At 70.2% G+C, this 56,258-nt stretch carries 54 protein-coding genes, 2 rRNA genes and 1 riboswitch (2 of these 57 only partly in view); of the genes, 22 read left to right on the top strand and 34 right to left on the bottom strand.

The genetic code is table 11. The features are described 5' to 3' along the window. From OG349_RS30655 to OG349_RS30640, 4 genes are all read right to left on the bottom strand, one after another. Positions 1 to 470: the 5' portion of an enoyl-CoA hydratase/isomerase family protein gene (locus OG349_RS30655; protein ID WP_327237663.1), read on the bottom strand. The gene continues 598 nt to the left of window position 1, outside the view; the window shows 470 of its 1,068 coding nt (coding positions 1-470); its start codon is at positions 468 to 470; its stop codon lies off the left edge, out of view. Between the two features lie 82 nt (positions 471 to 552). Then, positions 553 to 1,551 carry a methylmalonyl Co-A mutase-associated GTPase MeaB gene (gene meaB / locus OG349_RS30650; protein ID WP_327237662.1) on the bottom strand — a complete coding sequence of 333 codons (999 nt, stop codon included), beginning with the start codon at positions 1,549 to 1,551 and terminating at the stop codon, positions 553 to 555. Positions 1,552 to 1,555: 4 nt separating this feature from the next. Then, positions 1,556 to 3,754: a methylmalonyl-CoA mutase gene (gene scpA, locus OG349_RS30645; protein ID WP_327237661.1), complete on the bottom strand. Its 2,199-nt coding sequence runs from the start codon at positions 3,752 to 3,754 to the stop codon at positions 1,556 to 1,558. Then, complete coding sequence (locus OG349_RS30640; protein ID WP_327237660.1) at positions 3,754 to 5,652, bottom strand: methylmalonyl-CoA mutase family protein; 1,899 nt, start codon at positions 5,650 to 5,652, stop codon at positions 3,754 to 3,756. The genes scpA and OG349_RS30640 overlap by 1 nt, the downstream gene beginning before the upstream one ends. A 445-nt stretch (positions 5,653 to 6,097) precedes the next feature. Here OG349_RS30640 and OG349_RS30635 point away from each other — a divergent pair, with 445 nt between their 5' ends. The 10 genes from OG349_RS30635 (at position 6,098) to lnt (ending at position 14,660) form a co-directional block, all read left to right on the top strand. Further along, a complete protein-coding gene (locus tag OG349_RS30635) occupies positions 6,098 to 6,970 on the top strand; it encodes an undecaprenyl-diphosphate phosphatase (protein WP_327237659.1) in 873 nt (290 codons plus the stop codon). A 168-nt stretch (positions 6,971 to 7,138) separates the two neighbouring features. After that, on the top strand, positions 7,139 to 7,309 hold the full coding sequence (locus tag OG349_RS30630; RefSeq protein ID WP_327237658.1) for a hypothetical protein: 171 nt from the start codon (positions 7,139 to 7,141) through the stop codon (positions 7,307 to 7,309). Between the two features lie 76 nt (positions 7,310 to 7,385). Then, positions 7,386 to 7,934 carry a hypothetical protein gene (locus tag OG349_RS30625; protein ID WP_327237657.1) on the top strand — a complete coding sequence of 183 codons (549 nt, stop codon included), beginning with the start codon at positions 7,386 to 7,388 and terminating at the stop codon, positions 7,932 to 7,934. A 135-nt stretch (positions 7,935 to 8,069) separates the two neighbouring features. Then, positions 8,070 to 9,602, top strand: coding sequence for an MFS transporter (locus tag OG349_RS30620; protein ID WP_327237656.1), 1,533 nt, complete (start codon positions 8,070 to 8,072; stop codon positions 9,600 to 9,602). Positions 9,603 to 9,907: 305 nt separating this feature from the next. Next, the gene (locus OG349_RS30615; RefSeq protein WP_327237655.1) at positions 9,908 to 10,423 is read left to right on the top strand and encodes a methylated-DNA--[protein]-cysteine S-methyltransferase; all 516 of its coding nucleotides are present in this window, start codon (positions 9,908 to 9,910) and stop codon (positions 10,421 to 10,423) included. 43 nt (positions 10,424 to 10,466) lie between these two features. Then, positions 10,467 to 10,967 (top strand): RNA polymerase sigma factor, encoded by a 501-nt coding sequence (locus OG349_RS30610; RefSeq protein WP_327237654.1) that lies wholly within the window; start codon positions 10,467 to 10,469, stop codon positions 10,965 to 10,967. Continuing rightward, positions 10,967 to 11,584, top strand: a complete 618-nt coding sequence (locus OG349_RS30605) for a methylated-DNA--[protein]-cysteine S-methyltransferase (protein ID WP_327237653.1) — start codon at positions 10,967 to 10,969, stop codon at positions 11,582 to 11,584. The genes OG349_RS30610 and OG349_RS30605 overlap by 1 nt, the downstream gene beginning before the upstream one ends. Next, positions 11,581 to 12,366, top strand: coding sequence for a 2OG-Fe(II) oxygenase (locus tag OG349_RS30600; RefSeq protein ID WP_327237652.1), 786 nt, complete (start codon positions 11,581 to 11,583; stop codon positions 12,364 to 12,366). The genes OG349_RS30605 and OG349_RS30600 overlap by 4 nt, the downstream gene beginning before the upstream one ends. A gap of 100 nt (positions 12,367 to 12,466) precedes the next feature. Then, positions 12,467 to 12,937, top strand: coding sequence for a nuclear transport factor 2 family protein (locus OG349_RS30595; RefSeq protein WP_327237651.1), 471 nt, complete (start codon positions 12,467 to 12,469; stop codon positions 12,935 to 12,937). A gap of 109 nt (positions 12,938 to 13,046) precedes the next feature. Next, entirely contained in the window at positions 13,047 to 14,660 is a 1,614-nt protein-coding gene (lnt, locus tag OG349_RS30590) for an apolipoprotein N-acyltransferase (RefSeq protein WP_327237650.1), read from the top strand. On the opposite strand, the gene OG349_RS30585 is transcribed toward lnt, so the two are convergent. Then, positions 14,584 to 15,489 carry a Gfo/Idh/MocA family protein gene (locus OG349_RS30585; RefSeq protein ID WP_327237649.1) on the bottom strand — a complete coding sequence of 302 codons (906 nt, stop codon included), beginning with the start codon at positions 15,487 to 15,489 and terminating at the stop codon, positions 14,584 to 14,586. The two genes, lnt and OG349_RS30585, sit on opposite strands and share 77 nt — an antisense overlap. A 125-nt stretch (positions 15,490 to 15,614) precedes the next feature. On the opposite strand from OG349_RS30585, the gene OG349_RS30580 reads away from it, so the two are divergent. Together OG349_RS30580 and OG349_RS30575 are read left to right on the top strand one after the other, a co-directional pair. Continuing rightward, the gene (locus OG349_RS30580) at positions 15,615 to 16,133 is read left to right on the top strand and encodes a DinB family protein (RefSeq protein WP_327237648.1); all 519 of its coding nucleotides are present in this window, start codon (positions 15,615 to 15,617) and stop codon (positions 16,131 to 16,133) included. A gap of 195 nt (positions 16,134 to 16,328) precedes the next feature. After that, positions 16,329 to 16,760 (top strand): hypothetical protein, encoded by a 432-nt coding sequence (locus OG349_RS30575; protein WP_327237647.1) that lies wholly within the window; start codon positions 16,329 to 16,331, stop codon positions 16,758 to 16,760. On the opposite strand, the gene OG349_RS30570 is transcribed toward OG349_RS30575, so the two are convergent. From OG349_RS30570 to OG349_RS30540, 7 genes are all read right to left on the bottom strand, one after another. Beyond that, a complete protein-coding gene (locus OG349_RS30570) occupies positions 16,748 to 17,260 on the bottom strand; it encodes a hypothetical protein (protein ID WP_327237646.1) in 513 nt (170 codons plus the stop codon). The genes OG349_RS30575 and OG349_RS30570 overlap by 13 nt on opposite strands. Before the next feature lie 201 nt (positions 17,261 to 17,461). Then, positions 17,462 to 18,145, bottom strand: a complete 684-nt coding sequence (locus OG349_RS30565) for a uracil-DNA glycosylase (RefSeq protein WP_161308472.1) — start codon at positions 18,143 to 18,145, stop codon at positions 17,462 to 17,464. 90 nt (positions 18,146 to 18,235) lie between these two features. Then, positions 18,236 to 19,843 (bottom strand): ABC transporter substrate-binding protein, encoded by a 1,608-nt coding sequence (locus tag OG349_RS30560; protein WP_327237645.1) that lies wholly within the window; start codon positions 19,841 to 19,843, stop codon positions 18,236 to 18,238. Positions 19,844 to 19,978: 135 nt separating this feature from the next. After that, positions 19,979 to 20,785, bottom strand: coding sequence for an SDR family oxidoreductase (locus OG349_RS30555; RefSeq protein WP_327237644.1), 807 nt, complete (start codon positions 20,783 to 20,785; stop codon positions 19,979 to 19,981). Between the two features lie 91 nt (positions 20,786 to 20,876). Beyond that, entirely contained in the window at positions 20,877 to 21,638 is a 762-nt protein-coding gene (gene fabG / locus OG349_RS30550; protein ID WP_327237643.1) for a 3-oxoacyl-ACP reductase FabG, read from the bottom strand. Between the two features lie 265 nt (positions 21,639 to 21,903). Continuing rightward, entirely contained in the window at positions 21,904 to 22,287 is a 384-nt protein-coding gene (locus OG349_RS30545; RefSeq protein WP_327237642.1) for a DUF3037 domain-containing protein, read from the bottom strand. Next, positions 22,284 to 23,141, bottom strand: coding sequence for a HipA family kinase (locus tag OG349_RS30540; RefSeq protein ID WP_327237641.1), 858 nt, complete (start codon positions 23,139 to 23,141; stop codon positions 22,284 to 22,286). The genes OG349_RS30545 and OG349_RS30540 overlap by 4 nt, the downstream gene beginning before the upstream one ends. Before the next feature lie 235 nt (positions 23,142 to 23,376). Here OG349_RS30540 and OG349_RS30535 point away from each other — a divergent pair, with 235 nt between their 5' ends. Next, complete coding sequence (locus tag OG349_RS30535; protein ID WP_327237640.1) at positions 23,377 to 24,735, top strand: S28 family serine protease; 1,359 nt, start codon at positions 23,377 to 23,379, stop codon at positions 24,733 to 24,735. A 254-nt stretch (positions 24,736 to 24,989) separates the two neighbouring features. On the opposite strand, the gene OG349_RS30530 is transcribed toward OG349_RS30535, so the two are convergent. Together OG349_RS30530 and OG349_RS30525 are read right to left on the bottom strand one after the other, a co-directional pair. Beyond that, positions 24,990 to 25,160: a hydrophobic protein gene (locus tag OG349_RS30530; protein ID WP_327237639.1), complete on the bottom strand. Its 171-nt coding sequence runs from the start codon at positions 25,158 to 25,160 to the stop codon at positions 24,990 to 24,992. Positions 25,161 to 25,254: 94 nt separating this feature from the next. Beyond that, complete coding sequence (locus OG349_RS30525) at positions 25,255 to 26,070, bottom strand: class E sortase (protein WP_327237638.1); 816 nt, start codon at positions 26,068 to 26,070, stop codon at positions 25,255 to 25,257. Between the two features lie 323 nt (positions 26,071 to 26,393). Between OG349_RS30525 and OG349_RS30520 the strand changes: the two genes are divergently transcribed. Beyond that, a complete protein-coding gene (locus OG349_RS30520; RefSeq protein WP_327237637.1) occupies positions 26,394 to 26,843 on the top strand; it encodes a Rieske (2Fe-2S) protein in 450 nt (149 codons plus the stop codon). A 40-nt stretch (positions 26,844 to 26,883) separates the two neighbouring features. Here the strand turns inward: OG349_RS30520 and OG349_RS30515 are convergent, their stop codons facing one another. Continuing rightward, entirely contained in the window at positions 26,884 to 27,789 is a 906-nt protein-coding gene (locus OG349_RS30515; protein ID WP_327237636.1) for a LysR family transcriptional regulator, read from the bottom strand. A gap of 74 nt (positions 27,790 to 27,863) precedes the next feature. On the opposite strand from OG349_RS30515, the gene OG349_RS30510 reads away from it, so the two are divergent. Continuing rightward, positions 27,864 to 28,952 carry a DMT family transporter gene (locus tag OG349_RS30510; protein WP_327237635.1) on the top strand — a complete coding sequence of 363 codons (1,089 nt, stop codon included), beginning with the start codon at positions 27,864 to 27,866 and terminating at the stop codon, positions 28,950 to 28,952. Here OG349_RS30510 and OG349_RS30505 read toward each other — a convergent pair. Further along, positions 28,943 to 30,274 carry an aminotransferase class I/II-fold pyridoxal phosphate-dependent enzyme gene (locus OG349_RS30505; RefSeq protein WP_327237634.1) on the bottom strand — a complete coding sequence of 444 codons (1,332 nt, stop codon included), beginning with the start codon at positions 30,272 to 30,274 and terminating at the stop codon, positions 28,943 to 28,945. The genes OG349_RS30510 and OG349_RS30505 overlap by 10 nt on opposite strands. Positions 30,275 to 30,310: 36 nt before the next feature. On the opposite strand from OG349_RS30505, the gene OG349_RS30500 reads away from it, so the two are divergent. Continuing rightward, positions 30,311 to 31,003, top strand: coding sequence for a pyridoxamine 5'-phosphate oxidase family protein (locus tag OG349_RS30500; RefSeq protein ID WP_327237633.1), 693 nt, complete (start codon positions 30,311 to 30,313; stop codon positions 31,001 to 31,003). A 15-nt stretch (positions 31,004 to 31,018) separates the two neighbouring features. On the opposite strand, the gene OG349_RS30495 is transcribed toward OG349_RS30500, so the two are convergent. Beyond that, positions 31,019 to 32,047 (bottom strand): EamA family transporter, encoded by a 1,029-nt coding sequence (locus tag OG349_RS30495; protein ID WP_327237632.1) that lies wholly within the window; start codon positions 32,045 to 32,047, stop codon positions 31,019 to 31,021. 40 nt (positions 32,048 to 32,087) lie between these two features. Beyond that, on the bottom strand, positions 32,088 to 32,621 hold the full coding sequence (locus OG349_RS30490; protein WP_327237631.1) for a Clp protease N-terminal domain-containing protein: 534 nt from the start codon (positions 32,619 to 32,621) through the stop codon (positions 32,088 to 32,090). 290 nt (positions 32,622 to 32,911) lie between these two features. Between OG349_RS30490 and OG349_RS30485 the strand changes: the two genes are divergently transcribed. Further along, the gene (locus OG349_RS30485; RefSeq protein WP_327237630.1) at positions 32,912 to 33,106 is read left to right on the top strand and encodes a hypothetical protein; all 195 of its coding nucleotides are present in this window, start codon (positions 32,912 to 32,914) and stop codon (positions 33,104 to 33,106) included. A gap of 86 nt (positions 33,107 to 33,192) precedes the next feature. On the opposite strand, the gene OG349_RS30480 is transcribed toward OG349_RS30485, so the two are convergent. After that, complete coding sequence (locus OG349_RS30480; protein WP_327237629.1) at positions 33,193 to 33,843, bottom strand: PadR family transcriptional regulator; 651 nt, start codon at positions 33,841 to 33,843, stop codon at positions 33,193 to 33,195. A gap of 132 nt (positions 33,844 to 33,975) precedes the next feature. Here OG349_RS30480 and OG349_RS30475 point away from each other — a divergent pair, with 132 nt between their 5' ends. Continuing rightward, positions 33,976 to 34,797: a PhzF family phenazine biosynthesis protein gene (locus tag OG349_RS30475; protein ID WP_327237628.1), complete on the top strand. Its 822-nt coding sequence runs from the start codon at positions 33,976 to 33,978 to the stop codon at positions 34,795 to 34,797. 18 nt (positions 34,798 to 34,815) lie between these two features. On the opposite strand, the gene OG349_RS30470 is transcribed toward OG349_RS30475, so the two are convergent. Continuing rightward, complete coding sequence (locus OG349_RS30470) at positions 34,816 to 35,595, bottom strand: CPBP family intramembrane glutamic endopeptidase (RefSeq protein ID WP_327238790.1); 780 nt, start codon at positions 35,593 to 35,595, stop codon at positions 34,816 to 34,818. Between the two features lie 219 nt (positions 35,596 to 35,814). Here OG349_RS30470 and OG349_RS30465 point away from each other — a divergent pair, with 219 nt between their 5' ends. Beyond that, positions 35,815 to 37,599, top strand: a complete 1,785-nt coding sequence (locus tag OG349_RS30465) for a substrate-binding domain-containing protein (RefSeq protein ID WP_327237627.1) — start codon at positions 35,815 to 35,817, stop codon at positions 37,597 to 37,599. A 73-nt stretch (positions 37,600 to 37,672) separates the two neighbouring features. Here the strand turns inward: OG349_RS30465 and OG349_RS30460 are convergent, their stop codons facing one another. Beyond that, positions 37,673 to 39,196, bottom strand: coding sequence for a glutamate--cysteine ligase (locus tag OG349_RS30460; RefSeq protein ID WP_327237626.1), 1,524 nt, complete (start codon positions 39,194 to 39,196; stop codon positions 37,673 to 37,675). 502 nt (positions 39,197 to 39,698) lie between these two features. Between OG349_RS30460 and OG349_RS30455 the strand changes: the two genes are divergently transcribed. After that, a complete protein-coding gene (locus tag OG349_RS30455) occupies positions 39,699 to 40,307 on the top strand; it encodes a hypothetical protein (protein WP_327237625.1) in 609 nt (202 codons plus the stop codon). Between the two features lie 305 nt (positions 40,308 to 40,612). Beyond that, complete coding sequence (locus OG349_RS30450; protein ID WP_327238789.1) at positions 40,613 to 40,816, top strand: DUF5999 family protein; 204 nt, start codon at positions 40,613 to 40,615, stop codon at positions 40,814 to 40,816. A 162-nt stretch (positions 40,817 to 40,978) separates the two neighbouring features. Here OG349_RS30450 and gcvP read toward each other — a convergent pair whose 3' ends face one another. Then, the gene (gene gcvP / locus OG349_RS30445; protein ID WP_327237624.1) at positions 40,979 to 43,864 is read right to left on the bottom strand and encodes an aminomethyl-transferring glycine dehydrogenase; all 2,886 of its coding nucleotides are present in this window, start codon (positions 43,862 to 43,864) and stop codon (positions 40,979 to 40,981) included. A 174-nt stretch (positions 43,865 to 44,038) separates the two neighbouring features. Next, positions 44,039 to 44,136, bottom strand: a riboswitch (glycine riboswitch). Between the two features lie 129 nt (positions 44,137 to 44,265). Here gcvP and OG349_RS30440 point away from each other — a divergent pair. Beyond that, the gene (locus OG349_RS30440) at positions 44,266 to 44,664 is read left to right on the top strand and encodes a PRC-barrel domain-containing protein (RefSeq protein ID WP_161306660.1); all 399 of its coding nucleotides are present in this window, start codon (positions 44,266 to 44,268) and stop codon (positions 44,662 to 44,664) included. On the opposite strand, the gene OG349_RS30435 is transcribed toward OG349_RS30440, so the two are convergent. From OG349_RS30435 to OG349_RS30380, 12 genes are all read right to left on the bottom strand, one after another. Beyond that, positions 44,559 to 46,217, bottom strand: a complete 1,659-nt coding sequence (locus tag OG349_RS30435) for a DNA polymerase IV (protein WP_327237623.1) — start codon at positions 46,215 to 46,217, stop codon at positions 44,559 to 44,561. The genes OG349_RS30440 and OG349_RS30435 overlap by 106 nt on opposite strands. Positions 46,218 to 46,303: 86 nt before the next feature. Further along, positions 46,304 to 46,873 carry a MerR family transcriptional regulator gene (locus OG349_RS30430; protein WP_401767382.1) on the bottom strand — a complete coding sequence of 190 codons (570 nt, stop codon included), beginning with the start codon at positions 46,871 to 46,873 and terminating at the stop codon, positions 46,304 to 46,306. A 218-nt stretch (positions 46,874 to 47,091) separates the two neighbouring features. Continuing rightward, positions 47,092 to 47,565 carry a bifunctional nuclease family protein gene (locus OG349_RS30425; RefSeq protein ID WP_161308445.1) on the bottom strand — a complete coding sequence of 158 codons (474 nt, stop codon included), beginning with the start codon at positions 47,563 to 47,565 and terminating at the stop codon, positions 47,092 to 47,094. A 53-nt stretch (positions 47,566 to 47,618) separates the two neighbouring features. After that, positions 47,619 to 48,353, bottom strand: a complete 735-nt coding sequence (gene ftsR, locus OG349_RS30420) for a transcriptional regulator FtsR (protein WP_327237622.1) — start codon at positions 48,351 to 48,353, stop codon at positions 47,619 to 47,621. A 16-nt stretch (positions 48,354 to 48,369) separates the two neighbouring features. Continuing rightward, positions 48,370 to 49,131 (bottom strand): FHA domain-containing protein, encoded by a 762-nt coding sequence (locus tag OG349_RS30415; RefSeq protein WP_327237621.1) that lies wholly within the window; start codon positions 49,129 to 49,131, stop codon positions 48,370 to 48,372. 190 nt (positions 49,132 to 49,321) lie between these two features. Further along, positions 49,322 to 50,080, bottom strand: a complete 759-nt coding sequence (locus OG349_RS30410) for a DUF881 domain-containing protein (RefSeq protein ID WP_327237620.1) — start codon at positions 50,078 to 50,080, stop codon at positions 49,322 to 49,324. Positions 50,081 to 50,085: 5 nt separating this feature from the next. Continuing rightward, positions 50,086 to 50,418: a small basic family protein gene (locus OG349_RS30405; RefSeq protein WP_023543062.1), complete on the bottom strand. Its 333-nt coding sequence runs from the start codon at positions 50,416 to 50,418 to the stop codon at positions 50,086 to 50,088. Next, positions 50,415 to 51,347 (bottom strand): DUF881 domain-containing protein, encoded by a 933-nt coding sequence (locus tag OG349_RS30400; RefSeq protein ID WP_327237619.1) that lies wholly within the window; start codon positions 51,345 to 51,347, stop codon positions 50,415 to 50,417. The genes OG349_RS30405 and OG349_RS30400 overlap by 4 nt, the downstream gene beginning before the upstream one ends. 114 nt (positions 51,348 to 51,461) lie before the next feature. Then, positions 51,462 to 53,957 carry a mannose-1-phosphate guanyltransferase gene (locus OG349_RS30395; protein WP_161306733.1) on the bottom strand — a complete coding sequence of 832 codons (2,496 nt, stop codon included), beginning with the start codon at positions 53,955 to 53,957 and terminating at the stop codon, positions 51,462 to 51,464. A gap of 113 nt (positions 53,958 to 54,070) precedes the next feature. After that, the gene (locus OG349_RS30390; protein ID WP_327237618.1) at positions 54,071 to 54,679 is read right to left on the bottom strand and encodes a CDP-alcohol phosphatidyltransferase family protein; all 609 of its coding nucleotides are present in this window, start codon (positions 54,677 to 54,679) and stop codon (positions 54,071 to 54,073) included. A 151-nt stretch (positions 54,680 to 54,830) separates the two neighbouring features. Beyond that, positions 54,831 to 54,947 (bottom strand): 5S ribosomal RNA (gene rrf / locus OG349_RS30385). A gap of 81 nt (positions 54,948 to 55,028) precedes the next feature. Further along, positions 55,029 to 56,258: ribosomal RNA gene (locus OG349_RS30380) — 23S ribosomal RNA — on the bottom strand; it runs 1,894 nt beyond the window's last position.

The following is a 56,258-nucleotide window of genomic DNA, read 5'->3' as shown; positions in this document are numbered from 1 at the left end:
CCCGGCGTCCGCGACAGCAGATACGTCCCACCGACATCCGGCACCAGCCCGATCCCGGTCTCCGGCATGGCGACCGCCGACCGCTCGGTCACGATCCGTACACTGCCGTGCGCCGAGATCCCGACCCCGCCGCCCATCACGATGCCGTCCATGAAGGCGACGTACGGCTTCGGATAGCGGGCGATGTACGCGTTGAGCCGGTACTCGTCGCGCCAGAACTCCGCCGACGCACCCCCACCCGCCCGCGCGTCCTCGTAGATGGCCCGGATGTCCCCGCCCGCGCACAGCCCGCGCTCACCGGCCCCGGAGATGACCACGGCCCGCACACGGTCGTCCTCCTCCCACGCGGCGAGGGCCTCGGAGATCGCCGAAACCATCGCGTGCGTCAGCGCGTTGAGGGCCCGCGGCCGGTTGAGGGTCAGCCGGCCGACGCTCCCCTGACGGTCAGCCAGGACATGCGGTTCGTCCACGTTCGGTACGCCTTCTTCTTGAGAGGTCACGCGTTGCTACAGGTCACCCGTTGTGAGAGATCACGCGTTCTTCCGGGTGAGGTCACCCGCCGGCCCCCGGCCGCCCCAGCGCCTCGATGATCCGGTCCGCCGCCAGCGTCGGCGTCAACGTCCCTTCCCGTACCCGCTGTTCCAGCCCGGGCGCCAGCTCCCGTACCCCCGGGTGCTCACGCAACCGGTCCAGGAGATGGTCACGGACCATCGACCAGGTCCAGTCGACCTGCTGGTCACGCCGCTTGCGCTCCAGCCGGCCGTCCGCCTCCAGGACCGCGCGGTGCTGCTCCAGCCGTTCCCACACCACATCGAGCCCCGTGCCCTCCCGCGCGCTGCAACTGAGCACCGGAGGCGTCCAGGCCGCGTCCACGGGATGCATCAGCCGCAGCGCGCCCGCGAGTTCACGCGCGGCCGAGCGCGCGTCGCGTTCGTGCGGGCCGTCGGCCTTGTTGACGGTGATGACGTCGGCCAGTTCCAGAACACCCTTCTTGATGCCCTGGAGCTGGTCGCCGGTGCGCGCGAGGGTGAGGAGCAGGAAGGAGTCGACCATCCGGGAGACCGTGGTCTCGGACTGGCCGACCCCGACGGTCTCCACCAGCACCACGTCGTACCCGGCCGCCTCCATCACCACGATCGTCTCCCGCGTCGCCTTCGCCACACCCCCCAGCGTCCCCGCGGTCGGTGAGGGCCTGACGAAGGCCGCCGGGTCGACCGCGAGCCGCTCCATCCGCGTCTTGTCGCCGAGGATGGACCCGCCGGTCCTGCTGGAGGACGGGTCCACGGCCAGCACCGCGACCCGGTGCCCGAGGCCGGTGAGCATCGTCCCCAGCGCGTCGATGAAGGTGGACTTGCCCACGCCCGGCACGCCACTGATCCCGATCCGGCGCGCCCTGCCCGCGTACGGCAGCAGCTCGGTCAACAGCCCCTGCGCGAGGGCCCGGTGGTCGGGTCGGGTGGACTCCACCAGCGTGATGGCCCGGGCGATGTACGCGCGCGAGCCGTCCAGGACACCCTTGGTGTAGCTGTCGAGGTCGATCCGTGGCGGCACGCGCTCAACCCTCGTGGCCCAGCGCCGCGGTGAGCGCCTTGAGCAGATCGATCGCCGCGTCGGGGATCACGGTGCCGGGCGGGAAGACGGCGGCGGCCCCGGCCCGGTGCAGTTCCTCGATGTCCTGCGGCGGGATGACCCCGCCGACGACGATCATGATGTCCTCCCGGCCCTCGGCGGCGAGCTGCTCGCGCAGCGCCGGTACGAGGGTGAGGTGCCCGGCGGCCAGCGACGAGACACCGACGATGTGCACGTCGGCCTCCACCGCCTGCCGCGCCACCTCGCCCGGCGTCTGGAACAGCGGGCCGACGTCGACGTCGAAGCCCAGGTCGGCGAAGGCGGTGGCGATCACCTTCTGCCCCCGGTCGTGTCCGTCCTGGCCCATCTTGGCGACCAGGATGCGCGGGCGGCGGCCTTCCGCGCGCTCGAAGTCCTCGACCGCCGCGCGGGTGCGCTCGACGGCCGGGGACGTGCCTGCCTCGTTCCGGTACACACCGGAGATCGTACGGATCTGACCGGCGTGCCGCCCGTAGACCTTCTCCAGGGCGTCGGAGATCTCGCCGACGGTCGCCATCGCGCGGGCCGCGTCCACGGCGAGGGCGAGGAGGTTCCCCTCCAGACCGGGGCCGGGGCCCGACTCGGCCGCCGCGGTGAGGGCCCGCAGCGCGTCCTGGCAGGCGCCGTCGTCGCGCTCCTCGCGCAGCCGGCGGAGCTTGTCGAGCTGCTGGGCCCGTACGGACGAGTTGTCGACCTTGAGGACGTCGATCTTCTCGTCGGTCCCGACCCGGTACTTGTTGACGCCGATGACAGGCTGGCGCCCGGAGTCGATCCGCGCCTGGGTACGGGCCGCCGCCTCCTCGACCCGCAGTTTCGGGATGCCGGCGTCGATGGCCTGCGCCATGCCGCCCGCCGCCTCGACCTCCTCGATGTGCTGCCAGGCGCGCCGCGCGAGGTCGTACGTCAGCTTCTCGACGTACGCGCTGCCGCCCCACGGGTCGATGACCCGGCCGGTGCCCGACTCCTGCTGGAGGAGCAGCTGGGTGTTGCGGGCGATCCGCGCGGAGAAGTCGGTGGGCAGGGCCAGCGCCTCGTCGAGCGCGTTGGTGTGCAGCGACTGGGTGTGTCCCTGGGTGGCCGCCATCGCCTCCACGCAGGTGCGGGTGACGTTGTTGAAGACATCCTGTGCGGTCAGGGACCAGCCGGAGGTCTGTGAATGGGTGCGCAGCGAGAGGGACTTGGCGTTCTGCGGGTCGAACTTCTTCACCAGCCTGGCCCAGAGGAGCCTGGCCGCCCGCAACTTGGCGATCTCCATGAAGAAGTTCATGCCGATGGCCCAGAAGAAGGAGAGCCGCGGCGCGAAGGCGTCGACGTCAAGTCCCGCGCCCAGCCCGGCCCGTAGGTACTCCACCCCGTCGGCCAGGGTGTACGCCAGCTCCAGGTCGGCCGTCGCGCCGGCTTCCTGGATGTGGTAACCGGAGATGGAGATGGAGTTGTAGCGCGGCATCTTCCGCGAGGTGTACGCGAAGATGTCGGAGATGATCCGCATCGACGGCGTCGGCGGATAGATGTAGGTGTTGCGGACCATGAACTCCTTGAGGATGTCGTTCTGGATGGTCCCCGCCAGCTTCTCGGGCGGTACGCCCTGCTCCTCGGCGGCCACGATGTACAGCGCGAGGACGGGCAGCACCGCGCCGTTCATCGTCATCGACACGCTCATCCGGTCCAGCGGGATGCCGTCGAAGAGCCGCCGCATGTCGTAGATGGAGTCGATGGCGACGCCCGCCATGCCGACGTCGCCGGTCACGCGCGGGTGGTCGCTGTCGTAGCCGCGGTGGGTCGGCAGGTCGAAGGCGACCGACAGGCCCTTCTGCCCGGCGGCCAGGTTGCGCCGGTAGAACGCGTTGGACTCCTCGGCGGTGGAGAACCCGGCGTACTGCCGGATCGTCCAGGGCTGGTTGACGTACATCGTCGGGTACGGCCCGCGCAGGTACGGCGCGATGCCCGGGTACGTGGACAGGAAGTCGAGGCCCGCCGTGTCGCGCGCGGTGTAGAGCGGCTTGACGGCGATGCCCTCGGGGGTGTCCCAGACCAGTTCGGCGGCGGCCTTGCCGGTGTGTTCCTCCACCGCCCCGCGCCACTGGTCCTCGGAGCCTGTCGCGGCGCCGGGGCCGAGTTCGATCTCCGAGAAGTCGGGGATTCCCATCACGCCACTCCCATCCGGTCGAGTACGGAGCCGAGGACCGCGACCGCGTCGCCGCCCGCGACGACGAACTGGTCCACTCCGGCCTGTCGGTACGTCTCCTCCTGCTCGCCGGGCCGCCCGGCGAGAAACACCCTGAGCGCGCCGGCCGCGACGAGGGCCCGCGCGACGGGCGCGGCTCCCTCGGCGTACAGCGCGTCGCTGGAGCAGATACAGGCGACGGCGGCCCCGCTGCGGGTGAACGCGCCGGCTGCCGTGTCCGCGTCCACGGACACCGGGTCGTGGACGGCTTCGATCCCGCCGGCCTGGAAGAGCCCGGCGGCGAACGAGGCCCGCGCGGTGTGGGCCGCGGCCGGGCCGAGCGCGGCCAGGAAGACACGCGGCCTTGCTCCGGTGGCGGCGAGGTGGGCGTCCGAGCGGACGCGCAGGGCCTCGAACGCCTCGTCGCGGTGGACGACGGGAAGCCCCCCGGCCGCGCCGGAGGCCGTGGGCCCCGGCGCTTCCGGTGCGGGCTCGCGTACGACCGGGGCCTGGTCGATCAGCGGGAACTCACTGACGCCGGTGATGGGTTCGCGCCGCCGGGCCAGCCGTGCTGAGCGTTCCTTCCAGGTGGCCGCGAGCCGTTCACCGATCAGTCCGCCGTGCAGGGCGGCGCGCAGGCCACCCGCCCGCTCGATCTCCTGGAACCACGCCCAGGCCGCCCGCGCGAGGTCGTCGGTGAGCCGCTCGACGTACCAGGACCCGCCCGCCGGGTCGATCACGCGTCCCAGGTGCGACTCCTCCAGGAGGATCGTGGAGGTGTTGCGGGCGACCCGGCGGGCGAACGCGTCGGGCAGTCCGAGCGTGTGGTCGAACGGCAGGACGGTCACGGCGTCGGCGCCGCCGAGCCCGGCCGCCAGTGAGGCGACGGTGGTCCGCAGCATGTTCACCCAGGGGTCGCGCCGGGTCATCATCACGGGTGAGGTCACGGCGTGCTGGCGCTGCGCCCGGGCAGCGGGCCCGGCGCCGCCGACCTCGGCCACCCTGGCCCAGAGCCGGCGAGCGGCACGGAGTTTGGCGATGGTCAAGAACTGGTCGGCGGTCGCCGCGTACCTGAATTCCAGCTGCCCGCAGGCGTCTTCGACGGAGAGCCCGGCCGCGGTGAGGTCCCGCAGCCAGGCCACGCCGGTGGCGAGTGAACAGCCCAACTCCTGGGCGTCGGACCCGCCCGCCTGGTGGTAGGGCAACGCGTCCACGGAAACGGCGCGCAGCCCGGGGTACTCCCGTGCGCAGAGCAGGGCGAGTTCGGCCGCCTGCCCGACGCCGTCCGCCGACTCCGTCCCCGTACGGGCGAGTTGGCCGTACGGATCCGCCCCGAGCGCGCCCCTCACCTGATACGGCGCCACCTCGCGCTCCCGGTGGAGCCGCAGCAACTCCTGGGCGGCGGCGGCGAATTCGTCCCCGGCGTCGAGGGCGACCGGCGCCAGGTCGAGGTAGACCCCGTCGAGCGCGGTGGCGAGCGCCGACACCGGCACCCCGGCGGATCCCACGGCCAGCCAGAGCGACGTGACCCCGTTCTCCAGATCGGCGAGCACCGCTTCGTTCGTCAGCGCGGGATCGGTACGCGCGTGCCGCTGCCGTACGTCCCAGCCGGCGACCGCGGCCCCCTCGGCCCGGCTGCCCCGGGTGAACGGCGCGAACCCCGGAAAGCCATCGGCCAACGGCGCGTCGTCGGCGGTATAGAGGGGGAAGGTCGAGAGGCCGTCCTGGAGCCGGGTGGACAGCGCTTCCTCGGCCGCCGTACCCGAGGTCTCCCGTCCCGATTTGCGCAGGACGCCCGCCACCAGGCTCTGCCACTCCTCGCGGGTCGCGTCGGAAAACTCGGCGGCGAGAGAAAGCCCGTCATCAGGCAGAACCGTCATGCTCAGATGCTAGGGCAGCCCGTTGAACGAGCAGCAGAGCGCACCGCTGTGACGTTGCACTCCCTTGTCCGCCCCGGAGTGCGCACCCGCCCCTCGTCACGTTTCCCCACTCCTCTCTCCCTTCCCTTCGCTCCCCCCGCGCACGGGCACTTAGCACGCGGACGCTAGGCTGCACCGGAACCGACACGTGATCGCCGCCACTTATTTCGGATCGGCGTCACCGATGCAGGTCACCGTTGCGGGTCCCCGGCCCCCGACAGCGCCGTGCTTCGCCGTGTCCGCCCCATCAGCCCTGTCCGCCCTGTCAACGAAGAGCCAGCGCGACCAGGACCGCCCAACCGTCCATATGATCCAATCCTCGTACCGCCCGTCAGCTCCCGCTCCGCCACTGCGCCGTGGTTCAGCCGGCCAGTGCACGACGATTCCTTGGATGGCGTAGTACCTCATGTCTTGGTTCGAATCTTTCATCCTCGGGCTCGTCCAGGGGCTGACCGAGTTCCTGCCCATCTCCTCCAGCGCGCACCTGCGGCTCACCGCGGCGTTCGCCGGCTGGCACGACCCGGGCGCGGCCTTCACGGCCATCACGCAGATCGGCACAGAAGCGGCTGTGCTGATCTACTTCCGCAAGGACATCGCGAGGATCGTCTCGGCGTGGTTCCGGTCGCTGACGAACAAGGCACTGCGCTCCGATCACGACGCGCAGATGGGGTGGCTGGTCATCGTCGGCTCGATTCCCATCGGCGTCCTGGGCATCACTTTCAAGGACCAGATCGAGGGCCCCTTCCGCGATCTGCGGCTGATCGCCACGACGCTGATCGTGATGGGCATCATCCTCGGCATCGCCGACCGGTTGGCGGCCCGCGACGAGGCCGGCGGCAAGCACCGGGCCGTCAAGGTCCGCAAGTCCCTCCAGGACCTGGGGGTCAGGGACGGCCTCATCTTCGGCATCTGCCAGGCACTGGCGCTGGTACCGGGCGTCTCCCGCTCGGGCGCCACGATCAGCGGTGGTCTCCTGATGGGCTACACCCGCGAGGCGGCGGCCCGTTACTCCTTCCTGCTCGCGATCCCGGCGGTGCTGGCGTCCGGCGTGTTCGAACTCAAGGACGCGACCGAGGGCCACGTCTCCTGGGGCCCCACCATCTTCGCGACGATTATCGCGTTTATTGTCGGATATGTCGTTATTGCCTGGTTCATGAAGTTCATCACCACGAAGAGCTTCATGCCGTTCGTCATCTACCGGATCCTCCTCGGCATCGCACTGTTCTTCCTGGTGGGCACGGACACACTGAGCCCGCACGCCGGCGAGTCGGCGGGCTGACGGGCCGACGGGCCGACGGGCCGAACCCCACGGGGCCGGACCCCCTGCGGGGACATCGGCGTAGGGGCCACACCATAAGAAGGGGGTTGAAACCCCCCGGATCCGAGTGTGAGCAAGGACGCCCCTCAATCGGTCACTTCGCGCCCCGGCTGCCCCTACGCTAGTTGTATGTCCTCTTCTTCCCCTTCCGCTTCCGCGGTGTCCGGCGCCGTCGCGGCCAACGAGCGCATCCGTGCGCTCGTCGACGCGGCCGACGGGACGTGGCCTGCCGAGGCGTACGAAGTGCTGCTCCTCGAATGGGCCGCCGCCCTCCGCCCCGACGCGAACCGGGCCGCCTAGCCCCTCCCGTCCCCCGTGTCCGGCCGTGCGGTCCGGCTCCACCCATGAACATGGCACGAGGAGACAGGGAAGACAGATGACAACTCCTGACACCGCAGAACTCGATGCCGGGGAACCGGACACCGCCGCCGAGGAGAAAGCCGGCCGGCACGCGGTGCGCCGCACGGCCCGGGGGATGTCGCACCATGAGGTCGCAGCCGCCCTGGAGGACGCCCGCGGCCGACTGCCCGAAAACAGCGACGGCGGCGAGGAAGAAGCCGCAGACGACCCGTCCCAGACCCGCGCACTCGCCGAGCTCGAAGAGTGGGAACGCATCGAGGCACTCCTCGCGGTCCACGCCGGAACGTACGACCCCGACACCGACGCCTTCGTCCAGGGCGGCCTGGCCGGTGAGGCGGACCGCCGGGCGGCCGAGCAAGCCGGGTCGGCCGACTCCGACGAGGCCGGAGACACACTGCTGCGGGCGCTGTCCCGCGCAGGTCTCCTCGACGGACCGGGCGGATCCGGCCTCGCCGCCGGCGAGGACGCCGCGATCGCGATCCGGCTGGCACAAGCCGATCCCGAGGCCGCCCTCGCGGTGAGCCGCTGGCTGGACACGGCGTCGGGCCACCTACCTCCTTCCTGAAGCAACGTCACGCCTGATGGCGTGTCAGTTCCTGGTCGGGCACACCACGGATCGTAGGCTGAGCCGACGGCCCGTCAGTCCCGGGCGTCGCCCCACGAGGACGCCACAGATCTCTGTGCCGAGCGCCTGACCTGCATGTGCGCCTCCCTCACCACGACCCCGGAGGCGACCATCAGTTCCCGTTTCCTTACGCCTCGCGTCTTCACCAGCCTCCCCTTGGCGGGCAACTACGCCGCCGCGGTCGCCCTCGCGCTGCTCGCGCTGAGTCCGTTCCTCGTACTCACCACGGCACTCTCCCTCTTCCCTGAGATTCTCATGAAGGAACTGGACGCCAGCCGGTTCCAATTGCAGCTCACGAGCGGACTTTCGAATGCCGGATACGCGTTCGGCGCGGTGGTGGCCGCCGACCTCTTCCAGCGGCTGCCAGGACGCCATCTCTACCTCTTCTGCGAGTCCGGCTTCGTGGTGGGCGCGGTACTGGCACTGAGCGCCCAGGAGATCGGGCAGTTCATGGCCGGTGTCATCCTCCAGGGCCTGTTCACCGGCATGCTGCTGGTCCTCTCGCTGCCGCCGCTCATCCTCACCCACGGTGTGGACCGTCTGCCGACCACCGCCGCGGTCATCAGCCTCGGACTCTTCGGCATGGTCACCGCCGGCCCCGTGATCGGCGGACTGGTCGGCAGCTACAGCGGCTGGCGGCTGCTGTACACCTCCGTCGCCGTGCTGGCCGCAATCGGCCTGACCATCGGCGCCATGACCTTCGAACCCAACGAACCCCCGGCCAAGGGAGCCCGCTTCGACTGGACGGCCATCCCCCTCGCCTTCGGCGCCACCATGCTGCCGTTCTTCGGTGTCTCCTGGCTGTCGCGTGGTGACTTCAGCGATTGGGAGTTCATCGCGCCCGTGGTCGTCGGCGTCGCGCTGGGCGCCCTCTTGTTGGTGAGTCAGTACAGCAAGACCAGACCGCTGATGCCGGTGCGTCCGATCAGCAACACACTGCCGGTCACAGGAACACTCAACGCCATGGTCGTCGGCGCCTCCTTCACCACCCTGCTGGAGCTGACCGAGGTCTACATGCTCCAGGTGTCCGGGTACTCCTCCGTGAAGACCGGACTGCTCATCGCCCCTCAGATCGTCGGCGTCGTGATTTCCGCCCTCCTGTTCCGCAAGATCATGGTCACCCGCTGGACGCCGTACATGGCGCTCTCCGGCCTCCTCAGCATCGTCATCGCCGCGGCAGTGCTGTTCGCCCTGACCCCGACGAACGCGGCCACCGTCGTCCCCATCGTCGCGATCCTCCTGGGGTACGGCGCGGGCGCCGGTGTGGTCCCCGGCCTGTTCCTGGCCGGTTTCTCCGTGACCGCCGTGCAGATCGGTCCCACCTTCGCCCTCGTCGAACTGCTGCGCTCCGAGGCCGCGTTCCTGATCGGCCCCGTCCTGGTCCATCTCGCCATGATCCAGAGCAGTTTCACGGACGGGTTCCGCCTCTCCCTGGAGATCATGCTGGCCTTCACCGCCGCCTCGGCCGTCATCCTGCCGGGACTGTTCCTGCTCGGCGGCGCCCGCCCGGAGCCGCCGAACCTCGAAGGCTGGATGTCCGGCGCCTCCACCGGCTACCACTCCCCGCGGATCGCCAACAAGATCCGCAAGCCCCTGCCCGCGTCGTAGGCAACGGCGGGCGGCTCCGTCCCCTACACCGCCCTCTACACCCGCGAGGCTTTCCGTGGGGCTCCACCGGCCGGTCGGTGGAGCCCCTCCCGCACATAGAGGACAAAGCACCGGTCGGGCTTGAGGAATCGCTGCCGTCGCGGCGCCTCACCGAGTAGACGTCGGCCGAAGCCGGAATGTGAGCCGCCGATGCGCCGCGTAGAAATTTCCCCGCCTGATCTCACGTTTCGGGTCGCCCCAGCGTCTACGAGATGTGAAAGGCGATCCGTTCGGGGTCGTCACCGGTTCGGGGAAGGGAGCACTCCATGCAGACCCTCATCAGCCACAGGGTGCATACGACCATCGAGTCGCCGCTCGGCGATCTCACCGTGGTCGCGGAAGACAACAAACTGACAGGGCTCTACTTCGCGGACCACCGCCGCGGACCGGCGACCGACTCGCTCGGCGTACGCGACGAAGCGGGCTTCGAGGAAGTCAGGCGTCAGCTCGATGAGTACTTCGCGGGCGAGCGGCGCGAGTTCGCTCTGCCACTGGCTCCGGCCGGGGACGCCTTCCAGCATCGTGTGTGGGAGCTGCTCGCTCGTATCCCCTACGGCCGGACATGTTCTTATGGTGATCTCGCACGTCAGCTGGGGGATCCGGCGCTCGCACAGGCTGTGGGCGCGGCTGTCGGGCGCAATCCGATCAGTGTGATCGTGCCCTGCCACCGCGTGGTGGGCGCCGACGGCAGCCTCGTGGGCTATGCGGGCGGGCTGTGGCGCAAGCGGCATCTGCTGGACCTGGAAGAGCCAGCACCGGTCAAGGCCGATCGGCTTTTCTGACGTGGCGACCTCACGTTCGGCGCCGCCGGTTCGTTTACCAGGTGTGACCAAGCCACCCTTCCAACAGATCGTGACCGAGTACGGGCCCATGGTGCTCCGCGTCATCCGCGCTGTCCTCGGGCCGGACGATGCCGAGGACGCCTGGTCGGAGACCTTTCTCGCGGCGATGAAGGCCTATCCCGACCTGCCGTCCGAGGCCAATGTGGAGGCCTGGCTGGTGACCGTCGCCCATCACAAGGCGATCGACGCCACCAGGGCCAACGCGCGTCGGCCGGCCCCGGTGGAGGAGCTGCCCGAGCGTCCCAGCCCCATCGGCAGACCGCAGGACTGGGACGGAGACCTGTGGCAGGCCCTCAAGGCCTTGCCCGACCGGCAGCGCCAGGCGGTGGCGTACCACTACCTGGCGGGTCTGCCGTACAAGGAAATCGGCGTACTGACCGGCTGTAGCGCCGACGCCGCCCGCCGGGCCGCGGCCGACGGAATCAAGACCCTGCGCAGCACCTATCCAAGAGATACCGACGAGATGGGAGTGGCCCCAAGGTGATGAACGCATCCGACCCTGAGACCAGGCGCTTGTTCGCGGCGCTGCCGTCACACGACAACAACGTGCTGACCCGGTTGGAGGCACGGCTCGCCGCACAGGCGGAGGAGGAGGGAATCCTCGACATCGCCTACCGCACCCTGGACACCCCGGCCGGGAATCTCCTGCTCGCCGCCACCGAGCAGGGGCTGGTCAAGGTCGCCTACGCGGTCCAGGACCACACAGCGGTCCTTCAGAAGCTCGCGGAGACGATCGGGCCGCGCATTCTGCACGCGCCCGCCCGGCTCGACGAGGCCAGTCGGCAGATCGACGAGTATTTCGCCGGCCGGCGCGAGCGGTTCGACCTGCCGCTGGACTGGCGCCTGTCCAAGGGCTTCCGTCGTGATGTGCTCAGCCACCTCGGCCAGATCGGCTACGGACACACCGAGAGCTACGCCGAGGTCGCCGTCGCCTCGGGCAGCCCACGAGCGGTCCGGGCGGTGGGCACGGCGTGCGCCACCAACCCCCTGCCGGTTGTGGTGCCGTGCCACCGGGTGGTGCGCTCCGACGGATCGGCCGGCCAGTACGTAGGCGGTGTGGACGCCAAGCACATCCTTCTCACCCTGGAGACAGCAGCATGACCACCACAACGAAGAGGAAGCAAGCCGGCGGCGCAGCCGCCGCGACAAGCGCCACCGCGGAAGCAGCGGAGAGGGACGTGTTCGCCCGGCGGGTGGGCGCCGCGGACTGGGGCGCGGTCACCGACGAGATCAACGGTTACGGGTGTGCGCTCGTGCCCCACCTGCTCACCCCCGCCGAGTGCGCGGATCTCAGTCTGCTCTACGAGCGGTCCGATCTGTTCCGGTCCACGATCGACATGGGGCGCCACCGCTTCGGCAGCGGGGAGTACCGCTACTTCGACCGGCCCTTCCCCGATGCGGTGCGCCGGCTGCGCGAGGAGTTGTATCCGAGGCTGCTGCCGATAGCCCGTGACTGGTACGCCAAGCTCGGCCGGGACGCCGAATGGCCCGAGTCGTTGGCGGAGTGGCTGGAGATATGCCACCGGGCGGGGCAGGAACGGCCCTCGCCGATCCTGCTGCGCTACGGGGCCGGGGACTGGAACGCGCTGCACCGCGATGTCTTCGGGGAGAAGGTCTTTCCGCTCCAGGTAGTCGTCAATCTGAACGCACCCGGGGAGGACCACTCAGGCGGTGAGTTCTTGATGGTCGAGCAGCGACCCCGGGCGCAGTCCCGGGCGACGGCCACCCTCATACCCCAGGGACACGGGCTGGTCTTCACCACCCGCGACCGGCCGGTGATGTCCAAGCGAGGCTGGTCCGCCGCACCCGTACGGCATGGCGTGTCCGTCGTGCGTTCGGGCCGCCGCCACACACTCGGGCTCGTGTTCCACGACGCCACCTGATCACGCCGGCCCGCCGGGCACTCAACACGGCTTGATCAAGACTTCCGTCGCCGGACCCATGGCCCTTGGCCTGGGGGCTCGGCTACCGGAGACTAGGGCGATGACGCAGCGCGTGGAACTTGCGACACTCCTGGACCGGCTCGCCATCGATGAAGTGATCACGAGCTACGCGGTGGCCGTCGAGGATGCCGACTGGCCGGGTTTCCTGACCCTGTTCACCCCGGAGGGCCGCGCCGACTACACGGCGGCGGGTGGGGGCGAAGGTCCGGCGGATCAGGTCGCCGAGTGGCTGGCCGGTGAGTTGCGGCCGTTCGCCGTCCGGCAGCAGCTGATCGTCAATCGCCGTGTGCGCTTTCAGGACGCGGACGGTTATCCGGGGAATCACGCCGAGTTGACGGCCGGTTATCTCCTCCCGCTGCGTCATGAATCGGGCGAGGACGTGATGTCGGGCGGCCGGATCGTGTTCCGGCTCCTGCGGGGCGAATCGGGCTGGCGGCTGAGCCGCGTCGTCGTCCAGGAACAGTGGCGGCGCGGTGCGGATGTGCCCGGCGGTGTGCCGGCGGCCGGTTGACCCTTCCGGTCCAGTCCTGGGCGTCTCCCAGCGCTCCCCGGCCATGCCTGCTTCGGTCCTCGGCTTCGGGGGAAGAGACTGCTGAACAGGCAGGATGAGGAGGCACGGTATGCAGACCCTGGCGGTCAGGCGCGTGGTGTCCGGCCCGCGCATGGCCTCGCCCTGGTGGCGTGGTGCGGCTGCCGTCGTGGCGGGCGCGCTGCCCGCCCTGGCCTTTCCGGCTCCGTCGCTCTGGTGGTTCGCGTACGGGGCGCTGGTGCCCTGGATGCTGCTGGTGCGGAGTGCGCCCACGGCGCGGCGGGCGGCGGTGGACGGTTGGCTGGGCGGCCTCGGTTTCATGCTGTTCGTGCACCACTGGCTGATGCCGAGCCTCAATGTGTTCATTGTGATAGTGGCGGCGCTGCTCGGGCTGCTCTGGGCGCCGTGGGGGCTGCTGGTGCGTTCGATGCTCGGCGGGGTGCCGTCCGCCGGGCGGGCGGTGGCCGCCGTCGCCGTGGTGCCTTCGGGCTGGCTGATGGTCGAACTGCTCAGGTCCTGGGAAGGACTGGGGGGTCCCTGGGGGCTGCTCGGGGCCAGCCAGTGGGAGGTCGCGCCGGTGCTGCGGCTCGCCTCGGTGGGCGGTGTGTGGCTGGTGAGCCTTCTGGTGGTCGCGGTGAACACCGCGCTCACCCTGCTGATCGCGGTGGCCGCCGCCAGGACGGTGGCGGCGGTGGGGCTCGTGGTGTGCGCGCTCGCCGTGGGCAGCGCGTGGACGTGGGCGCCGAGGCCCGACCGGTCGGGGCAGGCGAGGATCGCGGTCGTCCAGCCGGGCATCATCTCCGGACCCGGTTCCCTGGAGCGCCGGTTCACCCGCAACGAGGCGCTGACGCGGACGCTCGCCGGGCAGGACCTGGATCTGGTGGTGTGGGGCGAGAGCGGGATCGGCGCCGATCTGGGGCGGCGTCCCGATCTGGTGGCGAGGCTGGCGGCGCTGTCCCGTACGGTCAGGGCCGACCTGCTGGTCAATGTGGACGCGCGTATCAGGGGCGCGGCCGAGGGGGCCGGGATCTTCAAGCGGAGTTTCCTGATCGGGCCGAAGGGACCGACGGGCGACACCTACGACAAGATGCGGCTGGTGCCCTTCGGCGAGTACATCCCGGCCCGTTCCGCGCTGGGGTGGGCGACGTCGGTGGGCAAGGCGGCCGGCGAGGACCGTGTGCGGGGATCGCGGCAGGTGGTCATGACACTGCCGCCGGGGCCGTCGGGAGGCGGGCTGCGGTTCGGTCCGCTGATCTGCTTCGAGACGGCGTTCCCCGACATGAGCAGGCGCCTGGCCCAGAACGGCGCCCAGGTGCTCGTGGGCCAGTCGTCCACCTCTTCTTTCCAGGGGAGTTGGGCACCGGAGCAGCACGCCTCGCTCGCGGCGCTCAGGGCGGCCGAGACGGGCCGGCCGATGGTGCACGCCACGCTCACCGGTGTGAGCGCGGTGTTCGGGCCCGAGGGTGAGCGGATCGGGGGATCGATCGGTACGGAGCGCAGCACCGCCGCGGTCTTCGGTGTCCCGCTGGCCCGTGGCACCACTCCGTATGTCCGGTTCGGTGACTGGGCGGTGTACGCGGCGATCGGCGTTCTTGTGACGCTGGGGCTGGTGCGGGGCGGGCGTCGGCTCAGGCGGCCTGTTCCAGCGCCCGCCGTACCACTCGCTCGCACAGCTCATGACTCAGCAGAGCGTCCCGCGCGCTGACGGTCCTGCCGTCCCGTACGGCGTCGAGGAACGTCAGGACACACTGTTCGATGCCGCGCTGCCGGGACACCGGCACCCAGTCGCCGCGCCGTCGTACGCTCGGCTGGCCCTTGTGGTCGATGATCGTTCCGAGGTCGTGGACGGCCCGCTTGGTGTCCCGTCCCGACACCTCCAGGATCTCCTCGGTGGAGCCGTTCAGCCGGTTCATCATGCCGATGGCGGTGAAGCCGTCGCCGGAGAGCTGGAGCACGACGTGATGCAGCAGCCCGTCGCGCAGCCGGGCCCGTACATCGGTGTGTTCGACAGGTCCGGGGACCAGGAAACGGAGGGTGTCCACGACATGGATGAAGTCGTCCAGGACGAAGGTGCGGGGGTCCTCGGGCAGTCCGACGCGGTTCTTCTGGAGGAGGATCAGGTCACGCGGGTGCTCCAGGAGCTGGGCGTAGCCGGGGGCGAAGCGGCGGTTGAAGCCGACGGTGAGGCTGACGCCGCGTGTTTCGGCGAGTTCCACGATGCGCTGCGAGTCGGCCAGTTCGTAGGCGATCGGTTTGTCGACGTACGTCGGCACCCCCGCTTCCAGCAGCCGGGTGGTGATCTCGGCGTGCGCGGCGGTGGGGGCGTGGACGAACGCGGCGTCGAGCCCCTGCGCGAGCAGCGTGTCCAGGTCGGTGTGGCAGTGCGCCGCCGGGATGCGATATGTCTCCGCCGTCCTCGCCAGGGTGGCGGGGGTGCGGGTCTGGAGATGCAGTTCGACCCCGGGCAGAGTGGTGAGCACCGGCAGATACGCCTTCTGCGCGATGTCTCCGAGCCCGATGCAGCCGACCTTCACGAGTACCTCCTGGCGCTTCTTGGGCGCGTGTCCGACCGTTGATCCACCGTCCGGGCAGCATACGGGGGCCGTCGCGCCGGATAACCCGTGGCCGTGGGGGTGGGGGGTGGGTGAGGATGACCGCCATGACCACACCACAACGCTCAGAACCCTCCACGGTCGCCGGCGAGCGAGAGATGCTCGAAGGCTGGCTGGAGTACCACCGCGCGACCCTGGCCACCAAATGCGAGGGGCTGGACGACACGCAGCTGCGCCAGCTCTCGGTGGCCCCTTCGGAGCTGAGTCTGCTCGGGCTCGTACGGCACATGGCCGAGGTCGAGCGCGGCTGGTTCCGCAACACGATGGCCGACGAGAAGACGGCGGGTATCTTTTTCGACGACGCCGACCCGGACGGTGATTTCCATGCCGGCGAGGACGACACCTATGCCGAGGCGTACGCGGTCTGGCAGGCGGAGATCGCCCACGCCCGCGAGGTGGCCGCGCCGCTCGGACTCGACGATCTCGGGGCCGGCCGGGTGAGCCGGCACACGGGCGACCCGTACAACCTCCGGTGGGTCTACACCCACATGATCGAGGAGTACGCCCGGCACAACGGCCACGCCGATCTCCTCCGCGAGCGGATCGACGGCGCGACGGGCGACTGACCGCGGGCGCGTCGGGCTCCAGGGCAGCCGGGAATGTCGGGGCGTCGGGCTGTCGGCTGTCGGCTGTCGGCTGTCGGCTGTCGGGCAACAGGCGGTCGGTCCTCACCCGTACGAGCCAATCTTCGCCCGTACGCTCGCTCAACGACCTCGCCGACCAGCAGAGTTGCGCGGGTGTACCGAACGAGAAGCGCGGCAATGATCATGGTGGGAGTGGCGGTCACGACCGTCTCGGGATGTGTGGCGGTGGATCCGGGAACGGCGGCAGTACCGCGCCCGGAGACACGTACCCCGGCGGCGCGGCCCGAGGTGGAGCCGCAGATCGTCCAGGCACCGGCCCGGGAGGCACTGGACGCGGTCCACCCCACACCGGAGCGGAAGCCGGCCCCCTCCGCCTCGCCCGACGCCGACAGGATCGCCCGCCCCCGGCCGGACACCCGGGCCGTCCACCGTCCGGAAGGCCCTCCCGCGAAGCCGAAGCCCCACGAGCGGCCCGTGGAGCGGCAGCGGGCCCTGCCCACCACCGCGGCGCCCCTCATCCGCGAGGTGTGTGCCCTCGGCGAGACGTACGGAAGCTGGGCCGAGGACAGCCCCCAGGCACGGATCTGCCACGACGCCTACGGGAATTGACCGAGCAGGCGCTCCAGGCGGTCGATGCCGGCCCGCACCCCGTCGCCGTACCCGTCGCCTCCCGAGTCGCCCAGCGCGTCCGCGGCGGCGCGGGCCCGGTCCAGGTGGAGCCGCGCCGCCTCGGGACGTTGCAGTTTCAGGTAGTCGGCGGCGAGGTTCAGATGGAGCGTGGGGTAGAAGGCACGCATCTCCGGTGAGGCCTCCCGCGCCTCCCCGGGCGCGGAAGGGACCCGCCGGTCCGACTCCTCGCCGCCCTGCCCGTCCGCAGCGGTGAGGGCCCGGAGGTCCCAGGCGAGTTCGTCGCCGGCGTCGTCCTGGGTGTCGGCCATGTAGTGCGCCAGCGTGCAGCGGTGGAGCGCGTCCCCCGCCTCTCCGATCTCCGCCCAGAGGGCGCCGAAGCGGTTGCGCGCCTCCTCACGGTCACCGCCGTGGAGCAGCATGACCGCCTGCCCGATCCTGGTCATGAAGGTGTCCCCCGACGCCTCCCGCTGCTCCGTCACTGCCGCCTCCGCTGCCCGTCCGAGAATGCCGACGAACCCGACGCTAACCCTCGTGACGGACAATCCCCCTCAGGCTCGGGTGCGGAGCCCGAGCCTGTCCGCCGCGCCCCTCGGACCACCGCCCCTCGGACCGGCGCCGCTCAGATCGCCGCCGCTCGGATCACGCGGCTCCCCCGGATCGCCCGGACGCCCCGCCGCCGGTCAGCCGAGGTCAGGAATGCGCCAGTCGATGGGGTCGTGCCCCTGGGCGGCGATCGCCTCGTTGATCTGCGTGAAGGGACGGGAGCCGAAGAACTTCTTCGCCGACAGCGGCGACGGGTGGGCGCCCTTCACCACCACATGCCGCTCCTCGTCGATGAGCGGCAGCTTCTTCTGCGCGTAGGCCCCCCAGAGGACGAAGACCGCCGGGTCGGGGCGCTCGGCCACCGCGCGGATCACCGCGTCGGTCACCTTCTCCCAGCCCTTGCCCTTGTGGGAGTTGGCCTCGCCCTCGCGGACGGTCAGCACGGCGTTGAGCAGCAGGACGCCCTGCTCGGCCCACGGCATCAGATAACCGTTGTCCGGCACCGGGTGGCCGAGCTCCTCCTTCATCTCCTTGTAGATGTTCCGCAGGGAGGGCGGGGTCCTCACCCCGGGCCGCACGGAGAAGCACAGGCCGTGGCCCTGCCCCGCGCCGTGGTACGGATCCTGGCCCAGGACGAGCACCTTGACCTTGTCGTACGGAGTGGCGTCGAGGGCGGCGAAGACCTCGTCGCGCGGAGGGTAGACCGGCCCCTTCTCCCGCTCCTCCTCGACGAACTCGACGAGCTCCTTGAAGTAGGTCTTCTGCAGCTCGTCGCCGAGGACGCCGCGCCAGGACTCGGGCAGCATGTCGGTGTCGGTCACGTCAACAACCTCCGGTAAGGGATCACTTGTGGCACCGAACCTACCGGTGGCCACTGACAACGGCCGTCCCGGTCCGGTGCCGAGCGGGCCTCACCAGCTCGACTTGCGGTTCAGCTCCCACATCTGCATGACCGTCTGCGGATCGAGCGCCCGCTCCCCGCCCCCGATGTCCTCCCCCGCCGCGACGTACAACTTCCCCTGCCACAGCGGCAGCAGCCGCACGTCCCCGACGAAGATCTCCTGCGCGCGCTCGAACTGCCGCGTGACCGCGCCCCGGTCGCTCACCTTCCGCGACTCCGGCAGCAGCTCCCGCGTGATCTCGTCGTTCTCGTACGGCGTGCTCAGCGCGTTGTTCTTGCCCACGAAGGGGGCGATGAAGTTGTCGGGGTCGGGGAAGTCGGGGAACCAGCCACGGCCGAAGACCGGGTATCGCCCCTTCGTGTACCCCGCCTGGAAGTCCTTCCAGGGCTTGCCGTGCAGGGCCACCTTGAACAGCCCCGTCGCCTCCAACTGCCTCTTGATCTCGGTGAACTCCGCTGCCGTACCGGAGCCGTAGCGGTCCGTCGTGAACCAGAGCGTCAGCGGCACCGGCTCGGTGATGCCCTCCGCCAGCAGGAGGGCCCGCGCCTTGGCCGTGTCGGGTTCGCCGAACTGGTCGAAGAAGCTGGTCGCGTGGCTCGCGATGCCCTTGGGCACCATCGAGTACAGCGGCTCCGCCGTGCCCTGGTAGACCTTCGCGACCAGCGCGTCACGGTCCACGACCTGGGCGATCGCCTTGCGTACGGCGAGCCGGCCCACCGCCGGGTCGGTGGGGTTGAACACGAGGTAGCGGATGTCGGCGCCGACCGTCTCGACAAGCTGGAGATCCTCGTTCTCGGGCTTCTTCTGTTCGAGTTCGACCACGTCCTGGGAGGTGAGCCCCCGGTAGATGACGTCGATGTCCCTCTTCTTCAAGGCGCTGAACAGGACGCCCGAGTCCTTGAAGTACTCGATGGTGACGCCTTTGTTCCGGCGGTCGGCGAACCCCTTGTACTTGGTGTTCTGCACGAGTTCCGCCTTCGACCCCTGGGTGTACGAGGTCAGCGCGTACGGCCCCGAGCCGCTCACCTCGCCGTCGTCCCGCAGTTTGTCCGCCGGGTACTCGGTGGGATCGACGATGGACATCGCGGGGGTGGCGAGAATGAAAGGGAAGGTGGTGTCCGGCTTCTTCAGCCGGAAGGTGACGACGTCGTCGCCGGTCGCCTCGACCGTGTCGAGCGACTCCAGCAGACCCGCGGGACCACCTTGTACGTTGATCGCGCGAATGCGGTCGAACGAGTGCTTGACGGCCTTCGCGTCGAGTTTGTAGCCGTTGGAGAACGTCAGCCCTTCACGCAGCGTGCACCGGAAGACCCGATTGGTGCTCGGGTCGGTGAAGGCACAGTTCCGTGCCGCGTCGGGCTGGGGGTACGAACTGTTGGTGGGGAAACTCAGCAGTGTCTGGAAAACATTGCGAAACAGTTCCCACGAGTTGTCCCACGAGGCGGCGGGGTCGAGCGTGCTCGGCTCACTCGTCGTACCGACGATTATTCGCCGGCCGTCCTCACCGTTCTCGTCGGGGAGTAACCCGCATGCCGTGAGCAGGGACAAGGACGCGAGGGCCGAGGCAGCCTGTCTACCGGTCCGGTTGAACACCGCGCACACTCCTAGTTCAGCCATGGATCGGCAGACCATACCGCAACGCCCCATCCGGTCAACATGTTGATCAGATGGGGCACTTGGGCAGTTCTGCGGCACCGCGTGCCAGGGAGTGTCACCGCGTGCCGTCGGGGTGACAGCGGATGTCGGCGCGTGTCAGCCGACTCCGGCGTTCAGGAAGATGCCCCCGTCGACCACCAGGGTCTGGCCGGTGATCCAGTCCGACTGGTCCGAGGTGAGGAAGGCCGCGGCCCCGCCGATGTCCTCGGGCACCCCGAGCCGGCCCAGCGGGTACGAGGCGGCGGCCTCGGCCTCGCGCCCCTCGTACAGCGCCAGCGCGAAGCGGGTCTTGACGACCGCGGGCGCGATCGCGTTGACCCGTACCACCGGCGCGAACTCGTGGGCCAGCTGGAGGGTCAGATTGACCATGGCCGCCTTGCTCATGCCGTACGCGCCGATGAAGGGCGACGCGGAGATCCCGGCGAGCGACGCGATGTTCACGATCGCGCCGCCGTTCTCCTTCTGCCAGAACTTCCAGGTCAGCTGGGCGAAGCCGAGCGCCGAGACGACGTTGGTCTCGAACACCTTGCGGGCGACGTTCAGGTCCAGCTCGGCCATCGGGCCGAAGACCGGGTTCGTCCCCGCGTTGTTGACGAGGAAGTCGACGCGGCCGAAGGCCTCCATCGTGCGCTCGACGGCGATCGCCTGGTGCGCCTCGTCGTGCGCCTTGCCCGCGACGCCGATGACCCGGTCGGAACCGAGCCGCTCCACGGCCTCCTTGAGGGCGTCCTCGCCGCGCGCGGTGATGCACACCCGGTCGCCGCGGGCGACGAGCGCCTCGGCGACTCCGTAACCTATGCCACGGCTCGCCCCCGTGACCAGCGCGACCTTGCCGCTGTCCTGAGGCCGGCCGCCGGGCGCAGGGGCGTCCTGTATCCGCTCGTCCTGAGTCTGTTGTGTCATTCCGTGATCCCTGCTCCCGGGTGCGTCAAATGCCTCAGTGCCTCGGCGCGTCGGCGCGTCGGCGCGACTGCCAATGCCGGCGCCTCGGCGGCTAGTTGAGCGGTCCGCCGGCCACGTACAGCACCTGGCCGGAGACGAAGCCGGCCTCCTCGGCGGTGAAGAAGGCGATGGCGTTCGCGATGTCGTCCGGGGTCCCGACGCGCTGGACCGGGATCTGAGTGGCGGCGGCGGCCTGGAAGTCCTCGAAGCCCATGCCGACCCGGGCGGCTGTCTGGGCCGTCATCTCGGTGACGACGAAGCCGGGGGCCACGGCGTTGGCCGTGATGCCGAACTTGCCCAGTTCCTTGGCGAGGGTCTTGGTGAAGCCCTGGAGACCGGCCTTGACCGCCGCGTAGTTGGCCTGGCCCCGGTTGCCCAGCGCGGAGCTGGAGGAGAGGCTGACGATACGGCCGAAGCCCGCGTCGACCATGTGCTTCTGGCAGGCCTTCGCCATCAGGAAGGCGCCCTTGAGGTGCACGTTCACCACGGTGTCCCAGTCGGACTCACTCATCTTGAAGAGGAGGTTGTCCCGCAGTACGCCGGCGTTGTTGACGAGGATCGTCGGCGCGCCGAGCTCGGCGGCGACGCGTGTGACGGCCGCCTCGACCTGCGCGCTGTCGGACACGTCGCAGCCCACGGCGAGCGCGGTGCCACCCGCCGAGGTGATCTTCTCGACGGTGTCCTTGCAGGCCGCCTCGTCCAGGTCGAGTACGGCGACGGCACGGCCCTCGGCCGCCAGTCGTACGGCGGTGGCGGCGCCGATGCCCCGCGCCGCGCCGGTCACGACCGCGACGCGCTGCTCAGTGGTGGACATGCATGTTCTCCTCGCCCTAGGAACCCGCGACTCCCGATCACCGGCCTCGTTCTCCGGCCTCGATCGCTGAGCAACCGCTTAGTAGCTTCAGCAGACGAGACGCTAGAAGCAGCGGCACTCGGTGTCAACGCCCGACGCCGCCGACGGCCCGATCGGCCGAGAACGATCGGGGGGGGCGGAAGGATCGCGGGGGACCGGCGAACGCGACACACCGCCCTCGCATCGCGGAACACACCGCGCGGCACGTCCCCCGGCGCCCCCCGCCTCAGCGCACCAGCAGCTCCAGCAGACGCTCCGTCTCCGCCTCGGGATCGGCCGTCAGCCCCGTGTGCACAGGTCCGGGCTGTACGACGGTCGAACGCGGCGCGATCAGCCACCGGAAGCGCCGCCCGGGGTCGTCCCCGGCCGCCTGCCCCGCTCCCGTACCGCCGCCGCAGACGCTCTCGACGGCGCGCAAGGCCGCCCGTACGCCCGCCACGTCGGCATCCGGGTCGAGGGCCTTCAGCTTGGCCTCGTCCAGGTACGTCCTGGCCGCGACGTAGGACGCGGCCCGGCAGTAGACGAGCACTCCGGCGTTGAAGCACTCACCGCGCTCCATGCGCGGCACGACACGCAGCAGCGCGTATTCGTAGACGTCCCTCTTGCTCACTTGACGCCGTCCTTGTCGTTCGTGCTCTTCGCCCGGTCGGGCCGGGGGGTCAGCCGGTCGGCGAGCCAGCCCGGCGCCTGGGAGGGCCTGGTCCTGGCGGGCGCGTCGAAGACGATGCGCTCGTGGATGCTCGCGGCGCGCGCCAGCAGCGGCTCCGCGTAGGCCCGGCGCAGGGCGTCGGTGGTGTCGAAGCCGGGCTCCCCGGCCAGCCACTCGTCGGGTACGTCGGCGACCACCGCCGCCAGCAACTCCTCGGTGACCAGCGGGGCGAGGGTAGCGGCGGCCGACGCGATGTCCGGGGCGAAGGCCGCGAGGGCGTGGTCCGAGGCGTTGTACGGCTTGGCCGCGGAGGCCTGGGCGGTGGGCCAGTTGTGGTGCCAGATCATGGTGGCGCCGTGGTCGATGAGCCACAGGTCGCCGTGCCAGACGAGCAGGTTCGGGTTGCGCCAGGAACGGTCCACGTTGTTGATCAGCGCGTCGAACCAGACCACACGGCCGGCCTCCGCCGCGTCCACCTCGTACGCGAGCGGGTCGAAGCCAATCGACCCGGGCAGGTAGTCCATCCCGAGGTTCAGGCCGCCGCTCGCCTTGAGGAGGTCCTGCACCTCCTCGTCCGGTTCGGAGAGACCGATGACCGGATCGAGCTGGATGGTGACGAGTTCCGGGACGCGCAACCCCAGCCGGCGGGCCAGCTCCCCGCAGACGACCTCGGCGACCAGCGTCTTGCGCCCCTGCCCCGCGCCGGTGAACTTCATGACGTACGTACCGAGGTCGTCGGCCTCGACGATCCCGGGCAGCGATCCGCCTTCCCGCAAGGGGGTGACGTAGCGGGTCGCGTTGACTTCTGTGAGCATTTTCCCGGGCCGTCCGTCTCTTCAACCTTGCTGTCCACCAATGCCGGTTCGCCCCCGCGTCCGGCCTCCGATATGAAGTGAGCATAGTAACCGAGGGTGATCGCGGCGCGGATTTTCCCGCCGCCCTCGGGGGTCGGCCCCGTACGGGAACTCCGGTGCGCTCTCCCCCGCGCGGGGGACACCGCTCACCCGGCGAGGGGATCCGTACTCCAAGAGCCGCGACTTGACTGGCCCCATGAGAAGAACTCACCGCCTTCCCCTCCGCGAAGCCCTCGTCGTCCTCGCCCTGCTGGCCGTGCCGGCGATCGGCGGGCCGCTGCCGGGAACCATGGTCCCGGCAGCGGCGGCGACCTCCGAGCGGTCGCCCGACGGAGACGTCCGCGCCCGCGTCGAGGCCATTCCCGGCATGCGGGTGACAGCGGAGAAGCCCGCGGCGCCCGGCTACCGCTTCTTCGAGCTGGCCTATCGGCAGCCCGTGGACCACCGGCACCCCGCGAGCGGAACGTTCGAGCAGCGGCTGACGCTCCTGCACAGGTCCGCCCGGCAGCCCATGGTGCTGTACACCTCCGGTTACGACCTCGTCGCCAGCCCGGACTTCCGGTCCGAGCCCACCCAGCTCGTGGACGGCAACCAGATCGTCACCGAGCAGCGGTTCTTCGGCGCGTCCCGGCCGAGCCCGGTGGACTGGTCGAAGCTGGACATCTGGCAGGCGGCGAGCGACCACCACCGCCTGATCGAGGCGCTCAAGCCGCTCTACGGCGGTCCGTGGATCTCGACGGGGGTCAGCAAGGGCGGTATGGCCTCGGTCCACCACCGGCGCTTCTATCCCCACGATGTGAACGGTACGGTCGTCTACTCGGCGCCCAACAATGTGGACGACGGGGACGACAGCGCGTACGACACGTTCCTCGCGAGCGTGGGGACACCGGCCTGCCGCGCGACGCTGGAGGCCGTGCAGCGCGAGGCGCTCCTGCGGCGGGACGAGATGGTGACGCGGTACGAGGAGTGGGCGGCCGGCGAGGGGCGTACGTTCACGGTCGTCGGCGGCGCCGACCGGGCGTACGAACTCGCCGTGCTGCGCGCCGTACCGATGTACTGGCAGTACGGCGACCCGCTGTGCACCGACGTCCCGGACCCCACGGCCTCCACGGAGGAGCTCTACACCTGGCTGGACCGGACCTCCGGCCTCGCCAACTACACGGACTCGACGCTCACGCCCCTCACGCCGTACTTCTACCAACTGGGCACCCAGCTCGGCTATCCGCAGTACAGCACCGCGCATCTGACCGGCCTGCTCCGTCACCCCGGCATCCAGGAGGTACGGACGTACGTGTCGAGCGAGATACCCCTGCGCTTCCAGCCGCACGCGATGGCCGACATCGACCGTTGGGTGAGGAAGGCCGGGAGTCAACTCCTCTTCGTGTACGGCGAGAACGACGCCGCGACCGCCGAACGCTTCCGCCTCGGCCCCGGCAGCCGGGACGCGCGGATCCACATCGCGCCGGACACCAACCACCGGGCCCGCATCGCGTCCCTGGACGCGGAGGACGCGACCCACGCCACGGCGACGGTCCGGCGGTGGGCCGGGCAGTGACCGAACCCTGGCGCCGCGGACGGTGACCGGGGGCGTGCCGTGCTGGAGGCGCGGTTCCCTGTGCGCCACGGCAGCCGCCCGGCCACCCACAGGTTCCTCTGCCCCGGTTCACGGAGATGACGTTCCGCGGCCCGGTCTCTACCTCACTTCTCGACTCTTTTCCCATCCGGCTCTCACAACTGCGCCGGGACATGGAAATTCGGGTGGGGCCGGACTGAATGTCCGGCCCCACCCGAATGTGTTGGAAACTCTGTCTACCAGCGGTACCAACGTCCTCGCTTGCCGCCGGCGGCCCCGGGGCGGACGACGAAGCCGAGCAGCCACACCACCAGGACGATGATGGCGATCCACCACAGAATCTTGAGTGCGAAGCCCGCACCGAAAAGAATCAGGGCGAGCAGAAGAACGAGTAGCAGGGGAACCATAGTTATCAACCTCCAGAACAGCGTGTGCCCTGGAAGGTTCCGCTCACGCATATGATCTTATGTAATTCCTACAGCACGCTGAGTCACACCTGATTCAGGGCGTGGTTGCCTTCTTCTCCGCCACCAGTTCGCCGACCTTGTCGATGCGGTGTTCCGGGTTGTGCCTGTCGTCGCGCCAGAAGTTCCCGGCCGCGTTGTCCTCCGGTGTCGCGCACGTGGAGAGTGTGATCATCGCCTTGGTCGGCTGCTTGCCCGGTGAGCCGGGCACCGCCGCCCGCTGGTCCGCGAGTGAGCTCGCGGAGCGGAAGGAGGTGATCCGGGACTCCGTGATCCTGTACTCGTAGGTGATCCCCTCGGCTGTGACGAACACGCGGTCGCCGGTCTTGAGCGACGGCACCTCGCGCAGCGGGCCGCCCGCGGAGAGGCGGTGGCCCGTGACGAGGTAGTTGCCGACCTGACCGGGGCCGACGCCCCCGTCGGGGCCGTACGGACTGGCGGCTACGCCCCGGTCCTGTATCCGCGTGCCGGGCCAGTCGTCGGTCGTGCCCTTGTACGGGACCACCCGCAGCGCCTTGATGTCGATCGACGGGATCGTCAGCGTGGCGTTGACGATCCGCGTGGACGGAGTGGACGGCGTCGACGGAGTGGACGGAGTGGACGGCACGTGCGGCGACGGTTTCGCGGGCACCGCGTCGGGCGTCCCCGTCCCGGTCGCCGCCCCTGTTTCGGCTGTCCCCGTCGCGCCACTCGTCGGGCCCGTCACCGCCACCGCCACCGGAGGTCCCCCCGCCGGGGCACCCGCGGCGCTGCCCGCACCGCCCCCGCCGACGGCGGACGAGCCGCCGAGTACGGCGACCAGCGCGCAGGCCAGCGCGGGGACAACAGCTCGGGATCGGTACGTGGAGTACATGATCCTCCTGGTGGGATGCCGGCGAGAGCCGCGTATGTGCGTTTCATCAAATGTCCGACTCCGCCGCTGAGCCGTCAACCGGGGGCCCGCTGCGGACAGCGCGAGCACGTCCCACGAACGAGTAACTCCCCACGCGGCGCGGAACATCGCCGATCACCACGCCCTCACGGAGGATTCTCAGGAAAGTCGGGTACACAGAGGAATCCGAGGGCAACCACCGGACATTCCGGAAAGTTCACCCCACGCGTGAACACGGAGACGGGTTTGTCCGTACTTTCCGGTGATCGGCCGACGTACTGGCGGCCAGGAGAGAGGTACGCAGCATGACGGGAACGCAGGGCACCGCACGGATCGTGACACGCCGGACCATCGTCGCCGCGGCGGGCGCCGCGGGACTGAGCGCGGCACTCGTGGCGTGTGGGGACGACACGTCGGGGACCGCCGACCAGAAGCCCGGCGACGCCGGAGCGGGTGACACCGGAGCGGGCGACGTCCTCGCGAAGACCGCCGACATCCCCGAGGGCGGCGGAAAGATCTTCGACGGCCAGGGAGTGGTGGTCACCCAGCCCGAGGCCGGACAGTTCAAGGCCTTCTCGTCCAAGTGCACCCACCAGGGATGCGCCGTGACGACCGTGAAGGACGGCGTCATCAACTGCCCCTGCCACGGCAGCCAGTTCAGCGTCACGGACGGCAGCGTGAAGCAGGGACCCGCGACCCAGCCCCTGCCCGCCGCGTCGATCAAGGTCACCGGAGACTCGATCACCCTCGCGTGACGACGCACGCGCTGAAGACGCGCGTACGCATACGGCCCCCTCACCCCTCGACCGTCCGCGCAGCCGCCCCCAGCGCCTCCACCGCCGCCCTGATCGAGGGGCGGCGGCCCGCGTCCGTGCGCCAGACCGCGTGGATGTGCCGCCACATCTTCTGCCGTACGGGGACCACCGCCACGCCCCCGGGCACCGGCCCGCGCCCCAGCCGGGGTGCGACGCAGACGCCCAGACCCGCCGCGATCAGGGCGAGTTGGGTGTGGTGCTCCCCCGCGAGATGGCCGATCCGTGGCTCCATGCCCTTCGAGCGGAGCGTGAACATCAGCCATTCGTAACAGAATTCGCCCTCCGGCCAGGACACCCAGGAGTCGTCGGCGAACTCCTCAAGGTCCACCTCCGACCGGCCCGCGAGCCGGTGGTCGGCGGGCATCGCCACATCGGCGGCGTCGTCCAGGAGATGCGCGATGGCGAGACCGCCCGGCACGGGCAGCCGTTTGTTGCTCCAGTCCAGCACCACGGCGAGATCGAGATCACCCCTGAGGACTCCCCTGATACCGGCCTCCGGCTCCAGCTCCCGCGCCATCACACGCAGTTCCGGATGGGTGTCGCGCAGGGCGCGGATCGCGACGGGGAACAACCCGCGCGCCGCCGTCGGGAACGCCGAGATCCGCACGTCGCCCACCACCCGGCCCCGCTGCGCCTCGATGTCCGACTGCGCGACCTCGACCTGCGAGATGATCCGCGCGGCATGGTCGGCGAGCAGCCGGCCCGCGTCCGTGAGCCTGACCCCCCGCCCGTTCTTGGCCAGCAGCTGCTGGCCCACCTCGCGCTCCAGTTTGGCCAGCTGCTGGGAGACGGCGGAGGTGGTGACGTGCAGGCCCTCGGCGGCGCCGCTCACCGAGCCGTGCCGGGCCAGCGCGTCCAGGGTCCGCAGTCGCTCCAGATTCAACATGTAAGTGATGCTAAGATATCGGACGCACAAAATCTCGCTTGTCCTACGAGATGGTTCAGGTCATGGTGATGACCATGAGCACCGCCACCCCGCCTCGCCCCGGCCCCGCCCCCCTCCCGCACTCCCCCGCACCGGCCTCGGGGAGCGCCCCGGTCCGGCCCGGCGGATCCCCGGACACCCCGCGCGTGCGCCGCGTGATCGGCTGGCGCGTCCGGTTCGCGGCGCTCTCCCTCATCTGGGGCTTCAGCTTCCTGTTCATCAAGGTCGGCACCGGCAGCTTCGCGCCATTCCAAGTCACCTTCGGCCGCCTCCTGTTCGGTACGGCGGTCATCGCGATCGCCCTCGCGTGGAAGCGCGAGCGGCTGCCCCGGGGCCTGCGCACCTGGGGCCATCTCGCCGTCGCGGCCTTCCTCCTGAACGCGCTGCCGTTCTCGCTGTTCGCGTACTCCGAGCTGACGATCCCCTCGACGCTCGCGGGCATCTGCAACGCGACCTCGCCCCTGTGGGGCATGCTGCTGTCCTTCGTCGCCCTGTCCGAGGACCGCCCCACACGCCGCCGGGTGGCGGGCGTGGGCATCGGATTCCTCGGTGTGCTGACCGTCCTCGGCGCCTGGCAGGGCTTCTCCGGCCTCGACGTCACCGGTACGGCCATGGCCCTGCTGGCCTCGCTGAGCTACCCGGTCGGCTGGATCTACGTACGCCGCACCCTGGCCGGCGGCAGTCACTCGAATCTCTCGCTCACCGGAACGCAGTTGCTCCTCGCCACCGTGCAACTCGCCGTGGTGACACCCCTGTTCACCTCCATGCCGACCTCGTTCCCGCTGTGGCCGCTGCTGGCGGTGGTGGTGCTCGGGGCGCTGGGGACCGGCCTCGCGATCCTGCTCCAGTACGGAGTGGTCGACGAGGTCGGCCCGACGATCGGCGCGATGGTGACGTACTTCATCCCGGTCATCGCCACGGCCGCGGGTGTCACCCTCCTCGGCGAGCCGCTGAGCTGGAACACCCCCGTCGGCGCGGTGGTCATCCTGGCCGGCGCCGCCCTGACGCAGAGCAAGCCGTGGAAGTCCCGGAAGCGGGGCGGGAGCGGAGGCCGGACGGCCGAGGCGGACACGACAAGCCCGGCAACCGCACCACAGCCCGCAGCCGCACCCGCTCAGCCGTAACTGCGCGCGGGCGCCGGTCCCGCCGCCACGGCCAGCGCGTCCGCGAGCGACAGGAGGTCGCCGTCCGTGAGCCCCGACACCGTGACCCGTACCGCCGACAGCGAAGCCACCCGGAAGCGCGCGCCCGGCGCGACCGCCCACCCCGCGCGCAGCAGGCCCGTCACCGCACTCGTCTCGTCGGCGACCGGCACCCAGACGTTCATACCGCTGCGGCCGCGGGCCTCGACACCCCGTTCCGCCAGGGCCCGTACGAGCGCGTCGCGCCGTTCGCCGTACGCGCGCGACACCGCCGGGACGTCCACCGCGCCCGAGGTCCAGAGGTCCACGACGGCCCGCTGGAGGAGGCGGCTGACCCAGCCGGGGCCCAGCCGCTGACGGCCCGTCACCCGGTCGATCGTCATGGCGTCTCCGGTCAGGACCGCGAGACGCAGATCCGGCCCGTACGCCTTCGCGGTGGACCGCACCAGCGCCCAGCTGTCGGTGGCCCCGGCGAGCGGGTGCAGGGGCAGGTCCACGAAGTGGTGGCCGTGGTCGTCCTCGATCAGCAGCACCTCGGGGCGGGTGGCGAGCACCGCGCGCAACCGCGCCGCCCGGGCCGCGCTCACCGCCGCGCCCGTCGGATTCTGCGCGCGGTCGGTGACGACGACCGCGCGGACGCCGTCGCGCAGCGCCCGCTCCAGATCACCGGGCAGAGGTCCTTCGTCGTCCACCCCCACCGGCACGGGCCGCAACCCGAGCGCCGGCACGAGGTCCAGCAGACTCCCCCAGCCCGGGTCCTCGACGGCGACGGCGTCACCGGGCCGGAGGTGGGCGGCGAGCACCCGCTCGATCGCGTCGAGCGATCCGGAGGTGACGGCCACCGGCCCTTCGGGGACCCCGTCGGCGTCCAGTCCCGCGCGGGCGAGCCGCGCGAACTCCGCGTCGACGGACGCCTGTCCGTACATCCCGGGCCGCTCCGCGTTGTGCCGCGCGGCGGCGGCGAGGGCGTCGTGCAGCGGCGGCAGCAGGGCGGGATCGGGGTTGCCCGCCGACACGTCCCGTACGCCCGGGGGCGCCTCGACCCGGATCGACCCGCGCGCCGTGCTGGCCGGACGCGCCCGTACGCGGCTGCCCCTGCGGCCCGCCGTCTCGATCACCCCGCGCTCGCGCAGCGTGCGGTAGGCGGCGGCGACGGTGTTCGGATTGACGCCCAACTCCGTCGCCAACTCCCGCATGGGGGGCAGTAGTTGGCCCGGCACCAGCTCGCCCGAGCCGACCGCCCGCTCCACGCTCGCGGAGATGTCCGCCGCACGCCGACCCTGGATCCGATACTCTCCTAGCACAAAGATTACTATGTACTAGTGCAATGGAGGACGCAAATGCCGGAGAGCGCACCGGAAGCCGCATTGCGGGAGACCACCGCCGCCTACCGCCCCACCGAACGCACCGTCCCGACCCGCTCCCGCGAACGGGCCTCGTACGACCGTGAACTGGTCCACGCCATACTCGACGAGACGTACATCTGCCATCTCGGTTTTGTACGTGACGGCGCGCCCGTCGTCCTGCCGACGCTCTACGGCCGGGTGGACGAGCGGCTGTACGTCCACGGCTCGACCGGCTCGCGCCCGCTCCTGCTCGCGGGCGCCGCCGACCCCGGTCTCCCCGTGTGCCTGACGGTCACGCATGTCGACGGCCTGGTCCTGGCGCGCTCCGCCTTCCACCACTCGATCAACTACCGCTCCGTGTTGGTGCACGGCGTCGCCCGCCAGGTGACCGACCCCGAGGAGCGGCGCACGGCTCTCGACGCGATCGTCGACCATGTGGTGCCCGGCCGCGCCGCCGACTCGCGCCCCGCCAACGCCAGGGAACTGGCCGCGACCGCCGTGATCCGCCTCGACCTCGACGAGGTCTCCGCCAAGGTCCGTACGGGCGGCCCCAACGACGACGCCGAGGATCTGGCGCTCCCGTACTGGAGCGGGGTGGTCCCCGTCGTACGCGGTTACGGTCCTCCCGTACCGTCGGACGATCTCGACCCGGCCGTGGCCCTGCCCGGCTACCTCGCCGCCCACTGAGAGGGTGGGACAGACCTAGGCCGGGCGGTTCGTGTCCTCGAACACCTCGGCGCCCGCAGGCACCGGAGCTTCGCCCAGTGGCCCCGCGCCCACGCCGCTTGAGGGCGGCCGGGGCGTCGAGGACTGCGCGATGAAGGCGCCGGCCAGCACCACCGCGCCGCCGGCGATCTGCGGCGCGGAAAGGTGTTCCCGCAGCAGCACCCACGCGAGAACGGTCGCGATGACCGCCTCCAGGCACGCGACCACCCCCGCCACCTGCGGCGAGAGCTTCCGTACGGACACCACACCGGTCGTGTACGCGAGCACGGTCGCGATCACCACGATCCAGCCCAGCAGGAGCGCCGCGGACACCTCGGTGCCGCCCAGGTCCGCCGTACCGCCGAGCAGGGACCAGTCCATCTCCCACGGCCGGCCGACGGCGGTCAGCACCACGGTCCCGACCAGCAGTCCGTACGCGATCACCCCCAGCGGATCCGCCGTGTCCGCCGGGTCCTCCGTACCGCTCCCCCGGTCACCGCTCCCCTGGTCCGACAGGACGAAGTAGCCGACCTGGCAGCAGGCCGCGGCGAGCGCGAGCAGGATCCCCACCGGGTCGAAGCTCAGCCCGGCCCAGACCTCGACCACACAGGCCAGGCCGCCCACCGCGAGCACGACCCCGACGGCGGCGGCGCGGGTGACGGGCCGCCGCTGCACGAAGCGGACCCAGAGCAGGACGAGGGCGGGGGCGAGGTATTCGACGAGCAGCGCGACACCGACGGGGATACGGGAGAGCGCGGCGAAGTAGAACGCCTGGACGCCGGCCACGGCCAGCAGCCCGAATCCGGCGAGCAGCGCGGGCCTGCGGCGGACCAGGTCGCGGTGGCGCCAGGCCACCGGAAGCATGAGCAGGGCCGCGCCGGCGACCCGCAGCCAGACCACCTGGAGGGGGTCGAGCCCCGCTTCGATGAGCGGCTTGGCCGCGACACCGGAACCGCCGAACGCGAACGCCGACGCCAGGGCCAGGCCCAGTCCGACGCTCCTCCCCTGCCCCTGAGACGCGTGCATGGCGTCATCATGACAGGTCGCGTCAGGAGCTACACACCTGTTACACCTGTCGTGCGCGCGGGCCCGCTCCCAGCAACCGTCCCGACAACAACAGCACATCCACCCCGGCCCGTTCGAGCACCTCGACCGCCCTGCACGACCGGTCCGCGGCGAGCGCGGCGAGCAGGTCGAGCCCGGAGGCCCGTGGTTCGCCGCGCCGCGCGGCCCGCTCCAGCGCGTGGTTCATGGCGGCGACGGCGGGCGGGGACCAGCCGGTCACGGCGTCCTCCCGCAGGACCGGTACGGCGCCGGAGTCCTCGACCGTCCCCTGCCAGCGCAGCCCGTACCCGATGCTGCGCTGGACGAGATAGCCGAGCACACGCGCCATCCGGGGCCCGCCGTCGAAGGCGGACCGTACCCCGGGATCGGTCTCCAGCAGGGAGTGCAGGAGATGGGCGGTGTCGATCTGCGGGTCACCGTCGCGGTGGGCCCTTCTGCGCGCGCCCGAGACGACCGACGCCAGCTCCACGGTGAGCCGGGCGTCCAGGTCGACGCCCGCACGGGTCGGGTCGACGCCGGCACGGGTCGGGTCCACGCCCGCACGGGTCGGGTCGACGCCCGCACGGGTCGGTACGGGTTGTCGGGGCACTCGCGGGGTAGGGCTCGGCACCCTCTCACCTCATCAGCCGGCCCCCGGGGAAGGCATCCCCGGCGGGAGCCATCTCGGCGTCCCACGGAAGGTGGGCACCTTGGGCCGGTTCCTCATCCTTACGAATGAGATCGGACCCTTCTCACCCCGACGGGGCGCGCCGCCTTGCGTCCCTCCCGAGGACGCAACCGCGACGGCGGGCGCGGGCGTCCGACAGATACGAGAAGAGGAGGCGGATGTACTGGATGGTCGCCCTGCTCGCGATGGACGGACAGCAGTACGTCTACCGGGTCTACGCCCCGCCGGACGCGCTGCGCGGGGATGTGTTCTGGGCCGCGTTCCACTGCCACGACGAGGGTCCGCATCCGCGGGCCTCGGACGCGTTCGACTCCGCGGTGTTCTGGCGGCTGCGCGTGGCCGACCGTATCTGAGGGCGTCCGACCACGACATGGGACCGTACGCGACGAGGCCCCGCGGTCAGGACCACGGGGCCTCGTCTCCGTACAGCGGCTCTCCGTCAGTCCTCATCGGCGAGGATCAGGTAGAGCTTCTTGCGAGCTTCGTTGGTGACCGCGAGGGCCTTCTGCCGCTGCTCGGGCGTGCCGGTCTTCCAGACCTGCGCGAACGCCTCCATCAGCCCGAAGCCGGCCTGCCGGATCTCGTTGACCGTCTCCCAGTCGACCCCGCGCCCGGCCTCTTCCCACGGAGCGTCGGGGCCTGTCTCGGCCTCCGCCTGTCCGCTCTCCGTGAGTGTGAACAGCTTCTTGCCGCCCTCGCTCCGGCTGGTGATGTGCCCCTCGTCCTCCAGAAGCTGGAGCGTGGGATACACCGAGCCGGGGCTGGGCCGCCAGGCCCCGCCGCTGCGCTCGCCGATCTCCTGGATCATCTCGTAACCGTGCATGGGCCGGTCCTTCAGCAGCGCCAGGATCGAAGCGCGTACGTCACCACGCCGCGCCCTTCCCCGGCCGCCGCCGCCACCGCGCCCCCGGCCTCCGCCGAAGGGACCGCCCCCGAAGGGACCCCCGCCGAACGGCGGGCCGAAGGGTCCGAAGGCGGCGCGCCGCCCCTCGAAGCCTCCCCGGCCTCGTTCGCCGGGCCCGCAGTGACCGGATCCCGGTCCGTGCTCATGGCCGTGTTCATGTCCGTGTCCGTGTGCTTGTGAACGCATCTCTACGTTCCTCCTTCACCTATCGTTGATCTGTCGCGATACCCCAACGATATATCGGAAGCGTACGTTTGACAAACACCTTTTCCTTCCCTTCTCTCACCTGGTGCTTCGCCGATCGCCTACCGTCGGCACATGCGGATTCGAATCGTCGACGCCTTCACCGACCGCCCCTTCGCCGGCAACCCCGCCGGGGTCCTGCTCCTGGACGCGCCGGACTTCCCCGACGACGGATGGCTGCAACGGGTGGCGGCGGAGGTCAATCTGTCGGAGACAGCCTTCGCGCACCCCCTGCCGGCCGGCGGCGACGCCGGGTGGGCGCTGCGCTGGTTCACCCCGGTCACCGAGGTCGACCTGTGCGGTCACGCCACCCTGGCCACGGCTCATGTCCTGCACTCCACCGGCCGCGCGACGGGGCCCCTGCGCTTCGCCACGCGCTCGGGCGTCCTCGGCGCCACCGCGCACGAGGACGGCTCGCTGACGCTCGACTTCCCCACCTCGGCGCTGATCCCGGTGGAGGCCCCGGACGGCGTCGGCGCCGCGCTGGGAGCCGAGCCCCTGTCGGTGCACCGCACCTCGGAGCGGATCGGTGATCTGCTGGTGGAGCTGGCGGACGAGGAGACCGTACGCCGGCTCACCCCCGACCTCGGGCGGCTCGCCGCCCTCTCGCGGCGCGGCGTGGTGGTCACGGCCGCCGCGGCGGATCCGGCGGGCGGCTACGACTTCGTCTCGCGCGGCTTCTTCCCCGCCGTGGGGATCGACGAGGACCCGGTGACGGGCAGCGCGCACACCGCGCTCGCCCCGTTCTGGTCGGCGAGGCTGGGACGCGCCGAGCTGACCGGCCTCCAGGGCGGTGCCCGTACCGGAGTGGTCCGCACGTCCCTGCGCGGCGACCGTACGCTGCTCACCGGCCACGCGGTCACGGTCATCGACGGCGAGCTGCTCAGCGCGCCGTAGGGCAGAAAAACGGCAACTCTATGCCGTGGGCAGCCACCCCACCTTGCCCGCCAGCAGGGCGTATCCGACAAACGCCCCGATGTCGAGCAGCGAGTGGGCCACCACCAGCGGCCCGACCCTCCCCCAGCGCCGGTAGAGGAGGACGAACACCACGCCCATCACCATGTTGCCGAGGAAGCCGCCGATGCCCTGGTACAGGTGGTACGAGCCACGCAGCACCGAGCTCGCCACCAGCGCCGCCATCGGTGTCCATCCCAACTGCCCCAGCCGTCGCAGCAGATACCCGACGACGATGACCTCCTCCAGCACGGAGTTCTGCACCGCCGAGAGGATCAGCACCGGGAACTTCCACCACACGCCGGGCAGCGACTCCGGCACCACGGTCAGGTTGAAGCCCGACGCCTGGACCGCCAGGTAGAACGCGAGCCCCGCGCTGCCGATCCCCGCCGCCACGAGCGTGCCGCGCCCCAGGTCAGGGCCGGGCCGGGTGCGGTCGAAGCCGATGGCCCGCAGTCCGCTGTTCTCCCTGAGCAGGAAGTGCGCGACGAGGGCGACCGGCACCAGAGCCGTGGTGATGCCGAACAGCTGCCAGGCGAGATCGAGCCAAGGCCGCCCGGGGGCCGCCGACGAGTTGAGCTGGGCCGCCTGGTCCCTCAGGGCGCCGGGTTTTGTCACCGAACCAACAAAACTGATCAGCGCCGACACACCACTCGCACCCAGCGAGAGCGCCAGGACGAGCACCGTCTCGGACCGGAGGATCCGCCGGGGGGCATCCTCCTCGGGAAAGGAACCGGCCACCTGATCCACGTCCGCCCGCACACCTGCCTCCAGTTGAGTATTCCCGCCTCATGCCACTTGCCGTGCCGCTAGGGTCTCGAATGCAGGTACGAAGATCGCGCGCGACAGGCCGGGGGACGGTCGCCGTTCGGCGGCGAGGTACCCCCTCTTCTACACCCATCGAGCCGCGCCCTTCGCGCCCACCCCTGTTCACCCCTCACGAAGGAGGGCGCCACCGCCATGGGACGTCACAGCTTGCCCGACGAGAGAGCGGCGGGTCCGGCCAGGCCCCGCTCTCCGCGCCGTCGCAGCGTCGCGATCGCCACCGCCCTCGTCCTGACCGTGGCGGCGGGGGCCGCCGTCGCGGTGCAGAGCGGCGCGCTCTCCTTCGCCGAGGCCTGCGGGGGCGTTCCGGTACGGCTGCGGATGGTGGCCTCGCCCGACATCGCGCCCGCGCTGCGGGCCATCGCCGACCGCGCCCGCGCGGACAAGGTGACCTCCGACGGACAGTGTCTGGACATCCGGGTCGTCGCACGCGAGAACTACCGGGTCGCGAGCGCCCTCGCGCGCGGTTCCGAGACCCCGGACTTCGAGGTCTGGGTGCCCGACTCCGGCGTGTGGGTGGACCGCGCCGAGAGTGTCGGGGACGCCGCGTCGCTGACCCCGGCCGGCAATGTGGCCCTCTCCCCGGTCACGCTGGCCGCGGTGCCCACGGCCGCCGCGTCCCTCGGCTGGCCCAGGAAGACGTACACCTGGGCGGGACTGACCACGGCCGCGACCGAACAGGACCAGCGGCTCCTGGGGGCGGCCGACCCGGCGCGCAGCGCGACCGGCCTGCTGGCGCTCACCAGCATCGCCGGGTCGTCCCGCGACGCCGGCCCGGGCGGCGACACCAGGGCCGCCGCCACGGCGAAGCTCCTGTCGCAGCGCGTCTCCGACTCCGACATCCAGGTGCTCAGGACGCTGGCCGAGGACGACTCGGGCGCGGAGAAGGGCAACCCCCGGCGCAACGAGGCGGTCCTGCTCTCCGAACAGGCCGCGTTCGTCCACAACTCGGGGAGCAACGGCGCCGCGAATCTCCAGCTCTTCTATCCCACGGACGGCGCGCCCGCGCTCGACTACCCGTACAACCTGGTCGACGAGTCCGAGCTGACCACGGACGAGAGCCGTGCCGCCATGCGGTTCATGGCCCTGCTCACGGACGACGCGTCGTACCGCACGCTGGAGGACCACGGCTTCCGGGCGGGGGCGGCGGACACCCCGGTGAAGACCGCGCTGGTCCGTACGGCGGGCGGGCGCGCGCCCCAGCCGTACGACACGGACGACTCCAGGCCCCCGACGGCGGAGGAGGTCCAGCGGACGCTCGGCCTGTGGACCGTCACCGTGCAGAGCGCCCGGCTGACGACGGTCGTGGACGCGTCGGGCTCGATGGAGGCGCCGGTCCCCGGGCGCGGCGGCCAGAGCCGGATGGATGTCACCAAGGCGTCGCTGCTCCAGGCGCTGGCGCAGTTCACGCCCGAGGACGAGATCGGGCTGTGGAAGTTCGCGACCCGGCTGGACGGCGCCAAGGACTACCGCAAGGTGGAGGAGACGGCCCGGCTCGGGGACGCGGCCAAGGGCGGCGGTACGCACCGCGAGGAGCTGTCGGACGCCTTCTCGGCCCTCGAACCGGTCCCCGACGGCGACACCGGTCTGTACGACACGACGCTGGCGGCCTACAAAGAGGCCCAGGCCTCGTACGTGAAGGGCAAGTTCAACGCCGTCGTCCTGCTCACGGACGGGACCAACAAGGACGACCACAGCATTTCGCGTGCCGCGCTGATCAGCCGGTTGCGTGCGCTCACGGATCCCACCCGTCCCGTCCCGCTGATCGGTATCGCGGTCGGCCCCGACGCGGACCGGGCGGCGGTGCACCAGATAGCCAGGGCCACGGGCGGCGCGGGCTACGAGGTGAGCGATCCGGGCGACATCCAGGCGGTGATCCTCCAGGCGATCATGGCGGTCGGCGAGGAGGAGGAGCCGTAAGCCCGCCGCCGAGGCAGCGCCCACTCGTCCGCTCGCCCGCCCTCCGCGCCTCCGTCCTCCGAACCTCCGCCGGTCAGGCCGGGTCACCGGCCCCCGGCGCGGACAGCCCGGCCGGCCAGGTGTGCACCGGCTCGCCCCGGTGCATCAGTTCGCTGTAGCGCCGGGTGGTCGCGGCCAGCGCGGCCTCCCGCCCCAGCCCCTCCTCCCGTGCCCGGTGGTAGGTGTCCACCTGCCACGAGGCGCCGTTCACCCGCAGCTTGCACCGCTCCTCGATGACCCCGAGGTAGAAGTCACGGTCCGCCGGCTCGACCTGCCACGCGTCGAGACCGGCCGCCGCGAGCGGCAGCAGTTCGTCCCGTACGAGCTTCACGACCGGCACGGTGGTGATACCGGTCCCCCGGCCCGGCCGGGGCCACCGCAGCTCCGCGTCGATGCCGTGCCGGCACGCGGTCTCGAAGTTGGCGGCCGCCGTCTCGAACGGCAGCCGCTTCCACACCGGCCTCGTGTCGTCGGCGAGCGCGCGCACCAGCCCGTAGTAGAAGGCGGCGTTGGCGATCACATCGGTGACCGTCGGGCCCGCGGGCAGGACACGGTTCTCCACCCGCAGATGCGGCACGCCGTCCGCGACCTCGTACACCGGCCGGTTCCAGCGGTAGACCGTGCCGTTGTGCAGCGCCAGCTCCGACAGGCCGGGCACTCCCCCGTCGTCCAGCGTCCGCAGTGGATCCTCGTCGTCACAGATCGGCAACAGGGGAGGGAAGTAACGCAAATTCTCCGCGAACAGGTCGTATGCCGAATCAATCCAACGCTCGCCGAACCACGTCCGCGGCCGCACCCCCTGCGCGGCGAGTTCGGGCGGCCTGACATCCGTCGCCTGGAGGAACAGCGGCGGCCTGGATTCCCGCCACAACTCCCGGCCGAATAGGAACGGGGCATTGGCACCCAGTGCCACTTGTACGGACGCGATGGCCTGCGCGGCGTTCCACACCCCCGCGAATCGCTCGGGTGTGACCTGGAGATGCAGCTGTACGGAGGTGCAGGCGGCCTCCGGGGTGATGGACGCGGACCGGCAGGTGAGACGCTCCACCCCCTCGATGTCCAGGGCGAAGTCCTCGCCCCTGGCCGCGACCATCTGGTCGTTGAGGAGCGTGTAGCGGCCGACGTCGGAGAGATTCGCGGAGACCGTGTCGTCCTGGGTGAGGGTCGGCAGAATACCGATCATCACAATGCCCGCGTCGACCTCGTCCGCTTTGCGGTGGGCATATCCGAGGCCGGCCCGCAGTTCTTCGGCCAACTGGTCGAGAACACGTCCCTCCAGCCGGTGGGGAGCTATATTCACTTCCAGGTTGAACATACCGAGTTCGGTCTGGAAATCACGACTCGCGATGCGTGCGAGCACCTCGCCATTCATCATCCGCGGCATCCCGTCGGACCCCGCGAGATTGAGCTCGATCTCCAGGCCCATCAGATTTTTGGGCCGGTCGAACCTCTTCTCCGCCAGGAGCCGCCCCAGTACCGCCAGGCACTGCTGCAACTTTCTGCGGTATTTCTGCCGATCGGACAGAGCGAACCCGTCCGCCTCGACCTTCTCCCCCATCGAAGCGTCCCTCCTGCAGTAGGCAGCCCCGGGCTCCGGCCGCTCGCGTCACGGTCGATAATGCCCAGACTCCGTGATCCGTAACGCCCCCTCACCCTCCGGGCAACGGGTAGAGTGGAGAGTGGAGGCATGCGGCACATTCCATTGGCATGAGTGGCGCTCGAGCTCAGCGAGATTGTCGACGGGACGTCATCTTCCCCGCGACCAGTTTCGGCCGTCCACAGGCAGCCAATACGCCCAGGCCAGCCACCCGCGTTCCGCGTTTATCCAAGAAAAAGCGGCCGGAAGACGGACCTGATAGTGCCTTGCCCGCAATATTCGCGACAGCTAGAAGAAACATGGTGTGAACACGTGTCGTATAACATCCGTGTACGAGGCAGAGAGGCGCCGCCCGGCTCACGGCCCCAGGCCACCCTCTGACCACGCACGCTGACACCGACGTCCGCACCCGCACGACCGACCTCACGCACCACCCTGTCTCCTGAGTGAGAGGCAACCCACCATGCCGCTGCATCTCCCCCCGGCCCCCGCACCCGCCCTTCGCAGCGTTCTCGCGGCACTCGGTTCCCCCACCGCCGTTCGCGAGGCCCGCACACCCGCTCTGCGGTCCGTCCAGGGACCGCTGAGCCCCGAGTTCCCCCTTCCGCTCCACGTGCTGGACCAGGTCGCTCCGAAAGGGCGTGCGGTACCCCCCGCGGGTCGCGCGCCCCGGACGAGACTGGTCGGCTGGCGCTTCCTGATCCGCAACGGCGACCGCGCCGTGGCCGCGGCCGACACCATGCTGACCGCCGACGGCTGGGCGTTCTCGCGCTTCTTCGAGGGCCCCTACCTCGCCTCCACGGAACGTGCGCTGCGGCAGGCCGAGACGCTGGGGACGGCGTACCAGCCCCGGCTGCTCTCGGTGCCCGAGCTCTACATGATCACGCTGTGGCTGCACAGCGACACGGAGGCGGACGGGTCCGAGGGTTCGCCCTTGCCCGCCGACATCCTGGTGCCGCTCGCGCCCGCCCCGCCCGGCATCGCCGCGCACCGTCCGCATCGCGTCGCCGAGTTGCTGCCCATGATCGGGCTGAGACTGTCCCCGGCGCCGCTGCTCCGTACCCCCGCCTGACCTGCGTACCGCTCCCATGAAGCCCCGCGATCCCGCCGGTCGCGGGGCTTCGTGCGTGCCGATCCCGGGATGCTCCCCCGCCGGTCAACGGCGTCCGGCCCCGAACCGGCCCGCCCGGCGGACAAGTTGAACCGAACCGTCCGGCCGGGTGACGCGTCCTTGGACAGAAGGAAGTGCTGCCGTGAAATACCTGCGGATTGCCGTCCGTGGGGCAACACTAGGACCGGACCAACAGATACGGGGGGGCGGCCATGACCACATCGAGCCGCAGGACACTCACCACGACGCAGCGAAAGAACCCAGCCATGTGCCAGCACCAGCCCGTGTGCCCGACCGCCGACTCCGCCGACCGGGACGCCGCCCGCCTGACGGCTCACCATCCGGAACAGGGCTGGAGCCTGCTGTGCAACGGCGTTCTGGTCTTCGAGGACACCGGCGAGCTGCTGCCCGACGGAAAGATCATCGCGCCGCACCGCCCGCGCGACGAGCAGGCGGTGACGGCGGCCTGAGCGGCCGCCGGGCAGCGGCGCGCCGGTACCGGCGGCGCAGCGCGCGCCGACAACGCCCGCTGCCGGTATGACTGGGGCCGGCCCGGAGACGTTCCTCCGCACCGGCCCCGACGCACACCCCGTCGTTCCCGTTCCCCGACGGTCGATCGCCCAGTCGGACGGTCAGTGGTCGTACGCGTCCAGCGGCGGGCAGGAGCAGACCAGGTTGCGGTCGCCGTACGCGTCGTCGATACGACGGACCGGCGGCCAGTACTTGTCCGCGGCCGAGACACCGGCCGGGAAGACCGCCTCGGCGCGGGTGTACGGGTGGTCCCACTCCCCGCCGAGCGCCGACGCCGTGTGCGGCGCGTTGCGCAGCGGGTTGTCGTCCGCGGGCCACTCGCCCGACGCGACCTTCTCGACCTCGGCGCGGATCGCGATCATCGCCTCGCAGAACCGGTCCAGTTCGCCCAGGTCCTCGCTCTCGGTCGGCTCGATCATCAGCGTGCCCGCCACGGGGAACGACATCGTCGGCGCGTGGAAGCCGTAGTCGATCAGCCGCTTGGCGATGTCACTGACGCTGACGCCCGTCGCCTTCGACAGCGGGCGCAGGTCCACGATGCACTCGTGGGCGACCAGGCCGTTCGGACCGGTGTAGAGCACCGGGTAGTGCGGCTCCAGGCGCTTGGCGATGTAGTTGGCCGCGAGCACCGCGACCTGCGTCGCGCGCTTGAGGCCCTCGCCGCCCATCAGCCGTACGTACGCCCAGGAGATCGGCAGTATGCCCGCCGAGCCCCAGGGGGCGGCGGAGATCGGGCCGACACCCGTCTCGGGCCCCGCGGCCGGCTGGAGGGGGTGGTTGGGCAGGTACGGGGCGAGGTGGGACCGTACGCCGACGGGACCGACCCCGGGACCGCCGCCGCCGTGCGGGATGCAGAACGTCTTGTGCAGGTTCAGGTGGGAGACGTCCGAGCCGAACTTGCCCGGCTTGGCCAGCCCCACCAGCGCGTTGAGGTTGGCGCCGTCGACGTAGACCTGGCCGCCCGCGTCGTGCACGGCGGCGCAGATGTCGCTGATGTGCTCCTCGAACACCCCGTGGGTGGACGGGTAGGTGACCATCAGGACGGCCAGCTCGGCGCCGTGCCGCTCGATCTTGGCGTGCAGGTCCTCGACGTCGACGTCACCGTCCTCGCGGGTCTTGACGACCACGACCTTCATCCCGGCCATGACCGCGCTCGCGGCGTTCGTGCCGTGCGCGGAGGACGGGATCAGGCAGACGGTGCGCCGCGTGTCGCCGTTGGCGCGGTGGTACGCCCGTACGGCGAGCAGCCCGGCCAGCTCGCCCTGGGAACCGGCGTTCGGCTGGAGGGACACCGCGTCGTACCCGGTGACCTCGGCGAGCCGCTCCTCCAGCTCCCTGATGAGCGTCAGGTAGCCCTCGGCCTGCTCGGCCGGGGCGAAGGGGTGCAGGGCCGCGAACTCCGGCCAGGTGACCGACTCCATCTCCGTGGTCGCGTTCAGCTTCATGGTGCAGGAGCCGAGCGGGATCATGCCGCGGTCCAGCGCGTAGTCACGGTCGGAGAGCTTGCGCAGGTAGCGCAGCATCGCCGTCTCGGAGCGGTGCTGGTGGAAGACGGGGTGGGTCAGGATGTCGTCGCTCCGCAGCAGCGTCGCGGGCAGCGCGTCCCCGGCGGCCGCGTCCAGCGCCTCGATGTCGGCGTCGACGCCGAACGCCGTCCACACGGCGGCCAGCTGGGCGCGCCCGGTGGTCTCGTCACAGGCGACGGAGACGTGGTCGGCGTCGGCCTGGTACAGGTTGACGCCGTGCTCACGGGCGGCGGCGGTGACCTCGGCGGCCCGGCCGGGGACCCGTACGGTCAGCGTGTCGAAGTACGCGCCGTGCACGACCTCCGCGCCGCCGGCCCGCAGCCCCTCGGCGAGCAGCGTCGCGTAGCGGTGGGTGCGCCGGGCGATGCCCCGCAGGCCGTCGGGGCCGTGGTAGACCGCGTACATGCCCGCCATCACGGCGAGCAGGACCTGCGCGGTGCAGATGTTGCTGGTGGCCTTCTCGCGGCGGATGTGCTGCTCGCGGGTCTGGAGGGCCAGCCGGTACGCCTTGTCGCCGTCGGCGTCTACGGACACCCCGACGAGCCGGCCCGGCAGGGTGCGCGCGAACGTGTCGCGTACGGCCATGAATCCGGCATGCGGTCCACCGAAGCCCATCGGGACGCCGAAGCGCTGGGTGGTGCCGACGGCGATGTCCGCGCCCAGCTCACCGGGCGAGGTGAGGAGCGTCAGCGCGAGCAGGTCGGCGGCGACGGTGACGAGGGCGCCCAGCTCGTGCGCCCGCTCGACGACCGGCCTGATGTCCCGTACGGCCCCGGAGGCGCCGGGGTACTGGAGCAGCACACCGAAGACACCGCGCTCGGCCACCTCGGCCGGGATGCCGTCGGTCAGGTCCGCGACGACGACCTCGACGCCGGCCGGTTCGGCGCGGGTCCTGATCACGGCGATCGTCTGGGGCAGGGTGTCGGCGTCGATCAGGAAGACACCGTCCTTGACCTTGCCGGCGCGCCGGGACAGCGCCATCGCCTCGGCGGCGGCCGTGCCCTCGTCCAGCAGGGAGGCACCGGAGGTGGGCAGCCCCGTCAGGTCGGCCACCATCGTCTGGAAGTTCAGGAGAGCTTCGAGCCGGCCCTGGGAGATCTCCGGCTGGTACGGCGTGTACGCGGTGTACCAGGCCGGGTTCTCCATGACGTTGCGCAGGATCACCGGCGGCGTGAACGTGCCGTAGTAGCCGAGGCCGATCATCGGGGCGAGGACCGTGTTGCGGTCGGCGAGGGCGCGCAGCTCCGCCAGCACCTCGGCCTCGGTACGGGCCCCGGGGAGCCCCAGCGCCTCCGCGCTCTTGATCACGTCGGGCACCGCGGCGGCGGTCAGCTCGTCCAGCGAGCCGTAGCCGACCTGCGCGAGCATCTTCGCCTGGGCCGCCACGTCGGGCCCGATATGGCGCTGCTCGAAGGGGACGCCACGCTCCAGCTGGGAGAGCGGAATGCGGTGGTCGGTCATGTGGGAGGCCTCCTGGTCGTCACGACCTGCGAGGGGCACCAAGGCGCGGGTGCCCGGACGGCCTCCCCCTCTGTCATCTGACCTGAGAGCTTCACCGGGCGCCAGGAGGCCGCCCGGCTTTCACCGTCGGTGAGGGCGGACGCCGTGGGCGCCTGCCCTGCTTTCCAGAGTGACCTCGTCCGTGCGGTACGGGGGCCTGAGAGATTCCGGGGAGGATTTGCTCCTTCGGCGCCTCCGGCGATCTCACCGGAGGACTCTCCCGCACAGGGTCAGCAGCCGTGTGCCAGCCTACCAGCGAGGTCCCGCGCAGGGCTTTTCGAGTGGCCGACAGACCGGATCTGCACTTTTCTTATGAGTGGAGCGACGGGTCTTCCCCGCTTGTGCGACCAGTTGGAGGGACCGTGGAGAACGACATCGATCCGCGCAGCCTGATCGGCCGCAAGGCGTTCGACCGCGACGGCCACAAGATCGGCACGGTGGACGAGGTGTATCTGGACGACGCCACGGGGGTGCCCGAGTGGGCGGCCGTCCGCACCGGGATCTTCAGCCGTGACGCGTTTGTCCCCCTCGCGCCCAGCACGCTGGAGGAGGAGACGCTCCGGATCCCCTTCGAGCGCTCGCTCATCAAGGACGCGCCCGACTTCGGTGTCGGCAGGCACCTCTCACCCGAACAGGAACTCCAGCTCTACCGCCACTACGGCCTCGCCCTGCCGGAACCGGGCCCGCCCGAGCGCCCCGCCTCGCTGTCCGACCGGGACGCCGAGCGTGACTTCGGACGGGTCGCCGGCCAGGACGACTGATCCCGTTCCGGCGGCCCCGGCCCGTCCCCGGCGGGCTCCGGCCCCCGCCGGGTCGCCTCCGCCCCGTCCTGGGCCGGTCCTCCGGTCAGGGGCAGCGGGTCCGACAGCTCCAGCTCTGGATCGTCCACCCAGAAGGTCCGCACCCGCCCCGGCGCGGACCACGGCTCCTCGAACCGTACGGTGACCCGGCGCAGCCCGCTGCCCTGCACCCAGCCCGCGCCGAACACGGCGTGGTGCACGTCGTGCCCGGCGGGAAAGCGCCGCTCCGCGGGCAGGTCCGCTGTCTCCGACGCCTCCTGAGCGGCCGGTACGCCCCCGGTGGGCGCCGCGTGCCCCTCCGCCGCCCCGAGTGCCCGGGAAGGGCCGGCCCGCTCCTCCCCGGCCTTCTCAGGGCCTTTCTCGGAGCCCTCCTCGGGCGCCACCGGGGGTACTGCGACCTGGGCCGCCGCCTCCACCGCCCGGTCCGCCGCCAACCGGTCCGCGGCCGCCTGCGCGAACAGGTCCTCCTGCGTGTAGTCCGCGAGTCCGCTGACCCCCACCCCCAGCAGCCGTACCCCGCCCGTGGTGTCCACCGACTCCAGCAGCCGCCCCGCCGCCTCCCGCACCACACCCGGGTCGTCCGTCGGCCCGCGCAGCGTCTCCGAGCGGGTCAGCGTGGAGAAGTCGTAGCGCCGGACCTTGAGCACGACCGTCCGCCCCGAGTGCCCGGCCGCCCGCAGCCGCTGGACACACCGGTCCGCCAGCCGGTCCACCTCCGACCGCACCCGCACCCGGTCGTGCAGATCGACGTCGAAGGTGTCCTCCACGGAGACGGACTTGGTCTCCCGCTCGGCCACCACGGGCCGGTCGTCGTGGCCGCCCGCCATCCGGAACAGCGACGCCCCGTGCGACTTCCCCAGCAGCCGTACGAGCTCGTCCTCGCCGGCCTCCGCCAGATCGGCCACGGTGGTCATCCCGGCCCGCCGCAGGTGCTCCCCCGTCGCGGGACCGACCCCGGGCAGGGTCCGTACGGTCATCGGCCCCAGGAGCGCGCGCTCGGTCCCCGGCTCGACGATGACGAGGCCGTCCGGCTTGGCCTGCTCGGAGGCGATCTTCGCCAGCATCTTGGACCCCGCGAGCCCCACCGACCCGGTGAGCCCCGTGGTCGCGCGGATGTCCCGGCGCAGCCGCTCCCCGGCGGCCCGCGCGGAGGCCGTGTCGTGGGCCGAGCCGCCCGCCTCCAGGTCCACGAACGCCTCGTCCAGGCTCAGGGGTTCCACCAGCGGCGACAGCCGGCCCAGCAGCTCCATCACCTGCTCGCTGATCGCCCGGTAGACGGTGAAGCGCGGGACGAGGTACGCGGCGTTCGGCGCGAGCCGTCTGGCCTGCGCCATCGGCATCGCCGAGTGCACCCCGTACCGCCGCGCCTCGTAGGAGGCCGTGGAGACCACCCCACGCGGTCCGAGGCCGCCGACCACCACGGGCTTTCCGCGCAGACTCGGCTTCGCCGCCTGCTCGGCGGCGGCGAAGAAGGCATCCATGTCCAGATGCAGGACGGTCGGGGCGGCTCTCACACCCCCGATGCTCCCTCACACCACTGACAATCGGCCGGTACGGCGTGAGGACGGGCCCGGCCCGGCGTGTACGGAGCTCGCGCGGCTCAGACCGCGCGGTCCCTGCGCCGCCTGGCCAGTTCGTCGGCGGGGTTGTTCCCCACCAGCGTCTCGCCCGTGTCGATCCGCTCCCCGTGCAGCTGGGACAGGGCGGCCTCGACGTCCCGCCACACCACCCCGACCGCGATCCCGAAGATCCCCTGACCGCCCTGGAGCAGCGTGACGACCTCGTCCGGCGACGAGCACTCGTAGACCGTCGCCCCGTCGCTCATCAGCGTCATCCGCTCAAGATCCTGGACGCCCCGGGTCCGCAGGTGCCGCACGGCCGCCCTGATGTTCTGGAGAGCGACCCCGGTGTCCAGGAACCGCTTCACGATCTTGAGGACGACCACGTCACGGAAGCTGTAGAGCCGCTGCGCCCCGGAGCCGTACGCCGCGCGCACGCTGGGCTCCACGAGCCCCGTACGCGCCCAGTAGTCCAACTGGCGGTACGTGATCCCCGCCGCGGCACACGCGGTCGGTCCTCGGTACCCGACCGTCTCGGTACCGGGGTCGGCCGCCTCGCTCCGCAGCGGGAACGCCCCGCCCACCGCCGTACCGTCGCCGCTGCTTCTCACGCCGACCTCCGTCCTTGACCTGCCCTCAACGACGGTAGGGAGTCACCCGGGGTGCGTCAACGATCGCCGCACTCGCCACGCCGAGTGATAATCACCTTGAGAGTGGTTTCGCGTGTCCCGGTCCCGGGAAAGGCTGACCGGATGTGCTGCCGGTGCTGTCCGGAGGCGGGTCCGCCTCCGGCCGATCAGGCACTCACCGGCAGGCACTCACCGACCACTCACTGGCTGTTGGTCCCGAAGTCCTCGGGAGAGATCTGGTCGAGGAACTCGCGGAACTTCTCCACCTCGTCCTCCTGCTCGTCCGGGATGGCGATCCCCGCGTCGTCCAGGACGCCGTCACTGCCGTAGATCGGCGTGCCGGTGCGCAGCGCGAGCGCTATGGCGTCGGACGGCCTGGCGCTCACCTCGACCCCGCTGGCGAAGACCAGCTCCGCGTAGAAGACACCTTCCCTGAGATCCGTGATGCGGACCTCGGTCAGTTCCTGGCCCACGGCCTCAAGGACATCCTTGAAAAGGTCATGGGTCAGCGGCCTGGCAGGCGTCATGCCCTGCTGGGCGAAGGCGATGGCGGTGGCCTCCCCCGGCCCGATCCAGATGGGAAGGTACCGATCGCCTCCCACTTCACGCAGGAGCACGATCGGTTGGTTGGAGGGCATTTCCACCCGGACACCCACAACGTCGAGCTCGTTCACACAGCAACCCTAGGACGCGAGCGACCGGTTTGGGTAGTCGGACTCCCCCATGATCAGTACGGATGTGCTCCGAGAGCCGTCCGGAACAGTGCCGCGTGCAGCTTCACCGAGAGGGTCGCCAGCTCCCTCGTGGTGGCCTCCGCATGGGCTCTGGTCTGCGGGTTACGGTGCCGGCGCAGCGGTGCGACGACCTGCTCGACCATCCCCGCCTCGCGCTGGGCCGCCGCTCTCATGATCCGCAGATGACGTGGTTCCAGGCCGAATCTTCCGAGATCCGCGACCAGTTTCGCCACGGTCACGGACTCGGCGTCGTACCCGCCGTCCGGCATCGGAGTGATGAGGCCGTACGACTCCCACTCGTCCAGCGCGCTCGCGTCGGCCCCGGAGGCGGCCAGCAGCTCCTCACGCCCGATCCTGGCGGCGGTCCGCGGCGCGGGCCCGGTGTCCGCCCCGGCCCGCCGCTGGCGCTGCTGGGACGGCAGGGGGACGCGCTCGCCCCGGCCGAGGGCGTCGAGATGCTCCCGGATGGCTTTCAGCGGGAGGTAGTGGTCCCGCTGCATCCGCAGCACCTGGGTCAGCCGCTCCACGTCCTGGGGCCCGAACTTCCGGTACCCCGACGAGGTGCGCCGCGGCTCGACCAGGCCCTCCGCCTCCAGGAAACGGATCTTGGACATGGTGACCTCGGGGAACTCGACCCGCAGCCGGCCGAGCACCGCACCGATGCTCAGCAGAGTGTCGCCCGAGGGGGCGGTGCCGTGACCGGCACCGCCCGTGGGTGTTCGCAGCATGGACCTTTCCTGAAAGTCACACGCCCCGCTGGCTCGCGTAGAAGACCAGCCGGTACTTGCCGATCTGAACCTCGTCGCCGTTCGACAGCAGGACCGAGTCGATCCGCTCACGATTGACGTACGTGCCGTTCAGGCTGCCCACGTCCGAGACGGTGAAGCGGCCGTCGGCACCCCTGCGGAAGTCCACATGGCGGCGGGAGACGGTCACGTCGTCGAGGAAGATGTCGCTCTGCGGGTGGCGGCCGGCCGTCGTCAGCTCGCTGTCCAGGAGGAAGCGGCTGCCCGAGTTGGGCCCCCTGCGCACCACGAGGAGCGCCGAACCCAGCGGGAGGGCGTCCACGGCGGCCTGGGCCTCCGGGGAGAGGGACGGCACGGCCGTCTGGCCCGTGACCTCCGACTCGTACGCCTCAAGGCCGGAGATGGAGATGGTGGAGGTCGTCTCCGAAGCACGCTCGGCGGGCGCCCCGGCCCGCAGCGGCGCTCCGCAGTTGGAGCAGAACCGACTGGCCTCCGCGTTGCGGTGGCCACACCTCGTACAGACCGGCAAGGCAGACCCTCCACCCGTACTTGAGGTTGATGGTTCACCGAAACCTATGCGGCCCTGACCGGCGGGGTCAACAGACGACGCGCCACCTGCGGCACCGTCACCCACCTGGTCACGGAAGAGCGGGCGGTCGCCGCTCGGCTCCTCGCTCCCGCCGTGCCGCGCCGCACGGTGACGGGAACCCCCGCCGTCCTCGCGTGCGCTCTTGCCGAACAACTTCCCAAACAACTTCACGGGCGATTCCCCTTGACCGATACAGACCCGCCCGTGGGGCAGGACGAACCCTGAATGAACACACCTGCCGACCCGGACATCTTGACAACGTCCGTATCCACCGGACAGTTTCCACCACTCACCACACTGTTCGTGCGCCGACCCCCCGCAACCTCATGCCCGCGGCCGGTGGCCGCCATGCGCCCCCGCCTCACTGCGCCGACGACTGAGCGTAGTCAGGGCGCCGCGCCGGTCGCAAGGCATTGACAATGATCTTCTCAGCCCGGGCCACCGTGGCCGTGGCCTGCTCCTTCTCCAGTGTCTGCACCACCCCGCCCGGGATGTTGAGGGCGGGCTCCAGGTCCTGGGGCTTGCCGATGACCTTGAAACGGTACGGCGCGGTGACCCGCTTCCCGTCCACCTGGATGTCACCTCCCGTACCCGAGAAGTAGGTGTTCGCAACCACCCGGACGTCATTGATCTGGATCGCCTCCGCGCCCGCGGCCCGCAGCTCCTGGATCGTGTCGAGCAGCATGTCGGGTTCGACGGTGTCGCTGCCGTCGGCGACGGTCAGCGTGATCCCGGGCCCCTCGGCGGCGACGGTGCCGGCCAGGATGCCGAGCTGCTGTTCCTTCTCCCGCGTCTGCTTGCGGGCCTCCTCGGCCTGGTCCGAGCTGGTCTCCAGCTCGGTGCGCTGGTCGTCGAGGCTCTGCTTCTCGTCCTCCAGCCGCTGGGTACGGTCGTCCAGTTCGTCGAGGATCCGCACCAGGTCCTCCTGCCGGGCCCCGCGCAGCGCGCTGTCGTCGTTGTTCGACCGCACCTGGATGGCGAGCCCCAGACCGAGCCCGAACAGCAGCACGGCCACGATGAGTTGGGCGCGGGTCACCCGGGGCGGCCATAGCCCCGCCGCGAGCCGCTGACGGCCGGTGAGCCGCCGGGGCTCCCTGTCTGTCCCTCCCTGGTCGCTCATCGGCGTCACGCCCGGAAGACGTGCCGGCGGATCGCGGCGGCGTTGGAGAAGATCCGGATGCCGAAGACCACGACCACACCGGTCGACAACTGGGCGCCCACACCGAGCTTGTCGCCGAGGAACACGATCAGCGCGGCCACCACGACGTTCGAGAGGAAGGAGACGACGAAGACCTTGTCCACGAAGATCCCGTCGAGCATGGCCCGCAGGCCGCCGAAGACCGCGTCCAGGGCCGCCACCACGGCGATCGGCAGATAGGGCTCGACCACCGCCGGCACTTCGGGCCGGACCAACAGTCCGACCACGACTCCCACGACGAGGCCCAGTACGGCGATCACGATGTGCCCTTCCCTGTGTCGGCCGCGTCCTGCCCGTTGCCCTTCCCGGGGGCGGCGGCCTTCGGCTTTGCTGTACGTACGATCAGGCTCGGCGCGGCGGGGAGACGCACCTCGCCCCGGACCGAGATGCTCGTCCTGATGTCGAAGTTCTCCTGGAGCGCGTGCAGATACTGCCCGTCGGCGCTGTCCTGGAACGCGGTGCTCAACTTCTTCCCGTCGCCCACGGCGAGCACGGTGTACGGGGGCACCAGCGGCCTGTTGTCGACCAGTATGGCGTCACCCGCGGCCCTGATCGCCGAAAGGGATGTCAGGCGCTGGTCGTTGATGGCGATGGCCTCCGCGCCGGACTCCCAGAGGCCGTTGACGACCCGCTGCATGTCCCGGTCCCGTACCCGCCCCGTGTCGGCGAAACTGGCGCTCTCCCGGGGCCCGCCGCCACCCCCCTGCTCGCTGTCCTTCGCGTCGTCCACGACCAGCCTCAGGCCCTGTCCTTGGACGGCGGTCGCGCCGGACAGCAGATCGACCAGCTCGGCATGGGCACCGCTCGGCCGGCGCAGCGCGGCCCGCTGCCGCTCGCCGACCTCGTCACGGAGCTTCTCGACGTCACGCTCCAGCGCGTCCGCCGCCGAAGTCTCGTCGTGGATACGGTCGATGAGCTCTTCGCGCTCCTTGGCCACCACGGGGGCGGAGATCCGCGCCTGGGCCGCGCCCACGGTGACCACCAGCGCGGCCAGCACCAGGCCCGCCGCGAGCCACAGTCTGGCCTTGAGGGTACGGGGCAGTTCACCGCCCTCGGCGTCCCTGCGGGCCGCCGCTTCCGCGTACCCCTCGTCGAGGCCGTGGTCCATCACGTTGTTCAGCAGCGACATGGACGCATCGGGACGCGCGCGTGGCGTGCCGGTGCTCCGAATGGGGGACTGCTGCGACATGCCGCACATCGTCGCACGTCGTAGGTACTGCCGAAGAACCGGCCGGGCGGACCGTGAACGGCCCGCCCGGCGGTAACGCTGATCAGTGCTGTTGCCCGGTGCTGTTGACGGGTGCTAGTGACCCGCGCCGTCCACCACCGACGACCACTCGTCGAGCAGGGCCTGGGCCGACGCGTCGTCGGGTCCCTCCGCCCACAGATGGGTCACGGCCTCGGACGGGTCGGGCAGGACCATCACCCAGCGCCCGTCGGTCTCCACGACCCGGACCCCGTCCGTCGTGTCCACCTGCCGGTCTCCGGCCGCCTCCACGACGCTGCGCATCACGAGTCCCTTGACGGCCCAGGGGGTCGCCAGATCGCGGCGCAGCACATGGGCTCGCGGTATGCGGGCGTCGATCTGGCTCAGGGTCAGCTGCGTACGCGCCACCAGACCGATGAGGCGCACGAACGCCGCCGTACCGTCCAGGACACTGCTGAACTCCGGCACGATGAAGGCACCACGCCCGTCACCGCCGAAGATCGTGGTCTCCTCCCGGCCGACCCGGGTCAGGTCGTCCGGCGAGGTGGTCGTCCACTCCACCTGCGTGCCGTGGTACGCCGCGACCTGCTCGGCGATCCTGGTGGTCGTCACCGGCAGCGCCACCCGGCCGCTGCGGCGCTCCGCGGCGACCAGGTCGAGCAGCACCAGCAGGGCCCGGTCGTCCTCGATGATCCGGCCCCGCTCGTCGACCAGCGACAGCCGCTCGCCGACCGGGTCGAACCGCACACCGAACGCGGCACGCGCGGACGCCACGATCTCGCCGAGCCTGACCAGCCCGGAACGGCGGGATTCGGCCGTCTCCGTCGGCCGCGACTCGTCGAGCCCCGGGTTGATGGTCAGCGCGTCGACACCGAGCCGTCCGAGCAGGCTGGGCAGGACAAGGCCGGCGCTTCCGTTGGACGCGTCGACCACGACCTTGAGCCCGGCCTCCGCGATGCCCGTCGTGTCGACGTTGCGGAGCAGGGAGCCCGTGTACGAGTCGAAGACACTGGCAGGGAAGTGCAGGTCCCCGATCTCTCCCGGGAACGCGCGGCGGTACTCCTGCCGGGCGTAGATGCGGTCCAGCTTGCGCTGGCCGGCCTGGGAGAGGTCGGCGCCCCGCTCGTCGAAGAACATGATGTCCACGGAGTCGGGGACCCCCGGGGACGTACGGATCATGATGCCGCCGGCGCTGCCCCTGGCGGTCTGCTGCCGGGCGACGGGCAGCGGTACGTTCTCCAGGTCGCGTACGTCGATGGCGCTGGACTGGAGCGACGAGATCACGGCCCGCTTCAGCGCGCGCGCACCACGCGAGTGGTCACGGGCCGTGGTGACGGTGGACCCCTTCTTCAGGGTCGTCGCGTACGCCCCCGCCAGCCGTACGGCCAGCTCCGGCGTGATCTCGACGTTCAGGATCCCGGAGACACCGCGGGCGCCGAAGAGATTCGCCTGTCCTCGGGACTCCCAGATCACCGACGTGTTGACAAACGCGCCGGCCTCGATGGTCTTGAACGGGTAGACCCGTACGTTGCCCTGGATGATCGATTCTTCGCCGACGAGGCATTCGTCGCCGATGACCGCGCCGTCCTCGATCCGCGCGGCCCGCATGATGTCGGTGTTCTTGCCGACCACACAGCCGCGGAGATTGCTGTGCTGGCCGATGTAGACGTTGTCGTGGACGACGGCTCTGTGGAGGAACGCGCCGGTCTTCACGACCACGTTGGACCCGAGGACGGTGTGCTCGCGCAACTCCACGTCGGCTTCGACCTTGGCGTAGTCACCGATGTACAGCGGCCCGCGCAGCACCGCGTCGGGGTGCACCTCGGCGCCCTCGGCCACCCATACGCCGGGAGAGATCTCGAAACCGTCGATGTCGACGTCGACCTTGCCTTCGAGGACGTCGGCCTGGGCCTTCACATAGCTTTCGTGCGTGCCGACGTCTTCCCAGTAGCCCTCGGCGATATAGCCGTAGATGGGCTTGCCTTCCTTCATGAGCTGAGGGAAGACGTCCCCGGACCAGTCGACCGAGACATCGGCCTCGACGTAGTTGAAGACCTCGGGCTCCATCACATAGATGCCCGTGTTCACGGTGTCGGAGAAGACCTGTCCCCAGGTGGGCTTCTCCAGGAACCGCTCGACCTTTCCTTCCTCGTCCACGATCGTGATACCGAATTCCAGAGGATTCGGCACACGGGTCAGGCACACCGTCACCAGTGCGCCCTTTTCCTTGTGGAAAGCGATGAGGTCGGTCAGGTCGAAGTCGGTGAGGGCGTCACCGGAAATGACAAGGAAGGCGTCGTCCTTGAGTGCCTCTTCGGCATTCTTGACGCTTCCCGCCGTTCCCAGTGGCTTCTCCTCGTTGGCGTAGGTGAGTTCCATGCCGAGCTCTTCGCCGTCGCCGAAATAGTTCTTGACGAGAGAGGCGAGAAACTGCACGGTCACGACGGTCTCGCTGAGCCCATGGCGCTTGAGCAGGCGAAGCACGTGCTCCATGATCGGCCGGTTCACCACCGGCAGGAGCGGCTTGGGCATGCTTGAGGTCATGGGGCGAAGTCGAGTTCCTTCGCCACCGGCCATCACGACGGCCTTCATGTCGGAAGCGTCCTCCTTGAAGAGACGATCTCGCCGACCGAACCCGTCCGGACAGGCCTCTAGGCGTGTGAGCCGCAGGCCGGGCGACTCTGCGCGGCACGGCGTCGACGAGCTCAATCGGCCACTGTGTCCGCCCGGACGAGCCGGCGGACCTGGACCACATACAGGATCCCTGCCCACCAATACAGAGTTGTACCCCATCCGGCGAACGCCCATCCGAAAACTTCGGCGAGCGAGGCAAGCCAACCGCTCCGGTCGCTCAGCAACAGGAGCGGGAAGGCGTACATCAAGTTGAAGGTAGCCGCCTTCCCGAGAAAGTTCACCTGGGGAGGCGGATAGCCGTGCCTCCTGAGGATTCCCACCATCACCAGAAGCATCAGCTCACGGGCCAAAAGCGCCGCTGTCAGCCAGAGCGGCAGGATCTCGCGCCAGGTGAGGCCAACCAGGGTGGAAAGGATGTAGAGCCGGTCCGCGGCGGGGTCCAGGAGCCGTCCCAGGCTGCTGATCTGGTTCCACCGGCGGGCCAGCTTGCCGTCGAGATAGTCGCTGACGCCGCTGAGGGCCAGCACCAGCAGGGCCCAGCCGTCGCTGTTCGGTCCGCCGAACTCGGGGCGGAGAATCAGCCACAGGAAGACCGGCACACCGACGAGGCGGGCCATGCTGAGGACGTTGGGGATGGTGAGCACCCGGTCGGTCTGAACGCGGGTCTCCTGGACCTCCACCCGGGGGCCTCCTGTGTGGAATGTGCCAATGATGCCTCCTGGACCCTACCCTCAGCCCGGGCCGGCGGACGCCAGGGGGTCCCGCGCATTGATCCTGAACGCAAGAATGCCCTGTACCAGAAGGTACAGGGCATTCCCACGATCAAAGATTGTTCGGCGGCGTCCTACTCTCCCACAGGGTCCCCCCTGCAGTACCATCGGCGCTACGAGGCTTAGCTTCCGGGTTCGGAATGTAACCGGGCGTTTCCCTCACGCAATGACCACCGAAACACTATGAAGACAACAGAAAAGCTGGATGACAACACGGCTCTTCGTTACTTCAGAACTAACACAGTGGACGCGAGCAACTGAGGACAAGCCCTCGGCCTATTAGTACCAGTCAGCTTCGACCGTTACCGGTCTTCCACATCTGGCCTATCAACCCAGTCGTCTACTGGGAGCCTTAACCCCTCGAAGGGGGTGGGAGTTCTCATCTCGAAGCAGGCTTCCCGCTTAGATGCTTTCAGCGGTTATCCCTCCCGAACGTAGCCAACCAGCCATGCCCTTGGCAGAACAACTGGCACACCAGAGGTTCGTCCGTCCCGGTCCTCTCGTACTAGGGACAGCCCTTCTCAAAACTCCTACGCGCACAGCGGATAGGGACCGAACTGTCTCACGACGTTCTAAACCCAGCTCGCGTACCGCTTTAATGGGCGAACAGCCCAACCCTTGGGACCGACTCCAGCCCCAGGATGCGACGAGCCGACATCGAGGTGCCAAACCATCCCGTCGATATGGACTCTTGGGGAAGATCAGCCTGTTATCCCCGGGGTACCTTTTATCCGTTGAGCGACGGCGCTTCCACAAGCCACCGCCGGATCACTAGTCCCGACTTTCGTCCCTGCTCGACCCGTCGGTCTCACAGTCAAGCTCCCTTGTGCACTTACACTCAACACCTGATTACCAACCAGGCTGAGGGAACCTTTGGGCGCCTCCGTTACTCTTTAGGAGGCAACCGCCCCAGTTAAACTACCCATCAGACACTGTCCCTGATCCGGATCACGGACCCAGGTTAGACATCCAGCACGACCAGAGTGGTATTTCAACGACGACTCCACCTGAACTGGCGTCCAAGCTTCACAGTCTCCCACCTATCCTACACAAGCCGAACCGAACACCAATATCAAACTATAGTAAAGGTCCCGGGGTCTTTCCGTCCTGCTGCGCGAAACGAGCATCTTTACTCGTAGTGCAATTTCACCGGGCCTATGGTTGAGACAGTCGAGAAGTCGTTACGCCATTCGTGCAGGTCGGAACTTACCCGACAAGGAATTTCGCTACCTTAGGATGGTTATAGTTACCACCGCCGTTTACTGGCGCTTAAGTTCTCAGCCTCGCCACACCGAAATGTGACTAACCGGTCCCCTTAACGTTCCAGCACCGGGCAGGCGTCAGTCCGTATACATCGCCTTACGGCTTCGCACGGACCTGTGTTTTTAGTAAACAGTCGCTTCTCGCTGGTCTCTGCGGCCACCCCAAGCTCAGGAAGAAAATTCCGTCACCCAAGATGGCCCCCCTTCTCCCGAAGTTACGGGGGCAT

It is taken from the genome of Streptomyces sp. NBC_01317 (assembly GCF_035961655.1).
GTDB lineage: Bacteria > Actinomycetota > Actinomycetes > Streptomycetales > Streptomycetaceae > Streptomyces.
This window is presented reverse-complemented; position numbering and strand designations above follow the sequence as displayed.

Coding starts and splice junctions, on each gene's coding strand:
- scpA (WP_327237661.1), bottom strand. CDS start 3,754: ATGGGAATCCCCGACTTCTCGGAGATCGAACTCGGCCCCGGCGCCGCG.
- OG349_RS30640 (WP_327237660.1), bottom strand. CDS start 5,652: ATGACGGTTCTGCCTGATGACGGGCTTTCTCTCGCCGCCGAGTTTTCC.
- OG349_RS30635 (WP_327237659.1), top strand. CDS start 6,098: ATGTCTTGGTTCGAATCTTTCATCCTCGGGCTCGTCCAGGGGCTGACC.
- OG349_RS30630 (WP_327237658.1), top strand. CDS start 7,139: ATGTCCTCTTCTTCCCCTTCCGCTTCCGCGGTGTCCGGCGCCGTCGCG.
- OG349_RS30625 (WP_327237657.1), top strand. CDS start 7,386: ATGACAACTCCTGACACCGCAGAACTCGATGCCGGGGAACCGGACACC.
- OG349_RS30620 (WP_327237656.1), top strand. CDS start 8,070: ATGTGCGCCTCCCTCACCACGACCCCGGAGGCGACCATCAGTTCCCGT.
- OG349_RS30615 (WP_327237655.1), top strand. CDS start 9,908: ATGCAGACCCTCATCAGCCACAGGGTGCATACGACCATCGAGTCGCCG.
- OG349_RS30605 (WP_327237653.1), top strand. CDS start 10,967: ATGAACGCATCCGACCCTGAGACCAGGCGCTTGTTCGCGGCGCTGCCG.
- OG349_RS30600 (WP_327237652.1), top strand. CDS start 11,581: ATGACCACCACAACGAAGAGGAAGCAAGCCGGCGGCGCAGCCGCCGCG.
- OG349_RS30595 (WP_327237651.1), top strand. CDS start 12,467: ATGACGCAGCGCGTGGAACTTGCGACACTCCTGGACCGGCTCGCCATC.
- lnt (WP_327237650.1), top strand. CDS start 13,047: ATGCAGACCCTGGCGGTCAGGCGCGTGGTGTCCGGCCCGCGCATGGCC.
- OG349_RS30580 (WP_327237648.1), top strand. CDS start 15,615: ATGACCACACCACAACGCTCAGAACCCTCCACGGTCGCCGGCGAGCGA.
- OG349_RS30575 (WP_327237647.1), top strand. CDS start 16,329: ATGATCATGGTGGGAGTGGCGGTCACGACCGTCTCGGGATGTGTGGCG.
- OG349_RS30560 (WP_327237645.1), bottom strand. CDS start 19,843: ATGGCTGAACTAGGAGTGTGCGCGGTGTTCAACCGGACCGGTAGACAG.
- OG349_RS30555 (WP_327237644.1), bottom strand. CDS start 20,785: ATGACACAACAGACTCAGGACGAGCGGATACAGGACGCCCCTGCGCCC.
- fabG (WP_327237643.1), bottom strand. CDS start 21,638: ATGTCCACCACTGAGCAGCGCGTCGCGGTCGTGACCGGCGCGGCGCGG.
- OG349_RS30540 (WP_327237641.1), bottom strand. CDS start 23,141: ATGCTCACAGAAGTCAACGCGACCCGCTACGTCACCCCCTTGCGGGAA.
- OG349_RS30535 (WP_327237640.1), top strand. CDS start 23,377: ATGAGAAGAACTCACCGCCTTCCCCTCCGCGAAGCCCTCGTCGTCCTC.
- OG349_RS30530 (WP_327237639.1), bottom strand. CDS start 25,160: ATGGTTCCCCTGCTACTCGTTCTTCTGCTCGCCCTGATTCTTTTCGGT.
- OG349_RS30525 (WP_327237638.1), bottom strand. CDS start 26,070: ATGTACTCCACGTACCGATCCCGAGCTGTTGTCCCCGCGCTGGCCTGC.
- OG349_RS30520 (WP_327237637.1), top strand. CDS start 26,394: ATGACGGGAACGCAGGGCACCGCACGGATCGTGACACGCCGGACCATC.
- OG349_RS30515 (WP_327237636.1), bottom strand. CDS start 27,789: ATGTTGAATCTGGAGCGACTGCGGACCCTGGACGCGCTGGCCCGGCAC.
- OG349_RS30510 (WP_327237635.1), top strand. CDS start 27,864: ATGAGCACCGCCACCCCGCCTCGCCCCGGCCCCGCCCCCCTCCCGCAC.
- OG349_RS30500 (WP_327237633.1), top strand. CDS start 30,311: ATGCCGGAGAGCGCACCGGAAGCCGCATTGCGGGAGACCACCGCCGCC.
- OG349_RS30495 (WP_327237632.1), bottom strand. CDS start 32,047: ATGCACGCGTCTCAGGGGCAGGGGAGGAGCGTCGGACTGGGCCTGGCC.
- OG349_RS30485 (WP_327237630.1), top strand. CDS start 32,912: ATGTACTGGATGGTCGCCCTGCTCGCGATGGACGGACAGCAGTACGTC.
- OG349_RS30480 (WP_327237629.1), bottom strand. CDS start 33,843: ATGCGTTCACAAGCACACGGACACGGACATGAACACGGCCATGAGCAC.
- OG349_RS30475 (WP_327237628.1), top strand. CDS start 33,976: ATGCGGATTCGAATCGTCGACGCCTTCACCGACCGCCCCTTCGCCGGC.
- OG349_RS30465 (WP_327237627.1), top strand. CDS start 35,815: ATGGGACGTCACAGCTTGCCCGACGAGAGAGCGGCGGGTCCGGCCAGG.
- OG349_RS30460 (WP_327237626.1), bottom strand. CDS start 39,196: ATGGGGGAGAAGGTCGAGGCGGACGGGTTCGCTCTGTCCGATCGGCAG.
- OG349_RS30455 (WP_327237625.1), top strand. CDS start 39,699: ATGCCGCTGCATCTCCCCCCGGCCCCCGCACCCGCCCTTCGCAGCGTT.
- OG349_RS30450 (WP_327238789.1), top strand. CDS start 40,613: ATGTGCCAGCACCAGCCCGTGTGCCCGACCGCCGACTCCGCCGACCGG.
- gcvP (WP_327237624.1), bottom strand. CDS start 43,864: ATGACCGACCACCGCATTCCGCTCTCCCAGCTGGAGCGTGGCGTCCCC.
- ftsR (WP_327237622.1), bottom strand. CDS start 48,353: ATGCTGCGAACACCCACGGGCGGTGCCGGTCACGGCACCGCCCCCTCG.
- OG349_RS30410 (WP_327237620.1), bottom strand. CDS start 50,080: ATGAGCGACCAGGGAGGGACAGACAGGGAGCCCCGGCGGCTCACCGGC.
- OG349_RS30400 (WP_327237619.1), bottom strand. CDS start 51,347: ATGTCGCAGCAGTCCCCCATTCGGAGCACCGGCACGCCACGCGCGCGT.
- OG349_RS30395 (WP_161306733.1), bottom strand. CDS start 53,957: ATGAAGGCCGTCGTGATGGCCGGTGGCGAAGGAACTCGACTTCGCCCC.